Origin of the sequence: Corynebacterium sp., assembly GCF_030532195.1 — a bacterium.
GTDB lineage: Bacteria > Actinomycetota > Actinomycetes > Mycobacteriales > Mycobacteriaceae > Corynebacterium.
The window spans coordinates 582,832-640,502 of the sequence record NZ_JAUNLP010000001.1 but is presented as its reverse complement, the minus strand read 5'-3'; the positions used below and the strand labels follow the sequence as shown (position 1 = coordinate 640,502).

Below are 57,671 nucleotides of genomic sequence, written 5' to 3'. Positions count from 1 at the left end.
ACTTCCTTGCCGTCGGCACGCAAGTTGCGCACGAGATCGGCGACGGCGTACTGCGCCTGTGCCACAGCCATACCGTATCCAGGGGCGATGAGGATCTTGTCGGCACCGCGCAGAATCTCCGCGGTGTCTTCGTGGTTGACTTCGGTGTGGGAGCCTTCCACGGCGCTTGCCGACGAAGCTTCGGAGCCGAAACCGCCCAGAATAACGTTGGCGAAGGAGCGGTTCATGGCCTCACACATGATGTAGGACAGGTATGCGCCGGAGGAACCAACCAGTGCACCGGTGATGATGAGCAGGGAATTGCCCAGCATGAGACCGGTAAACGCGGCGGCCCAACCGGAGTAGGAGTTCATGATGGAGACAACCACCGGCATATCGCCACCGCCGATGGCGATGACCAGGTGCCAGCCCAGGAACAGGCCCAAAACGGTAACGCCAATCAGGCAGGCCCATGCGACTGCGCCGCCACCTGCGCCGGTTGCGATGAAGGCAACCATCAGTGCCAGAGTGACCAGCAGAATGCCCAGGTTCAGAGCGTTGCGGCCCGGCAGCAACAGCGGCGAGCCCTTGATCTTCTCCGAGAGCTTCAGGCCTGCGACGATGGAACCGGTAAAGGTGACCGCACCGATGAAGACACCGATGTAGACCTCACCCAGATGGAACTTCTGGGCATCAGCGGTGACATCCTCGGCGAAGATGTAGGAGTTGAAGCCAATGAGGATTGCGCCAAGACCAACCAGGCCATTGAACAGAGCAATCAACTGCGGCATGCCGGTCATCTCCACGCTGCGGGCGCGAGAGATACCGAAGACACCACCGATGGCGATGGCCAGCGCGATAAGAACCAGCGTGACCAGGGGTGAGCGGTGCAGCTCAGGCTTGGTGGCCGCAGTGACAATCGCCTGGAAGATGGCGACGACAACAGCGGTGGACATACCGGCAATACCGAAGGCATTGCCGCGACGTGCAGTCTCCGGCTTGGACAGACCGGACAGCGCGGCCAGGAAGAGGACTGCGGCGATAATGTAGCCGACGTTGGACAGGCGGTAGGTCCAGTCCAGAAGCGAAACGGAATCAATGCCGAACATCTGACTTAAGCCTCCTCTTTCACGAACATGCCGAACATGCGGTCGGTAACGGCGAAACCACCGAAAATATTGATGGAACTGACCACAATGGCCACAAATGCCAGTGCGGACACCAGCGGATTAGTGCTGCTGACCTGCAAAATTGCGCCAACCAAGACAATGCCCGAGATGGCGTTGGTCTCAGACATCAGCGGAGTGTGCAGACGCGGGGTCACAGCCGAGATGACGTAGAAACCCAGCACGATGGCCAGAGTCAGCACCATGAAGTTGGCACTGACGCTGTGCGGAGCACTCAGCATGATTACAACTGCCAGCAGTGCAGTGATGCCCAGTCCGAGTTTGGCTCCGAGGCCGGAGCCCATGAAGGAGACCTTTTCTGGTGCGTTTTCCTCCAGCGCGGCCTGCTGTGCCTGCTGCTCCTGGAGTGGGGCAGCAGGGGTGACGGCGACCTTAATAGGCGGTGGCGGCCAGAGGATATCGGCCGTCTGGCCCTTGGCTTGAGCATGAGTCACCGTGATGCCACGGATAATCTCATCGTCGAAGTCGAGGACAGGCTGACCATCCTTTTCCGGTGTAATCAGTTTGAACAGGTTGACAATGTTCTGGCCAAACAGTGACGACGCCTGGGCTGGCAGCCTGCCAGCCAGGTCGGTGTAACCGATGATGGTGACACCGCCCTCGGTAACAATGGTCTGGCCAGGAACGGTCAGCTCACAGTTACCGCCACCGGCGGCAGCCATATCCACAATGACGCTGCCTGGCTTCATACCGGCAACATCGCTGGCAGTCAGCAGCAGCGGTGAGCGGCGACCCGGAATGTTCGCGGTGGTTATGACAATGTCAGCCTGCGCAGACTGCTCGGTGTAGAGCTTGGCGGCCGCAGTGGCCTGGTCATTGGTCATTTCCTTGGCGTAGCCATCTTCGGACTTCTCGGTGGCTGCCGGAATCGGAATGAACTCCGCACCCATCGACTCGACCTGCTCGCCAGCTTCTGGGCGCAGGTCCGTTGCCTTGACAATGGCGCCCATCGAGTTGGCAGTACCAATGGCAGCAAGGCCACCCACACCAGCACCAATGACGTACACAGTTGCCGGTGGCATTTTGCCTGCAGCAGTCACCTGACCAGTAAAGAGACGACCATAAGCAGCAGCTGCTTCAACGACTGCGCGGTAACCGCCGATATTGGCCATCGACGACAGCACATCCATGGACTGCGCCCTGGAAATACGCGGTACCGCGTCCATCGCAAGGGCTGTGATGTTGCGTTGCGCGAGCTCTTCTACCAGTTTTTCGTTACGGCCAGGAGCAAGACGGCTGACCAGCATGGATCCGTCGACAAGCATGTCGCGGAACTGCTTCGGTGGGGTGTCGAGCGTGACGACGATATCGCTGCGCCATACGGACTCATCGACGATGGTGGCACCAGCGGATTCGTAATCTGCGTTGGTGAACTTGGCGGCAATGCCGGCGTCGGCCTGAACGGCAACTTCGTAGCCAAGCTTGACCAGCTTGCCGACGGTCTCCGGGGTAGCAGCCACAATTGTTTGCTGGGGATCGGGTTCTAAGGGGATGCCGATTCTCACGGGAGTTCTTTTCTATTCAGGGGTCATATCAGGGGCTCATTCGCACATCGTTGCGGGGTATGCGGTGAGTGCGGTCGTGAACGCTTTGGCCTCGGTGTCAATAAGGTATGTGCTGGTGATTGGCCTATGGAGCTCTTTGTAGAAAATAATGATGAAAATATGTGGGTAACAGTGGTGATAAGGGCTTTTTGGCTTTCCCACTACGCATACAGGGGGTAATTGACGGGGGTAAAGAGTGGCCCTAGTGTTGCGGAGCTAACATTTTTTCGAGTTCGAGTGATTGGTTAAGGGGTAAAAGCCGGGGGAGATGGGGTGAGGAAAATACTTCTTTTTAACGTCGAAAACCCCTTAGAATCCAAATTATGAGTACGAATTCGACCGAATGTGTAACGCGCGCTTCTCGTCGGTGGGCGCGCAGCGCTGCCAAAGCAGTGGCAGCTCCGCTGGCCTTTGGCCTTATTGTTGGAGGTCAGGCAACTGCGCAGGCAGTACCGAGCATCGGTAACCTGCCTGACATCACCGCACGCGAAAGCAGTATTGACTACCAAAATTCCGTCGCAGTTGATCGCATCAGCGAAGGTCTGATCAATGTCATGGGTGGCAAGGATGGCGAACGCACCGAGCCCTTCGCACCAGCTCCCGGCCAGCTGCGCCAGCAGTTCGGCAACGTCGGACCGCATCCAGTCACCGGAACCAGGGAAGCCTTGCCCTGTGATGGTTTTGTCTACACCATCTACAACCGCGTGCTGAAAGATCTACACGGCCTAAACTCCACGACCGGCTGCTACGACGTGCTGCCGGAATCGGCGAACGCCTCCCCGGTGGGCGCACAGCTGATTTACCCAGCGGATATTGACTCCATGGAGTCCGCACCGCTGATTGTTCTCAGCCCGGGCATTGGCACTGAGCCAGGCATGTACGACGCCCAGGCTCGCCTCTACGCCAGCCACGGTTACGTCGTCGCCCTCGGCTACAACTTCACCAACTGGTTTGCACCGCAGATGGTGCTGGCCGCCTCTGTCGCAGCTGGTGCCAACGCCGACCAGACCTCGCCGTTGGCAGGAAAGATTGATTTCTCGCGCACCATGTTGGTCGGCCACTCCGCAGGTGGCGGCTCCGCACTGTTTTTGAACAACAACCTGGATCAGGCGTTCAAGGCAGCTGGCGTTGATATGACCACCCGCGGTCTTGTTGCCATCAATCCAGGTCCGTCCGACGGTGGTTTGGTTTCCACGCCGTCAGAGATTCCGAGCCTGGTTGTCATCGCCGAGAACGAAGATATTGTCCCGGCCAATATGGACCGTCGCGGCTACCGTCAGGCAACGGGGCCTGCCTGGGAAGCTGTCGCCACCGGCACATACCATGGCACCTACCTGGATGAACCTGACAAGAACGTACTTGCCTCGATGGTTCTCTCCTTCGGCGAGTACGTCATTGACGGCACTGCTCGTGCAAAGGCCGTCTACGAAGGTGACAACTACAGCCTGGCCACCGACTCCGAGCTCAAGGATGTCCAGCGCAAGGGAATCTAGCGCCTACTCATAGGCGTACGCGGTCTGCTTCGGATTGCCACGGAAAGCCACCGCCGTGGCAATCGCCGCGATAAGCGCGAAGAAGATCAACACCACCAGGGTGGCTAAGAAAGCAGAATCGAGTCCGGCGCGGGCACCGTCGATAAGCGATTGCGTGTGCAGCGCGTCCGTCAGCGAAATATCGGCGTTGACCGGCGTGAACCATGCGTAAAACATGGGCAGAAGACTGCCGGTGATGGCGACGGTAAGCAGCGTGCCGAACTCGTACGAGACTTCCTCCATCGCCGAGGCCATGCCTGCTTTTTCCGATGGCGCCGAGCCGATAATCGCCGTGGACGACACCGACATGGTCGCGCCCGCTCCTGCGCCCAGCAGGATCAGTCCGATGACGGTGAGTGCAAACGCATCCGCTGCGACACCAGCGTAAATCCCAATGACACCGACAAGCGTGATTAGGAATCCACCGCTAATCAGCGTGCGGAAACCCACACGATGCAGCGTCATGCCACCAATAATCGACAGCGGGAACGACGCCACCGCCGCAATCGCCACTAGCAATCCCGCCTGTAGTGGCGTGTATCCCGCCGACATCTGGAAGCGCTGCGTGACCATCAACTCAGTGCCAGCCAGCACGAACATACCGAACGCCGCCGCCAATACACCGCCGGTGAACATCCGCGAGCGAAATACGGAAAAGTCGATGGGGGATTCGGGGATACGCGCTTGACGACGTCGAAACAGCCCCGCGCCCAGCAGCCCGCAGGCGATAGCAGCGACCAGAACCGTCAGCGAGCGATTACCGGCTAGCTCCTTAATGAGGATGACCAGGCCCAACATGGTCAGCATGGCGTAGATGCTGGACAGTAAATCCCAATGGACATCTGGCCTGGTGACATTCGGCGGAGCGAATATGGCGGTGCCGATTAGCGCCAGCGCGACGACTGGAATGTTGATAAGGAATACAGAGCCCCACCAAAAGTGCTCAAGCAAGAAACCGCCGACGACTGGCCCGGCAGCAGCTCCGATGGTGGCAGTGGAGCCCCAAATGCCGATGGCGGTGGCGAGTTCACGTGGATTGCGGAAGGTCTCGCGCAGCAGCGCCAGTGTCGCTGGCATCATCGTTGCCGCGCCGAGCCCCAAGAAAGCACGTGCGGCAACTAGTGCCCAAGCACTTGGTGCGAACGCGGCGGCCATCGACGAAATGCCGAAGATAATCAGGCCAACAGTAAACATCCGACGGTGACCGACGCGGTCTCCCAGCGTTCCGGTGCCCAGCAGCAATGCGGAGAGCACTAGCGGATAGGCATTGATAATCCACAGTCCCTGCAGCTCAGTGGTGTGGAGCTGTTCGCGGAGAACCGGCAACGCGGTGTAGAGAACCGAGTTGTCGACGGTAATGAGGAACAGGCCGCAGCTGACAACTGCCAGGAAAAGCCACTTTTGTGCAGTACTCGGTGGCTGGTCGAGTGGTGTTCTCGGTGTATTTCCTGCCTCGGTGGAGACGTTGTTGTCAGCATTGTCCATGCAGGTAACTGTAACCAACAGAGGAGATTGGAATCCGTGGTGGGTGCTCGCGGCGGTAGTGGTTTCTAGTGGTAGAAGCGCCTTCTAGCCTCTGACATTGTGGCCAATCACTGCGGGGATAGTGATGGGAGCATCTCCAAAGAGTTCACGCTGATACTCATTTTGCTCGAAGGCGCCTGCGTCGTTATCTCTAATAGTGGCGACATTGGTGACCTTGCGAGCGGACTTTCCTGCAGCTCCGCGGGCGGAGCCGCCACGGTTTCCGGCAGTAGCCGCATGAGCGCCCGAGGCGCCTGCTGCGCCATGAGTGGCCGTGCTCGAAGTGCCGACGATGCCACTTGCGCCAGCGCTACCTCCGCGAGCGTTGGCCAATGTATTCATTAAGCCACTGCCACGCTGTGCAGCATTGTTTGAACCATTGGAAAGTGATGAGTTGGCCGAGCCAGGTGTTGCCATAATCCCATTGCCTAGCGTGGGCAGCCCGGAGAACTTGCCGATTGGTGAAACTCGGCTGCCACCGGTGCTTCCCGCACCACCAGCACCGCTAGATCCGTACGGTCCGAGAGGCCCCATGCCAAGCTGACCTGTGCCGAGCGGTGGAATTGCCGATGGAGAAGCGAGCGTAGCTCCACGTGATGCGCTGCCCATATTTTGTTGGCCAATGCCATTAAAACGATTGGGGTCGGCTGTTGTTGCGGTAGGAGCAATGGCTGCGTGAGTGGTCCCGGATGACGGCATGTGCACATTTGACGGTCGGCTCGGAATGGAGCCCTGAGTGGGCGCCGCATGCGGACCGTTGGTTGTGCCGGTAGGAATCGGCATCTGCCGAATCTGCGCGGGTATGGTGGCGCCTGCAGCGTTCGGGGCAGAGACTGCATTGGGCACATTTGATGTAGCTGGCGCGCCGGGCGACACAGCGTGCGGACCAGTTGGGATAGTTGACTGAGTGCCTGCTGGTTGAGCACTAACCGATGCCGATGCTGGAGTAGTCGAGTGCGACATCGGGGTAGGAGAGTCTGGAATTGCTGACGTGGTTGCGGGAGCCGCACTTGCAGTCTGAACGTGACCGGTCATCCCTGTAGGAGAAAGACCAATTTGCGCGGTGCCTGAGCGTCCGGCGACCGTCGCGCCTACAGATGCTGACGAGGTGACACCACTTCCGGCATCAGCGGAAACCAAATTAGGGATTCGTGGAATCGCGGTCTGAAGCTGAGCAGTGTACGGGCCAGAAAGAAATGCGGCCACTTCACCTTGTTCGAATCCCTTTTGTGCAATCGGATTTTTGATTGCCTTGGACTCTGCCTGAATTGCCGAGAGAGAATTGACCGCCATCGCCTTTACTGAAGGCAGTACTTGAAGATGCCCGGCCATAACCTCGGATGCCGTTGCAATGCTGGCTGCTCGTGCTGCAAGCCCTTTCATTGTGGAGTCTGCGGCTGTAAAAACTTCCCCCTGATTACTGGCAACGAGACCAGAGGAAATCGAAGAGAGATTGCTGGCGAGTGTGGACATAGTGCTTGCAAAATTCGTCCAGTAGGCAATAGCCTCCGCAACCACTGCATCATTAGTAGCCGAGAACATTGACAGCAGTGTCTGCGCATCCATGCCCATTTCGGTGGATATAGTCACCGGGGCGAATGCCAGACTTCCTGCATTAAAGCTAGGCCGACGTTGAAATACGCCACTTGTCCGTGCCACCTCAGCCAGCGAAGTATCTCCGCCACTCAACGGATTAATACTGCGCAGAATTCGACTCATGGTGGATTCATGATCTTCGATTACTTGTCGGAAGTCGGAAAGATTGTTCTGTGCCCAGTGCAATTGTTTGCCCAAGGCTTGGCCGACGGTTGTCGAGCTGCCTGGACCGCCTGAAATTGCGAGCCCATGTTCCGTGGCGACTAGCTGCATGGATGGAACTTGAGAGTAACCGGCGAGATTCGGTTGGATATAGCCCGTGCCACCAGCCATGAGATTTGCAGCTTTAATTCCTCGAATCGCGGAATCGATGGCTGGAATTGTAGCTGTAATCATGATTTCTCCCCCAAATAATCAGTCAGCAATTCGTTGGCAGGTGTGCATTTCGTATCTTGCGGATCCGGATTTTCTTCTCCTGTGGTGTCTACGATGAATCCGAGCGCACCTTTCGCTGTCTCAACAGAAGCAATGCAAGCTGAGGTTCCGATAGGACTTGTTTGCTTGAACGTAATCCAATTAAAGATTCCGTTTGAATGCTTCAGTGGCGTTGCGTCGTAATTTCCCAGTTGCGAATGGGCGACAGAAGTATGCCAAACGGCAAGCAGATTCGAGTCGTTAGATTGAATTCCGCAACCGAGCTGCTTGTTGCCCTCAATTCGCATGTCGATACTGTCCTGCTCCCGGAAGCCAATCCTCTCTAGTCGCCCCATAATCTCCGGGTCATCACAGGGATTGGTCAGCACAAACTCCGGTGCGTCGTAGTTGTAGTGGCCGTCGTTACCCAGTGGTGCATCGCCCGGTTCAGGCGGATTATTTGGTGGCAGGACACCTGCTGGCAAAGTCACGCCAGCATCAGCAGTCATTGGCAAATTGTTGGTGGTTATTGAATTGCTCTGTTCCCCATTAGCTTCAGTCGGTGCACATCCAGCAGCCGCAGCTCCAAGCGCAATTGCCAGGAGCAGGGCAGTGGTATTCGCTTTTTGCACTTTCCCTCCCCAAAAAGTTTTCGTGAAAAAGATATAGCACCGTGGAGGCAATCGCGCTCGTCAAAAAGCTCAAAAATACAAGGAATGTGGATAACTTTCAGGGTGTGGATAACTTCAGTTGCGAGAGCAAGGGGGAACAGCTGCTAGGCCATTAACCAGCACTTTTTGGTTGCGTTCTCGTTAACGTCGTAAAGCGATGGCGGTGTTGTCGGGTGTAGTAGCCAAAGTAATCCGGGGGATTCGTTACACTGTGTAGCGCATTACAAAACCACGGGAGTGCCAACCGAATCACCGGCACTGAGAGGGCGCTAGGAATCGAGCGTCGACCGGACGAACCTGAATCTGGGTAATTCCAGCGTAGGAAAGGGATGTGTTGCTGCATGGCTGCACGCGTATCTGTATCTGCTCCGCCGAAAGAGGGCGAGGTCACTACTGGCCCTATTTACCGAAGCAACAAGCACTATGAAGAAGTTGCGTTCAACAATGATTTCGGTGAGGCCAGCCTGCGCGTTCCGGTGCGTCGCATCAATCTGACGGATGGCACGCACTTTGATGCGTACGACACCTCGGGTATTTACACCGAGGAAAACCCGAAGCTGAATCTGAAGGCCGGTTTGGCTAAGACTCGTGACGCATGGCCAAAGGCTCCGGCGGTTCCGGCGGTTGCGGACTCGGAGGAAGCTCCGAAGGTAAAGACGCAGTTGGCATGGGCACGTGCGGGAATTGTCACTCCGGAAATGGCATTTATCGCGGCGCGTGAAGGCGTGGATCCGGAAGTTGTTCGTGAGGAAGTTGCTGCAGGCCGTGCGGTGATTCCAGCGAACCACAAGCACCCGGAGATCGAACCGATGATTATTGGTAAGCGGTTTGCCACGAAGATCAACGCCAATATCGGTAATTCAGCTGTGACCTCCTCTATCTCGGAAGAGGTTGAGAAGATGGTGTGGGCAACGCGTTGGGGCGCGGACACCATCATGGACCTGTCCACAGGTAAGGATATTCACGAGACTCGTGAGTGGATTCTGCGTAACTCGCCGGTGCCGGTCGGTACTGTGCCGATCTACCAGGCGCTTGAGAAAGTCAAGGGTGACCCGGCCAAGCTGACCTGGGAAGTCTACCGCGACACCATCATTGAGCAGTGTGAACAGGGCGTGGACTACATGACGGTGCACGCAGGCGTTCTCCTGCGCTACGTGCCGCTGGCTGCCAACCGCGTCACAGGCATTGTCTCTCGCGGCGGTTCGATTATGGCCGCATGGTGCCTGGCACATCACCAGGAAAGCTTCCTGTACACCCGCTTTGCGGAACTTTGCGACATTCTCGCGCAGTACGACGTGACCTTCTCCCTCGGTGACGGTTTGCGTCCGGGCTCCATCGCTGACGCTAACGATGAGGCTCAGCTGGCAGAGCTGCGCACGCTGGGTGAGCTGACCAAGATTGCTAAGTCTCGCGGCTGCCAGGTCATGATTGAAGGCCCAGGTCACGTGCCGATGCACAAGATTGCAGACAATGTGAAGTGGGAAGAGGAGTGGTGTGAAGAAGCACCGTTCTACACTCTCGGCCCGCTGGCAACGGATATTGCGCCGGGCTATGACCACATCACGTCGGCTATCGGTGCTGCGATTATCGCGCAGGCTGGCACAGCAATGCTCTGCTACGTCACTCCGAAGGAGCACCTGGGTCTGCCGAACCGCGACGATGTCAAGGTCGGTGTAATCACGTACAAGATTTCCGCGCACGCTGCAGACTTGGCGAAGGGCCTGCCACGCGCTCAGGAGCGTGACGACGCACTGTCGAAGGCCCGCTTCGAGTTCCGTTGGCACGACCAGTTCGCTCTGGCCCTGGATCCAGACACTGCGCTGGATTACCACGATGAGACGCTGCCGGCAGAGCCGGCAAAGACTGCACACTTCTGTTCAATGTGCGGTCCGAAGTTCTGCTCGATGCGTATTTCCAAGGATGTGCAGGACTACGCGAAGGAAAACGGTCTGGATTCCGTCGAAGCCATTGAGGCCGGTATGGCGGAGAAGTCACAGGAGTTCGCTGACCAGGGCGGTCGCGTCTACCTTCCGATTACCTCGGAGTAGTTCTTCAACGGGCGCATGACCGCTTAATCCCCGACCCACTTTCCCTGGGGTGTTCTGGATTCTGTTAAAGCTCGACTAAAATTCAGCTTTGGCAGCGCAGGAGTTTTCCCAGGGCAGGAGGATTGTGGGAAGGCATAGCAAGGAGACCGTGGCAGGACGGCCGGCGGTGAAGACTCCGGGCATTCCTGCAGTGGTCTCATTGCCGATTCTCGTGGTGGCATTGCTCGGCGGTGTGGCCTCGCTATTAGTGTGGCGAGGGCGCACGCAGCCGGATGATTGGGCATCGTTATGGCTGGGTGGGCTGCTCATGCATAAGGGCGAGGGTGCCCACCTTTACGACCGTGACGCGGTCGACTTTAGTGCCATTGTCGGTGATGCGTGGATTGACGCTGCACAAGAGGTAAGTTCTCCTTTTCCGCATCCTTTTGTGCAGAATCCGCTGTTTGCTACTGTGCTTTCGCAGCTCACAAATATTATGAGCTTTGAAACATCAGTGCTGTGGTTGCTGTTTATCTCCGGGGCAGCAGTCGTAATCTTTGTAGCTGCGTCCTACCATCTGTGGTTCCACCACACTATGCCCTGGGGTATTGCAGCGGTTGTGGCGGTCGTGGTTTTGGCGATGCCAACCACCATAAACTCTCTGTGGCTCGGTCAGACCACACCCTTGATTGTTGCAGGTGTCGCGTACGGGCTCGCCGCATCACGAAAACGTCCGTGGCTCGCTGGCATTGTCCTTGGTCTCGTCGCGTCGATTAAGCTCACGCCGTATGCATTGATTTTTGTCATGCTGTTTTTCGCGTATCGACGCCGTGCAGCACTCTGGGCGCTGGGTACAACTGCGGTACTGGTGGCCCTGATGTTTGCCACCGTTGACGTAAATGTGATTGCCGACTGGATTGAGCGTGTGAACGAAGTCAGCGGCGCAGTCTTGGTTGGGGCCGCAAATCAGTCGATTTCCGCGATGCTTGCCCAAGACCTGGGCGACTCGGCGTTACTTGTTAGCGTCGTCCATGACTACCCGCCGAGCGTGAAACTGATCCCATTCGGGCTTGCGATTGTCGTGGCGATAGTCACAACTGCTGTTTCCTGGTGGAACAGGGAATATCGCTTCGAGCTGCTGGTCAGCGGCGCATGGTTAACTGCTACGGCGTTCTCAGCGATTGTCTGGACACACTACATGCTGATGCTGGTTACACCGGTGATGGGACTGTGTGCGATGGCTAATTCTCGCTGGACCAAACAGTGGCCGCTAATTGGAGTGGCAACAGTGGTTCTCATGCTGTCATTTCCGGTTACAAATCCGATTGCCGCGACACCGTACACGTCTGGGTATTTGCATTCGGGGATAGCAGCCATGGTGTGCGCTCTTGTTCTGATTATCGCAGTCGGTGCGTGCCATGCTGCATCACAGAGCTCAAAGGCTAACCAGCCTGAGCCTATGGTTTTATTCGATTTGTTTGAGGGACGGAACTAGCGGCTGAGCATGGTGACAATATCGCGAGCCGACATGTCGTGGTGGATCTGATTTCGGTGGGTGTCAAGACGGCGGCCAAAGTGTACTGCATTGGCATCGCTATTGTCGCCGCGGGCGAAAGCCTCGTGCAGCGGGCCGCTGAAGTGATTGCGCTTGCCGTCGAAGGAGCGGGGGAAGAAGCGTTCCAGGCTCACAGGTAAAGATCCTTTCTGCGTTCGGACTGTCTCGTATTTGCAAATCGCTACTATATGCCCGAATATGCCCGATATCCAGGAATAAGGGTGGAAAAGTGACGAACAAATTACCGTTCCCAACATGAAACCTGGGTCACACTGTGGTGTGGATTACCGGCTCGTGAAAGTCAATCCGGGGCGTAATCCGGGGCATCAATACAATGAGGGGCAAGAACAAAACACAGATTTCATTCCTCATGTATTAGGAGATTGTCCATGGCTATTTCCACGAATGAACCTGCTGCCGCACCACGCAGTGTGCCGGAGGCAGCCCGCGCTCACGCGGAGGACCTCATTTCCTTCGTCCAGGCCTCACCGAGCTCCTTCCATGCAGCTCAGCGGGTAGTTGAGCGCCTTGAAGCCGCTGGTGCAAAGCGTATTGAGGAAAGCCAGGAATGGCCCAGCGCCCCAGGCCCATACGTCATGCGCCGCGATGGAGCAGCAGTTGCGTGGATTGTGCCGGATCGCCCACAGGCAGAACTAACCGGTTTCCGTATTGTGGGTTCCCACACGGATTCCCCCGGTTTTCGGGTCAAGCCAAACCCCGCCGCGTCGACGGAGGGCTACTCGCAGGTAGCTGTAGAGGTCTACGGTGGCGCACTGCTGGGCAGCTGGACAGACCGCGAGATTGAGTTTGCCGGCCGTGTCATTGATAAAAGCGGCAAGGAACACTTGGCCCGCACTGGTCCCGTTGCGCGCATTCCGCAGCTGGCCATTCACCTCAACCGAGGTGTTAATGATGAAGGACTGAAGCTGCACAAGCAGAATCAGACAACACCCATTGTGGGATTGGAAACCTTTGGCTCTGATGTCCATGAAGTCATTGCCAATGCCGCTGGCGTGAATGTCGATGACATTGTTGCCTGGGACCTCATCTCTTGTGACACCCAGCCACCTCGCACATTTGGTGCACACGGCGAATTCCTCGCATCTGGCCGCCTGGATAATCTGCTCAGCGTGCACTCTTCACTGGTCGCCTTCGAATCTCTGCTGGCCAGCACTGGCCCGTACACCCGCACCACCATCCCGGTGATGGTCGCCTTCGACCATGAAGAAGTCGGCTCGGCATCGACCACTGGTGCAGCAGGGCCACTGCTCGCCGACGTTCTGGTGCGCATCGCAGCGGCCGCTGGCGCTGACCTGGAGCGCACCCAGCAGCTCTACCGCGGTTCTGTCTGCCTTTCCGCAGATGGCGCACATGGTGTCCACCCGAACTATGTCGCGGAACACGATGCCGGTCACCGTCCACACCTCAATGCCGGTCCGGTACTGAAAATCAACGCTAACCAGCGGTATGCAACCACTGCGGCGGGGCAGGCTGAGGTGGTCCGCATCGCAGAGGCCACCTCGCAGCGCATTGGCCAGGACGTTCCGGTGCAGTACTTTGTCTCGGCGAATCACAAGCCATGCGGCTCGACCATTGGGCCAATTACGGCCACCCGCCTGGGTATTGACACCATCGACATTGGAGCTGCAATGGTTTCCATGCACTCAGCCCGCGAGATGTGTGGCACAGTCGACCCTTGGTGGCTGGCGGAACTCAGCCGGGATTTTTGGCAGGCTGACAAGTAGCAATTAAAAACGCCAGGTCACAGGGTGCAACCATTCCGTCGTAAAGCGGAGCGGGAAAGAAAAATCGCCATGTCCCTCGTGGTGGGAGCAGTTTTCTGTCATGCTAGAAAACTATGACCGATGCTAACGACACTTTGCCGTCGCACCGCCTTGAAGTCCCTATTGAAGAGGCGGTGGCATGGCGCCGCCAACTTCACCAGTCCCCAGAGCTGAGCTTTCAGGAATACAAGACCTCGGACATGATTGAGGAACTGCTCAATAAGTGGGATATTCCGACGTACCGGCTGACGCCTACGTCGGTCATTGGCATCATTGAGGGCACCGCGGGCGATCCTGAGACTGGTCGGGCAATCGGTTTCCGCGCTGATATTGACGCGCTTCCGATTCAGGAGGAAACCGGCCTGGCATACGCTTCGCGCACGCCAGGTGTCATGCACGCCTGTGGCCATGATGTGCACACTTCCATGCTGCTGGGCACCGCAAAGGTGCTCTCCGGTATGCGGGATAAGCTGCACGGCAAGGTCCTGTGCATTTTCCAGCACGCAGAGGAGATGCTGCCGGGCGGTGCCCGCGAGCTCGTGGATAAGGGCGCAGCTGATGATCTTGATGAGGTCTACGCATTCCACGTCGCCCCACACCCTGTCGGGCATGTCGGGATTTGCCCCGGTCGCGTGACCACGATGTCGGGCATTGTCTCTATTAGCATCCGTGGCCGCGGTGGTCACTCCTCGAATCCGCAGCTGTCTATTGACCCGGTGCTCATTGCCAGTGAGGCGACGGTCATGCTCAACACCATTGTCTCCCGTGATGTCGACCCGAAGCACATGAACATTGTCAATGTCGGTTCACTCCACGCAGGTGAGGCCGGCAATGTCATCCCGGATACCGCAACCTTGGAGGTATCCATCCGCTCGGTCGACGAAATGGATTGGGAGCTGGTCTGCCAGCGTATCGAGGCCGTCGTCAACGGTGTCTGCAGTGCCCACGGAGCGCAGGCCACATTCGATTGGCAGATTCCGTACCCGATGGTGGTCAACGCGGAGCAAGCGGTCAATCGCGCCTGGCACGCGGCGACGAAGGCGATTGGTAACTCCAAAGTGTTCGTCGCTGACCCCTGGTCACCGTCGGATGACTTCTCCTACTTCTCGCGTGAAGCGCCGGGTTGCTACATGTTCCTCGGCACTGGTGGCCCGGAAGTGGGTAACCCGTACTTCCTCCACAATTCCAAGTTTAAAATTGTGGAAAGAGCCATGGTCAGCGGTATGCGCACCGAAATCCAGATTGCACTCGACGCGCTCAACCCAGATGCGGATCAGCCGCCGCAGATGCCCATGACGGAAACGACGATGCCCGCGGCCGGATCACTTCCACCGCGGCCGCGCAACGCAGGCCTTGGCACTCCTCGGTCTCATGCCGGGCAGGCAAGGACGTCGTCAAGCATGACAAACTCCGCAGCGGCGCCGAGCGTGCCGGATGCGGCCGAGAAAAACAATTCCCGTCAGCCCGTATTTTCTGGAGAGGATAGTTAGAACAATGTCCACGGACTCCAACGCCCCTGGTCAAGCTGCTGTACACGCGCCGGAGTGGACGAAATGGGCAATCGGATGGCATGTCTATCCGCTGGGGTTTGTGGGCGCGCCCATCCGTGAAAAGGACCGACAGGCAGCGCCGGTGGGGCGAATCCGCCAGCTCATTAACTGGCTCCCATATATCCAGGAACTCGGACTCAACGTGCTGCAGCTCGCGCCGGTATTTGAATCCACCAGCCACGGTTACGATACCGAGGACTACTACCGCATCGACTCCCGCCTCGGTACCGAGGACGACATGATGGCAGTCATCGCCGCCGCACACGAGCACGGTATCAAGGTGCTTTTCGACGGCGTCTTCAACCACATCGGCGCAGAAGCACCCGCTTTGGCAGCTGCGAAAAATGACCCAGAGTCTCCAGAGGCGCAGCTTTTTGCCTTCACGCACTCGAATGGCGATGTCACCGCGCCGGTGTTTGAAGGTCACGAGGCGTTGGTGGAGTTTGATCACACCAGCGATGCCACGGTCGAATTCGTGGTGAAGGTGATGGATTACTGGCTGCAGCGTGGCATTGATGGTTGGCGCTTGGATGCGGCCTATGCGGTGGATCCGACATTCTGGCACAAGGTGCTGCCGCAGGTGCGCAGTAAGCATCCGCATGCGTACTTCTACGGAGAAGTGATTCATGGTGACTACCCCCAAATTGTTGCGGATTCGTCGATGGACGCGGTGACCGAGTACGAGCTGTGGAAGGCCATTTGGTCCTCGCTGAAGGAAGAGAACTTCTTTGAGCTGGACTGGACTCTCAAGCGTCACAACACCTTCGGTGAAACCTTTATCCCGGTGACCTTTGTGGGCAATCACGATGTCTCGCGCATTGCCACACAGGTGGGGCCAGACAAGGCAGTGATGGCAGCGACGATTCTGTTCACTGTTTCTGGCGTGCCGCTGGTTTACTACGGCGATGAGCAGGGCTATACCGGAACGAAGGAAGAGCGCATTGGCGGCGATGATCAAGTGCGTCCGATGTTCCCGGATACCCCCGATGAGCTCTCCACACTGGGGGAGGAGTTGTTCCGCGCCTACCAGCAGCTGATTGCACTGCGACGTCGATTTGCCTGGCTGCATTCGGCTCGCGTGGAAACTGAAGACGTGCGCAATGGTTATCTGCGCTACCGCGTCACCGCAACCGATCCGCAGCTGGTCGGCGACGATGCGGGTGAGTCGGGCACGCCGTCTAGCGCAGGCAGTGGGCAACACATGCCGAGCCTCTTGGTGGAGCTCAACGTCGAAGGCGACAACACCACTGCCGTGGTGCGCAACGGCGCCAATACCGACATTGTGGAGTTCGAATACTCCTAGGTGACTTGTCTGCAACGCGTGGCTTCTAACGCGTGCAGCGAACACCTGAAATACAAAAACTGCCAGTATCGGTGAAGAAAAAGCCGCCACAATAGCGGCTCTTAATCTTCAGTGATACTGGCAGTTTTGGCTTGTGGTGCAGAAACTACATCTGAGCGTTCTCAGACGGCATCATTTCTTCCTCACCCGGCATAGTCTCGGAGGATGCCGGGGTCGAAGTCTTCTGCTCGTAAGACATCGACGGGTTCTCCTGGTCACCGACCGTGACGTTGGAGTCCTGCTCATTCGGGGGAGAGCAGGCGACCAGGGCTGCTGCGGCAATGGCGGATGCGGCGATAGCGCCGGCGATGCGGTTACGCATGGATGTGGCTCCTCTGTCGGAAAAACAATAGCTACATGGTGCTAAAGAACTTTTCTTACAATATCTTAGAGGAATCTTAACGGTTTGCGGGAACTAAGGGGCCAATCGCCCCCGTGCCGACACAAAGCGTTGCCCCCGGAGTGGCCTTTTCTACATCAATGTGCAGAGTGTTGCCACCACCATTGAGGTAGACGTAGCGCGGGCGCAGTTCATTATTCATCTCAACGACGGTAGAACCAGCGCGAGTTTGTTCTGCGGTCTCAAATGGATTCGGCAGGGAAAGGCGCACGTCCATGTCTTCGGATGCGGTGGCGGGAAACTCCAGGACCCAGTCACCGAGTTTGATGATGTTCTCCAGGCCGATGTCCTCTGAAGCCGTGCCGTCTGGGCCAACGGTGATCTGATGGCCGCATTTGTCGACATCGCCGCTTTGAACACGAGTGATTTCAGAGACCTTGGCGTCGATTAGCGTGCCCTTAGCGTCGAACATGCGCGGATGTCCGGTGACGCGAGCAAACGGCGGGCGGTCGTCGACCCCGTCGAACACGCGAGAGTACATGTTCATCGGTGCGGCTACCGGCACGAGAATCTCGAACGGGACGGGCTGATCAATCAAGTTGTAGTCGATGGCCTTGGCGGGGCCTGCGGCATCGGCTTCCTCCCGAAGCTGGGAGAGCGATGCCTGAGTGGTGGAAAGCCACTCCATATTGGTGTCATCGGACCACGCATCGCGATAAGTGAACACCGAAATGGTGGAGGTGATGCTCAGCGCCAAACCGAACGCCCAAATGAGCATATGGGTGCGCGCGGGAAGTGGCGCTGGTGCATCGGACTCGGGCGGCGTGCCAGCTAAGGAAATAGCAATGCAGACTGCTGCGATGAGTGCCACATCGGCGTAGTAATGCAACGTGTGTGCCAGAAGGCCCGACGTGTTCGCTCCAGAGCGGAACGCGGTGATCGCCAGCAACGTGGCGAACAAATATGCCGCCGACAGCGTCCATGGTGCCCAGCCGCGGTAATCTCGACCAATCAGTGTTGCGGACAGAATCAGCAGCGTAATGCCGCCGAGTGCAATGAGTGACGACGGTGCATACGCAAACGGCTGCCCCGGAGCCCACCGTTGCCATACAGTCGGACCACCAATCATGCCTGCAAAGACCTGGCCCAAACCGTTGAAGAAGAGTTCAGGCTGCAGCTGCTCGGCGATATAGCTTTTGGACTTGGCTGTGCCCACGTAGTACAACAGCGCCCAACCGCCGGTAAGCAGCATGGTGGGAATCCAGATAGTTAGACCACGACGCAAAGTCTGCAGAATACTGCTGCGTTCCATGTAGGCGATGGTGACAACGACCATAAGGGAAATCGGGGCGATTGCCAGGGACTTTTCAAAGAATCCCAATGCCACGAGCAGCAGGAGGAAAAGTCCGATTGACTCCCACGGGCGAGGTCCATACGAGCGGCGCACCGTTGTGCGGATGGAGACAATCATGAAGATGATGAAGATTAGGTGGAACGGCTGCGCGTTGACGGCAGCCGACCACCAGGTGTCAGTCGGCAACATCAGCGGAGTCCAGGCGACCAGCGCAATAAGAAACATCGACACCAAAGTGCGTCCGGTGATGAGTTCAAAAAGTCGCGATGATGCCACGGTGGTGACCACCGTCATCAGCAACATCGAAATCGCTGGTAGCCACCAGTTCCATGGGGCGATCGTGTGGAAAATGCCCTGAACCAAGAATGACAACGGAGCCAAGTGCCCGTCGTGATCTTGCAGCAGGTAATCCTTGCTGAATAAGGAGTGATCGTAAAGATCGCCAAGGATGATGAAATCGTCCCAGTAGAAGCCATGTGTGGTCATAACCATCACACGTGCAATGATCTGGACCAGCACGATGACACCAATGAACGGCCACCACTGGTTGGCGGAGAGATCTAGTCTACGACCGAAGGTCTGTTTCGGAAGGTAATATGGGTTGGAACTTTCCTGAGTCGAAGTGTTGTCGACCTCGAGGTTTTCAGACCCAGATTTCTCGGCAGTACCTACGACAGATTCCGCAGTTGGCATCTCGCCGGATTTCTCCGGGGGATGAGGCTGATTGTCAGTTGAGGTATCTGCAGAAGATGACCGTTCGGCTTTGTTCATGGTTACTAATGTATCGAGGCTGTGGCAGCATCGCGGTAGGCTTGGCCAGAAGTTCAAAACTAGAGCGTAACAGCATAAAATTGCAATACGCTAGAGCGCAAAGTGTAAATCATTTATAGGAGCATCATCGATGACAGACTCGGCGAGTGCAGCACGCGCTAATCTCTCCTGGCGCAATATCGACATCATCATCGCGGCCGTCATCGGCGTTGCCGTGGGCCTCATCTTCGTTATCTGGAACATCATCGGTGGCGCCGGCTACGAAGCCGTCAACGCGCTGACCCCGGGTCTGGGTGGTCTGGTCGCCGGCATGTGGTTCCTCGGCGGGCCACTGGGCACCTACATCATCCGTAAGCCAGGCGCTGCAATCTTCGTCGAAGTCATCGCGGCATCTGTCTCTGCGCTAATTGGCAATCAGTGGGGTATCACCACCCTGTACTCCGGTCTGGCACAGGGGTTTGGCGCTGAACTAGTGTTTTTGATTTTGGCGTACAAGCGCTACAACGTGGCCACCGTCATTATCTCCGGTCTGATGGCAGGCATCGGCGCGTGGACTTACGAGTTGTTTACGGGCAACTTGGCCAAGACCATCGAATTCAACGTCATCTACCTGATTTCCAATGCGCTCTCAGGTGCCATCCTGGCCGGTGTGCTGGCGTACTTCCTGGCCAAGGCCCTGGCGGCTACCGGAGCGCTGGATAGGTTCGCCATCGGACGCGAGCGGCACGACGACATCTAGGAAATTACAAGTGGCACAAGAGGGGTCGACGCAGAGGCCGTCGTCAAGCGCACACGCCCTGGCGGTAAAGGCACGTGGCTTCAGCTATCGGCACGCGGGGCGAAAAGCTACGGTGCTGCGGGACATCACGCTCGACATCGAGCGCGGTGAAAAGGTGCTACTGCTCGGCGCGTCGGGGGTAGGAAAGTCGACGCTGCTCGCCGCCATTGCAGGCGTGCTTGGCGACGACTCCGATGGCGAAGCCTCCGGAGAACTCCTCGTTGATGGTCGTCCGACCTCTGACGCCCGTGGTGTCGTCGGCTTGGTGCTCCAGGACCCCGATTCGCAGACCATTAGTGCCCGAATCGGCGACGACGTTGCCTTCGGTGCGGAAAACCTCGGTGTCAATCCGGTGGAAATTGGTAGAAGAGTGCGCGCCAGCCTGGACATGGTTGGGTTGGACCTGCCGCTGGATCATCCGACACGAAAGCTTTCGGGCGGGCAGAAGCAGCGCCTGGCCTTAGCTGGTGTGCTGGCGATGGGAGCGCGGATTATCTGCCTGGATGAGCCGACGGCGAACATTGACCCCGAGGGTGTACCGGTGCTGCGAGATGCGGCGATTGCTGCGGCAGACCGCACGGGTGCAGCGCTGATTGTGGTCGAGCACCGCGTTGATGCGTGGGTCGATGCTGTTGATCGCATTGTGGTGCTCGGGCCGGATGGGGTTATTGCTGATGGCGCACCAGACTATGTGCTGTCGTCCTACGGGAAGGTCCTGACAGATGCTGGGGTGTGGATTCCCGGCGCCCCGCCTGTACTTCCGGCGGCTGAGCGTGTTGCGTGTGATTCGGCAGGACGGCCGACCGGCGATATTGCGATTGCCAGCCACAGTTTGGATATTGGCTATGGCGCGAAGAAATCGTGGTTTAGCGGTGGCGATGGCAGCTTGCCCATTGCCACGGATGTGTCAGTGTCTATTCCAGCTGGAGCCTCGACCTGCATCATTGGCCGAAATGGCAGCGGCAAGTCCACGCTTGCGCTGACTCTCGGTGGGCTGCTGCAGCCGATGGGTGGCAAAGTGTTGGTGGCGCATGCCGGCCAGAAGCCAGATAGTGCGCCGTGGAAGTGGCCGTCGAAGAAGTTGGCCACGCGAATTGGCACGGTTTTTCAGGATCCCGAGCATCAGTTCGTTACTGGCACCGTGTTGGAAGAGTTGCAGCTGGGGCCGAAACTAGTTGGTGAAAATGCTGATCAGCGCATTGAAGAACTGCTTGAGCGCCTGCGCTTGAGTGCCCTGACTAAGGCCAATCCATTTTCGCTTTCTGGCGGGGAGAAACGGCGACTGTCGGTGGCGACGATGCTGGCGACTGCACCGGATATTGTCATTCTGGATGAGCCGACGTTTGGCCAGGACCGACGCACTTTTACCGAGCTGCTTACGCTATTGCGTCAGCTGGCCGACAGCGGTAGCACCGTCGTGTCCATCACCCATGATCCGCTGGTTATTGAGGCGATGGGGGATTACGTGGTGGATATGGACGGTTTCCATACTGGTAGCGCCCGGCCTGGCAGCGCCTCTGATGCGGCGTGCGAGAGGAGGCAAGCGCATGAATTCGGCGAATAATCATTCCACCACTGCGGATATCGATGTGTCCCGCGCTGCCGCGGAAACGCGTGGTGATCGCAAAGACATGCCGTATCTCGCCACCGTCAATCCGGTGGCGCGCGTGCTGGGACTCTTTGCGCTGACCACACCGCTGCTGATTTCTATCGACTGGGTCTCGGCAGCCGTCGCGCTTGCATGCACACTGTTTCTCGTCCCATTTTCCGGCCTGGGCTTCCGCCGCTTCCTCGGACGCTGTTTGCCCATCCTGATTGCCACTCCAATCTCCGGCATCTCTATGGCGCTCTACGGCAACCCCGAGGGCAGGGAATACTTTTCCTTTTGGCTCGCGCACGTGACTGATAACTCCATCTCGCTGGCTATCGCGATTATGCTGCGCGTGCTTGCCATCGGTGTGCCGGTCATTGTGTTGACCGCCAACATTGACTCCACAGACCTGGGCAATGGCCTGGCGCAAATTCTGCGTCTGCCCACGCGATTTGTGCTGGCCACAGTCGCAAGCGTCCGGCTTATCGGGCTTTTTATCAACGACTGGCAGGCTCTCACTCGGGCTCGCCGCGCCCGCGGGCTTGGCGATCACGGTGCTATCCGCCGGACGCTCTCGCAGGTTTTCGCGCTGCTGGTCTTCGCTCTTCGCCGCGGCACTAAGCTCGCCACCGCCATGGAAGCCCGCGGTTTCGGCGCTCCCATTAAACGCACGTGGTGGCACAAATCCACCATGGCACCGCGTGACTACCTCACCATCATTGTCTGCCTCGCCATCGCGGCCGCCGCGATTGGTATCTCGGTGTGGGCTGGCGAGTTCCGTCTGTTCGGAGTCACATAGAGCGATGATTCTGCTTATCGACGGCCGCTCCGGCAGCGGCAAGACCACCCTTGCGGCCAAATTTCACCGCGTACTGAGCTGGCCAGTTATCCACTTGGAGGATGTCTACCCAGGCTGGGGCGGCCTCGAGGCTGCTTCCAATGCAGTGGCGGCATCCATCATCAATCCCGCTCTCAGCCCGGATAAGCGCGGATACCGCCGCTGGGACTGGTATGCGAACTCGCTTGCCGAGTGGGTAGCAACCCCGCCTGATACCTCTCTCATTATCGAAGGCTGCGGAGCCATTACGCAGGCTAATCTCGCAGCCGCCCGCAGCGTCGGTGACGGTGCTGGATGGGGAATTTGGGTTGAGTTGGATACCCAGACGCGGTTCGAGCGCGCTATGGCCCGCGACATGCATTTCGAAGGTCATTGGGACATGTGGGCACGCCAGGAAGATCAGCACATCGCCACCCACAATCCCGAGACCCTTGCCGATTGGACCATCGCCGCCGCCACCTTGCCGTACTCAAACGGCTAGCCTGGAACGCGCCTATGAGAAAAATACTCACCGACCTCGGCATCGGATTCGGCGCGCTTCTACTAGCCGGCGGACTCCGCGTTGCCGCCGACTCCGAACTCCGCCCACCCCGCCTTCCCAATCGCCGCCCCGCACGCTGGGTGCTCCCAGCCGTCGGCGCAGCCTGGATTACCGCAAGTCAGTGGGCTCGGCGCTCTAGGACCCCACAGTGCTTGACGACGTCCACAGCCGCCGCCCTCGCCGTGCCAGGTGCCGCTGCCATAGCGTTCGAAGCCGTGCGAACACGCAGTGCCCTCTTACGCGCAACGGTGCCCGCACACACCGTGATTGTGCTGGGGTGTGCACTGAAAAATGACCGGCCCTCTGATCTGCTCGAACGGAGGTTACGCCGTGCCACAGCGGTCAGTGACGCAACGACAAAGCGGATAATTTGCTGCGGCGGTGTCGGCCATGAGTCGGTGACAAATGCTAAGCGCTCCGAAGCGGATGCCATGGTGGAGTGGTTAGCTACGCACGCAGCGGACGTCGTAAAGCATGGTGATATCGCGCTGATTAGGGAAGATGCGTCGACGAACACCTCGGAAAACATTGACTTCGCTTGCGAGCTAATCGGTGATGCCGACCTGGATGCGGGCACAGTTGTGGTGACAAGTGATTTTCATGTCCCGCGGGTGGCGAAGCTCGTGCGGGAGCGAGGATTGCGCAATTGGTGCGTGGTTGGGGCGTACACTCCGCTGAAGTATTGGGCGACATCAACGCTGCGTGAGTTTCTGGCGCAATTTATTTTGTGGGCGCCGGCGGGCAATGCGCGAATCTTGCAGATTTCGCGTTTCGCGGGTGCGTAGTGATGTTAGCCACTAGGATTGAACGGAAATAACAATTTCGCGTGGCGTAGCGCTGCGTGCAAAAACAACTTCGGGAGGAACACCCACATGGCTTTGACCCCAGGATTTGACCTGTTCCAGCTTCCAGAGGAGCACCAGGAGCTCCGCGCCGTTATTCGTGATCTGGCGGAGAAGCAGATTGCACCTTATGCAGCGGATGTTGATGAAAACGAACGTTTCCCGGAGGAAGCACTGAAGGCCCTGAATGAGGCCGGCTTCAACGCAATCCACGTCCCGGAGGAGTTCGGTGGTCAGGGGGCGGACTCGGTTGCAGCCTGCATCGTCATCGAGGAAGTTGCACGTGTCTGCGGTTCGGCATCGCTGATTCCGGCCGTGAACAAGCTGGGTACCATGGGGCTGATCCTCAAGGGCTCCGATGAGCTGAAGTCCAAGGTACTGCCGGATATCGCCAACGGTGCCATGGCTTCTTACGCGCTGACTGAGCGCGAGGCTGGTTCGGATGCCGGTTCGATGAAGACCCGTGCGGTTCGCGATGGTGACGAGTGGGTTATCAACGGCTCCAAGTGCTTCATCACCAATGGTGGCCGCTCCACGTGGTACACCGTCATGGCCGTCACTGACCCGGAGAAGGGTGCAAACGGCATCTCCGCGTTCATGGTTCACAAGGACGACGAGGGCTTCCGCGTTGGCGGTCTTGAGCACAAGCTGGGTATTAAGGGTTCTCCGACCGCTGAGCTGTACTTCGAGAACTGCCGCGTTCCGGCAGATCGCATGATTGGTGAAGAGGGCACTGGTTTCAAGACCGCCCTGGAGACCCTGGACCACACCCGCCCGACCATCGGTGCACAGGCACTGGGTATTGCTCAGGGTGCCTTCGACTACGCAGTCGGCTACGTTCAGGAGCGTCAGCAGTTCGGCAAGCCGATTGCCGCTTTCCAGAACACCCAGTTCATGCTGGCTGACATGCGTATGAAGATCGACGCTGCTCGCCTCATGGTCTACACCGCTGCTGCCAATGCTGAGCGCGGTACTGCTGAGGGCGGCGCACGCCTGGGCATGATGGCCGCAAACGCCAAGGCCTTCGCCTCCGACGTGGCTATGCAGGTCACCACCGATGCCGTTCAGCTCCTCGGCGGCTACGGCTTCACCCGTGACTTCCCGGTGGAGCGCATGATGCGCGATGCCAAAATCACTCAGATTTATGAAGGCACCAACCAAATCTGCCGCATGGTCGCAGGCCGCCAGATTCTCAAGGATTCCCAGAAGCGCTAATTGCTAGCTTCTCGGTCAGTCGGGATTTCCTGGTTGCTTCGGTAGCCAGTATTCCGGCTCAATGAATGAAACCCCCACCTGGTGGTGGGGGTGTTGTGTTTCGGGAGGGGGGGTGCGGGGTCTGGGCTGAGAGAGCCCAAGTGCCCTCCGGAACAGCGAAGAAACAGAGACTTCGCTAGGAAGTTACAAAAAACTTCTGGTTGCGCTCGCCACGGTAGGCCTGCACTGTCGCAGTTGCGGCGATAATTGATGCAATCGCAAGCAGCCCTGCAGTGATGTAGCCGAGAACAGTGCCAGAGCCCGCCGAAGCATTGGAGATAGCGCCAACGCCGGTGATGGCGGCGTTAATAACAAAGACAGCTGCCGCAACTGACAGAACCGTGCGTGCAGCGGTGGAGCCCTCCAGCAGCTTTCCAGCGAGCCACCAACAGGCAATGGCCGTTGCGGTCTGGGTGATGACGGCAACTGCAAAGCTAAATGCCAGGCTGGTCTGGGCAGATGAGACCTCGATGTTATTGGCCTTGGCCGCTGCCTGGACGGTGGCATCCCACTTCAGTAGGGAAGTGACCACCGTCAGAATCAAAGCCGGAATGTAAACGTACACCGACAAGCGCCACCAGCGGAAAGCTTGGGCGGCATGGAATGGGACATCTTTAGCCGAATTTGCTGCCATAATCACTCACCCTACACAGCGCTTGTGCGGTGCGGGTCAGTGAAGTCAACCCCCTGCTCGCGCCACACGCGTTGCAATTCGTCGACGCCCTTGGCGCGGGCGAGAGCGAATTCATTGGTAGTAGCCGGTACCGGCTGGAAGATGGTTACTTCCGTTCCCTCGGCGGAGACAGCGGGAATATCCGCAGTGGTAAGCACAAAGCCAGTAAAGCGGGACTGATTCCAGAGGGGCTGGCCGAAGTCAATCAGAGCGCCATCGGTAAGAACGAGTCCTTCGATGCTGGGAGAAGCGGCGAGAATACCGAGTGGGCGAACGACCTCGTCAAGGCCACCGCGAATGGGCAAAACTAGCTCAGCACGTGGACCAGAGGTAGTGTCCACCACCATTGCGGATGGGTCCTGCATGGCCTCGGCGCTGCAGCCAAGCGTTGCATAAGTGACCACGCGGTCGGTGTCCGGGCCAAATCGCAGCAACTTCAATGGGGAAGAACCCAAGAATGTCAGCTGAGCTTCGCCCGGATGCTGCTCTTCAAAGTAGGAGGTAAAAGCCGAACGAACCGCCTTGATAATGGCATTTCCGTCAGGCCCAGCCGGAGGAATGGGGCCGGTGAGATTATCAAACATGGGCAATGTTCCTTTTTGCGTTCAGTATTTACTGCGTTTCTGGCAATCTTCTCATTGCTGCTGGAGCTAGTTTGCAGGTGCGAGTTCTACGTCTTTTGCCCAGCTCGTAGCCATTTCAAAAGAGCTCAGCCAGGCATCAATTTGGTCACCGTGCGCGGCAATGTCAGCTCGCGCTTTAAGTGCCGTTTCGATGGCGGACTCTGTCACTTCATCGCTAATCAAACCTTGCGCGTGAGCAGCAACTAACTCGTCAACATCTTCAACGACAATGCTGGTCGGGGCATTAGCAGGCAGTGGGGCAACGGCATCTGAATCACGTGGGGCCTGCAGAATATCCAAGTACAGATCGGTCATATGCCAGCGGTCCGGGGTGGAGCAATCGATTGAAACAATATCGACGTAGCGAATGTGCTCAACCTTGATGCCCGGTCGGAAGTGGTAAATGCTGATTCGCAAGCCTTCGTCGGCAAGCAAGAAAGACTCCAGATAGCCGAACTTTGGGTGATCCATGCCGCGGCGCATGTACAGGCGGTTCGGGGTGATCATGCGGTAATCGTCGACTTCGCGGTGGAAACCCTTGGGGTCGATATTGATCATCTCGCTCAGATCAAAGGTTTCGACCTTCGGCGGGTGGGGCTGCACACTGGTGCGCAGCGGCGGGTGCGTAGAGGAATCCGGTGAAGTGGACATGCGAATTACCTTAACGTCAGCAGGCGAATTGTGGGCATGAAAAAGCCCTTTTTGCATACGCGATGCAAAAAGGGCTGGAAAGAACTAGAAAGTTTAGTTCAAGCCGACCGGGAAAACGCCGGCGGTCGGGGTGTAGTTGCAGTTGGTCGGACCCGGCTCTTCAGCAGTGGTGATGCCACCCTGCATGACAGCGATGACCAGACCCTTGCCCGTGTTAGCGGTGCCGTTGACAGCGCCCGGGCCCTTCTCAGCGTTGATACCGTTGTTCTGCAGGGTGGTCTTGCCGTACTTACCGTTGGCAACGTTGACCCAGTAGACGTTCATCTCGGTGTTCTGCTTCTGAGCCAGCTGCTTGGTGCCCAGGCCGGTGAAGATGAAGCCGAGCTGGTTCTCCGGAACGCCAGGCAGCGGCAGGTCAGCCGGACCCGGGACCGTGGTAGCCAGACCGAAGGAGCGGCTCTCGCCACCGATGCACTTGTCAGCGACAGTCGGCAGCAGGAACTGGTTGGTCTTCGGAGCCTGGTCAGGGACGTTGAAGCCCGGTTCGCCGCCGCCTTCACCGGTCAGGAAGTCAATTCCCTTGTTCAGAGCGCCGGAGATTTCCTCAGGAACACCAGGAGAGTTGATGATGTCGCGCGCGGTGCCGTAGAGATTCGGCGATGCGTTGTTGAGGATGTCCAGCGACGGGGAAGCAGAAGCTGCGGGAGTCATGCCCGCAGTGAGAATTGCAGCTGCACCCAAGGTCGCTGCGGCACGGCGCAGGAAGGAGCGTCCAGTCGAAACCACGGTGAAGAACCTCTCATTCGTGGGCTATTCGGATTGAATTAAATCGAAATTTCTTAAATTCGGAGTCGTGGCTCATCTTAGAACGACTTGAGCCAGGTGTGAAAAGATTTGGAAAAGAAATCTTTAGAAACTTCTCAGCAAATTGTCCTACAGATTCGCGTGTGTCGCCAGTCAACAAGAGTGAAAGTTGTAGTAAAGAGTGGCGAAGCATAACTGATGAGAAAAAAGATTACTAATGTGGCTAATGGCGTTTTGCAGTGGCAAAATTCCGAAAGTCAAGTCTGACCCCGTGGGTCACATCAGTGTTGTTTTGCCACAATTGTTACGAGGGGATTAGTTCTCCGGGGGCGTCGTAGAGCAGACGGGGAGTGGTTGAGAGGTGTCTGCGAGAAAAATCTCACGGGGGTATGGCAAGGGGGTAAATACAGCGCCCCGATGGTGTGACGCGGGGTGGGTCGAGTGAGGGGAGTGGCCTACTGGGATGCGCGGGCAAAAATCGGAGGAGTAAGGTGTATAACGCTTTATGCGTTGATGCATGAATCGTCGTATCAAAGTTTCTACCTCGTCCCCTTAGCTTGTAAGGAGCTACCCGCCTGTGAGCGAAACCGAGTTCCGTAATGTCGCTATCGTCGCACACGTCGACCATGGCAAGACCACTCTCGTGAACGCCATGCTGGAGCAGTCCGGCGTGTTCAGCGACCACGAAGAAGTTGCAGACCGAGTGATGGACTCTGGTGACCTTGAAAAGGAAAAGGGCATCACCATCTTGGCGAAGAACACTGCGATTCGCCGAAAAGGTGAGGGTAAAAACGGCGAAGACCTCATCATTAACGTCATCGACACCCCAGGCCACGCTGACTTCGGTGGCGAGGTTGAGCGCGCACTGTCCATGGTTGACGGCGTTGTGCTGCTGATTGACTCCTCGGAAGGCCCGCTGCCGCAGACCCGCTTTGTGCTGGGTAAGGCTTTGGCTGCGTCCATGCCGGTGATCATCGTGGTCAACAAGACCGACCGCCCGGATGCGCGTATCGACGAAGTCGTGGAGGAAGCGCAGGATCTGCTGCTCGAGCTGGCCTCCACCATCGAAGATCCGGAAGCTGCTGAGGCTGCAGAGCGCAACCTGGAGCTGCCTGTGCTCTACGCCTCCGGTCGCGCTGGCAAGGCCTCCACCGTCAATCCGGGCAACGGCAATCTGCCGGATTCTGAGAATCTGCAGCCGCTGTTCGATGTCATTACTGACGTCTTGCCGGAGCCGTCCGCTGAGATTGATGCTCCTTTGCAGGCTCAGGTCACCAACCTGGACTCCAGCTCCTTCCTCGGTCGTATCGGCCTGATTCGTATTCATAAGGGCCGCATCCGTAAGGGACAGCAGATTTCTTGGATTCACTATGACTCCGAGGGCAATGAGCACATCAAGACCGCCAAGGTCGCAGAGCTGCTGCGTACCGTCGGTGTGACGCGCGTGCCCACCGACGAAGCCATTGCCGGTGACATCGCTGCTATTTCCGGCATTGACGAGGTCATGATTGGTGACACCCTCTGCGATGTCGAGCACCCAGATCCGCTGCCGCGCATCCTGGTCGACGAGCCGGCAATTTCCATGACCATCGGCGTTAATACCTCTCCGCTGGCCGGTCAGGGCGGCGGTGACAAGCTGACTGCCCGCGTGGTGAAGGCCCGCCTGGATCAGGAGCTGATTGGTAACGTTTCCCTGCGCGTTCTGCCGACTGAGCGTCCGGACTCCTGGGAGGTCCAGGGCCGCGGTGAAATGGCTCTTTCCGTCCTGGTGGAGACCATGCGTCGTGAGGGCTTTGAGCTGACCGTCGGTAAGCCGCAGGTCGTTACCAAGACCGTTGACGGCAAGGTGCAGGAGCCGTACGAGCACCTGACCATCGACGTTCCGGAAGAGCACCTCGGTGCAGTCACTCAGCTAATGGCCGCCCGCAAGGGTCGGATGGAGCAGATGGGCAACCAGGGTACCGGCTGGGTCCGCATGGAGTTCCTCGTGCCGTCCCGCGGTCTGATTGGCTTCCGCACCATCTTCATGACGGAGACCAAGGGCACCGGTATCGCCAACCACTACTCGGCCGGTTACGGCGAGTGGGCAGGCGAGATCAAGGATCGCCCGACCGGTTCGCTGGTAGCTGACCGTACCGGCCAGGTCACCGCATACGCGCTGATTCAGCTGTCGGACCGCGGTACCTTCTTCGTCGAACCGGGCGACCAGGCCTACGAGGGCATGGTTGTCGGCCAGAACCCGCGTGATGAGGATATGGATATCAACATCACCAAGGAAAAGAAGCTGACCAATATGCGTTCGGCTACCGCTGATGCCACCGTCACCCTGGAGAAGGCGCACAAGCTGACTCTGGATGAGGCCATGGAATTCTGTGGCAGCGATGAGTGTGTCGAGGTTACGCCAGAGGGCATCCGCGTTCGCAAGCAGATCCTCAGCGCTACCGATCGCGCCCGCGCTCGTTCCCGCGCAAAGGCCATGAACAAGAAGTAAGCCACGAAAACATGCTACCACCATGTCAGTTCGCTTGTTTAAGCGCGCTGACTGGGTGGCTGAGATATCTTTGCCACCGCCTGGTCAAGTAATCTCTTGGGTATGTTCTCTTCCAGTCGTCGCCGCGCAGTTACCGATCGAATCTTTGTAGCATCGGCGCTGTGCGCAGCGACGGCTTTGCTGTCTTCCTGCATGGCCAATCCCGGTGATGCGCCGACAGTGCCCGGTCAGCAGGAAGCCCCGGTGCAACAGGAAGATCCAACCGCCGAAGCTGCGAAGATGCGCGAGGTCACCGTCGGCGTCGACGAGTTCGTCGAAGGCTTCAATCCGCATTTGCTTGCCGACGTATCCCCGGTCACCAGCCTTGTCGCGCGGTTGACGCTTCCCAGCGTTTTCAACCGTGCGCCCGAGCCGGCGCTAGCTGACTCACACTCCGACGCGGACGTTGGCACAGAAAACGCAGAAAACGCAGCCGCCAATGACACCGCCGGGCAGCAGCAGTGGCTGGTCAATGAGGAGTTGCTGGACTCCGTCCAGGTTCTCCAGGACGCGCAGGAGGAGCGCTCACCGGACGGCATCGAGGGCGACTCAGAGGCTAAGCTCGCCCAAGTCGATGTCACCAATCCCAATGTGGTGGCCAGCCATGTGCGTTATCGCATCCGCCCAGGTGCGCAGTGGAGTGATGGCACGCCAATTAGCGGTGAGGACTTCCGCTACCTGTATTCGCAGGTCACATCGACTCCGGGGGCGTTGGATGCAGCTACCTACGGGCTGATTAAAACAATCAAGGTCTCTGACGGTGGCCGTCAGGTGGACGTGACCTTCAAGGAGCCGGTTGCGCACTGGCAGCGCTTGTTTGCCAATCTTTTGCCCGCACACCTGATGCGTACCAATACCGATGGCTTTTCCCAAGGGCTGTCCAGCCGATTCCCGGCCTCCGGTGGGCAGTACACGGTCGAGTCGATGGATGTCGGACGCAACATCATCCGTCTTGTTCGCAATGACCGCTACTGGGGCCAAGACCCAGCGGCCTCGGAAGTCATTACGTTACGTGCGATGCGCACGGCTGTCGATGGTGCCGAGCAGCTGCGCTCTAAGCAGATCCAGGCTATCCAGGTTCGCCCACATGAGACCTCTGAGTTGACCTATGGGCTGGTGCCAGATGTGTCGGAGTTCTTCCATGAGCCCAACCGTGAGCTGATTTTCAGCACCAACTTGGCATCGAAACGGTTGCAGGACAGCGCAGTGCGCTCCGAGGTGTTGAGCACTATCAATGTCCGCCAGATCGCAGAGGTAGCAACCGGTCGTCGAGTCGGCGGTGATGAACCTGAGACAGGGCAGCCCAAACCGGCTGCGGTGGAAAAGGGAATTTTCACTGAAGACGACCCGCTGCTCATTGGCATTGTCAGTGATGGCCGCATCGCACGAGCTGCAGCTTTCGCGGTGTCCGACCAGCTCAGCGCCGCGGGTATTCCGGCGAAAGTGATCTCCTATTCTCCCCGCGATCTGCTGCGTTCTTCGTTGCCCTACGGCACTGTCGATGCAGTCGTAGCCTGGGAGGAGCAGCCCACCTCCGTGCCTGCTGCACGCGAGCGCTATGCCTGTACGTCTGGTTTGGTTGGCTCGATGCCGCCGGAAGGATCGGAGGGGATGGACAAGTCTGAGGCAAGTTCCAGCAGCTCCGAGGATACAGAGAGCATCAAGCCGGATAGTACGGAAACGGGCACCAAGAAGCCGGATACCGCGAAGCCGAACGGCACCAAGTCTGAAGTCTCCGATACCGAGGATGACGCTGCCGTTCCGGTGGCACCGAAGTCGGCAGCTCGCACGGAAAATCTCTCCGGCCTGTGCGATCGCCGCCTTGATGAGCTCCTCAGCCCGGATCGCACCGATGTGCCAGCGGAAATAGATGAGATTATTGCAGGTCATGCCATTGAAACCACGTTGGTCGAGGATAGCCTGCTGACGGTAATTAGCCCGGAAATTACAATTACTGGGCGTGAGAATCCTGCGCAGTGGGACATCGATCCGATGTTGGGGCGCCTCGGTATGCTCGGTGAGGTTCGTCGAGTAGGCGCACAGGAGACCGCGTCCGACAAGTCCGATACCGCTGAGCCGCAGGAACGAGCCGACAATAACGATGCCGACAACAACGACGCCGATAGTAAAGACGCCGACCAGGAGAACGAGAACAAGGAGAAGTAGGTAACCCGTGAAGTTACTTTTTGTTCATGCACATCCGGACGATGAATCCATTTGGACAGGTGGACTGATGGCGGCTGCTGCGCGCGCTGGGGCATCGGTAAGCGTGGTGACCTGCACAATGGGTGAGCTGGGAGAAGTCATTGGTGCGCCGTATCAGGGGCTGGTTGCCGATGAAGCCGATCAGCTCGGTGGCTTCCGCGTGGCGGAACTGCGTTCGGCGCTGCGTGCGCTAGGTGCAAATGGTCCGGACAACACCCCGCGTTTCCTCGGCGGTGCCGGTCGCTGGCGCGATTCCGGAATGGCAGGCGACAAGGGCAATGACCATCCGCGGGCGTTTGTAAACTCCGATGAAGAGGCCGTGAATCAGCTCCGCGAGATTCTTGAGGAGCTGCAGCCGGATCTGGTCATCACTTACGACGCCGACGGTGGCTACGGGCACCCCGATCACATTCGCGCGCATGACATCACCGTCGCGGCGTGTGGCGATCGCTTTCCGACGCTCTGGGCGGTTACCGACCGTGAGGCAATGGCTGCCGGGCTGGATGCCATCACAGTTGTCCCGGAGGGGTGGCAGGAAAGCGGTGTTGATGACTTTGCCACTGTGACTGGCCAGATTGAGGTTGTTCTCGATGATGCTGCGGTTGCCGCCAAGGTTGAGGCCATGCGCGCACATGCCACTCAAGTGTGGATTGCCGACGGCTCCGTCAGTGAGGTCAATCCGGTTGCGGTGTACGGGCAGGCCGATGACTCCGGCAATGCTCGTGCCGTGTGGGCATTTTCCAATCTGCTGTGTCAGCCAGTCATGCCAACCGAGGCGTATCGGTTTGGAACCGCCACACCAGAAACTCTGAAACCCTTGGCAGAGCTAATCAACTTGAAAGTAACGGATGCGAGTGTGACGGATGGCTAGTGCTACCCAGCGAACCTTCGGCGACGAGCCACATTGGGGTGACCCCACGCGTCCACAGCCGCGGGAGAGTTTCCACAAGGGCGAAATTTCCGGTGCGCTAGCCTGGCTCTCCGTTGCTGCGTTGGTGAGCTTGATTATTGAGGTTGTGTTCCTCGGAGTCTGGATCACCGTGGGGTCCGTGGCGATTCCGTTTCCGTGGACCATTGTGTTGGCCTACGTGATGAACCTCATCATCACCAACACGGCACTGCTGTGGACTCGGGATCGGTCGAAGGCGGCAATACCTGTTGTTGTGTGGGTGATTGGATTCGCAGCCCTTTTGGTCTGGTCGGTCGTTCCTGCTGGCGGTGACTTGGCCATGGGACAGTGGCTGCGAACGATTTTGCTACTTGCTGCCGGTCTTTTCGGCGGTGCCTGGCCGCTGCGTCACCAGCGAGCGCTTTAAAACGCTTTATAAAGTCTTAAAATAACTGCGTACCGATCCAGGAATCTGCTCCATTGGTTCGGCATTGACCCGATTACTTGAAATTCACACCGGCAGTAGGTGTAAACTCCAATCTGAATATACCGCTCTGTCTATTTTTGCTCAGTTTCAAAGTGAAACGGCATAATCGACGGGGGAGTTGAAATCTCAATCCAATACTCGTGAGAAAGGTTCTTTAAAACCTAAAGCCATGACGTACATCATCGCCCAGCCATGTGTAGACGTTCTCGACCGCGCATGTGTCGAAGAATGCCCGGTCGACTGCATTTATGAGGGCAAGCGCATGCTTTATATCCACCCGGATGAGTGTGTGGACTGCGGCGCTTGTGAGCCTGTCTGCCCGGTTGAAGCCATCTTCTACGAGGATGATGTGCCGGATGAGTGGATTGAGTACATCGATGCCAATGTCGACTGGTTCGATGAGCTGGGCTCGCCGGGCGGTGCTGCCAAGCTCGGCCCGCAGGACTTCGACGTGCCATTCGTCGCAGCCCTTCCGCCGCAGGCAGAAGACTAGCTTAAATCCACTTTTTCCTCCGGAGAGGATGTTGTAAATTCCCCATGCCAGCTGCCTCACGTAAGCGCATCACGCCAGGTTCTCGGCTGCCAGATTTCCCTTGGGATTCACTGTCTGGAGCGAAGGCCACGGCAGCAGCACATCCAGATGGCATGGTCGATCTCTCCGTGGGAACTCCCGTCGACGAGGTCGCTCCGGTTATCCGCCAAGGGCTGGCCGATGGCGCTGCGCAGCCCGGTTATCCTCAGACCGTCGGCACGCAGGATTTGCGTATCGCGATTGTGGATGCGATGTCGCGCCGTTACGGTGTGACTGATTTGTGGCCGAAGATCGACGGCATGAATGTGCTGCCGGTTATCGGTACCAAGGAAGCGATTGGCTGGCTACCATTTCTGCTGGGTGTTGGGGCAGGACACACGGTTGTTATCCCCGAGCTGGCGTACCCGACGTATGAGGTCGGGGTTCGTATCGCCGGTGCGGAACTCATGCGCGCGGATTCACTGACACAGATCGGTCCGGCGCGTCCGACGTTGATGTTTATCAACTCGCCGGGCAACCCCAACGGCAAGGTTCTCGGTGTCGATCACCTGCGCAAGGTCGTCGAATGGGCACGTCAGCGTGATGTCATTGTCGCGTCTGACGAGTGCTATCTGGGCCTTGGCTGGACTGAGCAGCCGCTTAGCATCCTCGATCCGCGTGTGTGCGACGGCGATTTCACCAATCTGCTGGCCATCCACTCCCTGTCCAAGACCTCGAACATGGCGTCCTACCGTTCCGGCTGGTTCGCCGGCGATGCGGATCTCATCGCCGAGCTCACCGCAGTGCGACGTCACATGGGGCTGATGATGCCAGGGCCGATTCAGGCCGCCACAATCGCCGCGCTGAACGACGACACCCATGAGGCCGAGCAAAAGCAGCGATACCAAAACCGACGTGCGGTGTTGCTGAGTGCCCTGGTAGATGCCGGTTTCCGCATCGATGACTCCGAAGCTGGGCTCTACCTGTGGGCTACTCGGGAAGAAGATTGCTGGCAGACCGTTGATTGGTTTGCACAGCGCGGCATCGTGGTCGCACCCGGTAGTTTTTACGGCCCCAAGGGCAAGCAGCACGTGCGCGTGGGGCTCACGGCCACCGACGCGGACGTAGAGATTGCCGCTGCCCGCATTCGTGCCTAATTTCTCGCCGAGTTAGCGCAGAGCCGAGCAGGGGAGAGGTATAGAAGTCGTGGGGCGAGCAGCTGGAAATCGAGATTCCTGGTGGGGCGCGAGCAAGGATCGTCGCGCTGCCCAAGTTGATGCCGCAAGGCATGAGCAGGAAGAATACATCCCGTTCGAGCCGGTAATCGTGGCTGCAACCGATGACTATCTCATCGTGGATAAACCACCGTTTTTGCCTGCGACTCCCAACGGCCGCATCGTAGCCAACACTGTGCAGGAGCGCCTGCGCGAAGCGCTGGATGAGCCCGAAATCGTGGCTGGGCATCGCTTAGATCTCCTGACCAGCGGGCTTATGCTGTTTTCCCGCACGCCTGAGACTCGATCGGTTTATCAGCAGCTTTTCCAGACGCAGCAGATCCGCAAAGAGTACGAATGCCTCACCGTCATGCCGGATGATTGGCAGCCCGGCCAAACGCGCGAGGTGCACCTACTACTCGACCCCAACCCCGGTGGGCGCGGGGTCAAGGTAGTGCCTATCGACGATACGGAGAATGCCACCTCACCGAAATCTCAGCTCAAAATCGCTCACACCACCGTGACCTTCCTCGGCCCTCTTGCAGCGGATATCGGTGACCTCCACCAGGCGAACTGCAGCTGTGGTCACTGCAGCACCCGGATGCAGGTAGGACACTGGAGGCTGCAGCCGCATACGGGGCGCACACATCAGTTGCGGGCCACGATGGACTGGTTGGGGTATCCGATTCTCGGCGAGGATACCTATGGACCGTCGTCAAGCGATGGCGGCGATAAGTATCGTCCACAGTTGCGATTAACGGCAACGTCGTTGGAATTTGTCGACCCTATGACGGGCAAACGGCGCGCCTACCGCAGCGCGCGGGACATCGCGCAGGCGGCAGACGCGCCGAATGAAGCTAGCTAGCCGCTCCTAGCACTTAGTTCGCATGCAGTTGCGCACTGAGTTTCACACGCTCCGCAGCCCACGGGACAACCTCCACAGCGCCAGAGAGCGAGTTGCGGCGGAAGAGCATATTGGAGCCGCCAGACAGTTCCTTGGCTTTCAGCGTCTTGGTCACACCGTCAAGAGCGACGTGACACTTGGTGCCGGCGGTAATGTAGAGGCCGGCTTCCAACACGCAGTCATCGCCGAGCGAGATGCCAAGGCCAGCGTTGGCGCCGAGCAGGCAGCGCTTGCCGACGGAGACAACTTCTTTGCCGCCACCGGACAGGGTACCCATGATGGAGGCACCGCCACCGACATCAGAACCGTCGTCGACAATGACGCCCTGGGAGATCCGGCCTTCGACCATGGAATGACCCAACGTGCCAGCGTTGAAGTTGACAAAGCCCTCGTGCATGACAGTGGTGCCTTCCGCGAGGTGAGCGCCAAGGCGCACGCGGTCGGCATCACCGATGCGGACACCGGTGGGCATGACGTAGTCGACCATGCGCGGGAACTTGTCGACCGAATAGATGGTGACCTGTCCGCGGCGGGAGAGCTTGGCGCGGGTGGCTTCGAATCCCTCGACGGCGCAGGGGCCGAAGTTGGTCCACACGACGTTGGTTAGCAGGCCGAAGATGCCGTCGAGGTTGATGCTGTTCGGAGCCACCAGGCGGTGCGACAGCAGATGAAGTCGCAGGTAGGAGTCGATTGCGTCAACCGGAGCGTCGTCAAGCGAGCCGATAGTGGCGGTGACCAGACGGCGCGTGGTGCCGCGGTCGGCGTCGGCGATGGCGAGATCGGCGAGGTAGTCCAGGCCTGCTGGGAGCTCGTCGGCTTCGAGAGTGCCGGTGGCGGTTGTGGTGGCAACGCCCTGCTCAATCAGTTCTGGTTCGGGAAACCAGACGTCGAGAACAATATCGTTGCAAAAAGTGGCAATGCCGGTAGCTTGTGCTCCAAATTTCATGGAAAACAGGCTACCGGCATATCCCTATCTACGAAAAGTAATCCGCAAATCCGGAGGAAATGAATGGTGCAGATAGGGGTGATGGACTTGTGGAGGACTACTTAACCTCACCGTGAGTCTTTGCAACTGCCTCGCGGGCAGCGGCACGGTTCTTCTTAGTCACGGCCGCCAGGACAGCGAGGAATGCAGTTACGCACAGTACCGCGATTACCTGCTGGCGAGCTCCTGGATCGGTGAGCATGCCGATACCGAGACCGATGAGAAGGATGACGGCAACCCACGACAACACGGGGTAGCCCCACATGCGCACGGTCAGCTCGTTATTGGCTTCCATCTGCGGACGCAGCTTGATCTCCGACAGTGCAATGACGAACCAAATCACCAGCAAACAGCCACCCACAGCGTTGAGCAGGAACACCAGAACGCTGGAGCCGTCGAAGACGACCTGGAGGCCGACAGAGACGAAAGCGAAGACCATCGACATAATGACGGCGCGATTTGGAACAGAGTGCTCATTGGTGTGAGCGAAGAAGCGCGGAGCCTCACCGCGGGTGGACATGGAGTACACCAGGCGGGAGGTGGCGTAGATCTGCGCATTGAAAGCCGACAGCAGCGCCAGGACGATAATGGCCTCCATGAAGCCAACCGCACCTGGAATGTTGGCCTGCTGCAGGACCAGCGTGAACGGCGACTGAGCAGCGCTGTCAGCGCCATCAATCTGGGAGTACGGCAGCAGCAGAATGATAATGGTCACGCAGCCGATGTAGAACACGGAAATGCGGAGAATCACCGAGCGGACAGCAGCGGCGATGGAGCGCTGTGGGTCCTCTGCCTCTGCAGCCGCGATGGTGACAATCTCAATACCGCCGAAGGCGAAGGCCACGGCCAGCAGACCCGCGGCAATGCCGGAGACGCCATTTGGCAGGAAGCCGGACTCAGCGATGTGAGTGGAGCCGACGAAGGTGGTGCCCGGCAGTAGACCGAAGAAGATCAGCACGCCGATGACCAGGAACGCGATAATCACCGCGACCTTAATGAAGGCGAACCAGAACTCGAATTCACCGAAGCCACGGACGTTAGCCAGGTTGACGACAGCAAAGAAGACAACACAGATTAGCCCGGGAATCCAGCCGGGAATACCGAACCACGCCCCCATGATGGCGCCGGCACCGGTGATTTCAGCACCGAGCACCATGATGAGCATGAACCAGTACAGCCAGCCGAGGACGAAGCCTGCCGACGAGCCGAAGGCCATCTCGGCGTAGGTGGAGAAACTGCCAGACGCTGGGCGGGCGGCGGCCATCTCGCCGAGCATCTGCATAACAAGCACGACAATAAAGCCGGCAATGATGTAGGAAATCAGGACGCCCGGGCCGGCTGCCTTAATGCCGACACCGGTGCCCAGGAAGAGGCCGGCACCGATTGCGGAGCCAAGACCCATCATGGTGAGGTGTCGAACCTGCAGCCCCTTACCCAGCTTGACGGCGTCGCTGCTGGTGGAGGTTTGTTGCGATTCGGTCATGGCCGAAACTTTACCTGCCAGTTTCCAGGGGGAATAACTGTTATCCCGAGTTACCCCCGTTTCCAAGCTGAGCTACCTCTGCCAGGTTATCCAGCCAGTTCATCCGGTACGTCGGCAAGCTGAGCGAACTCAGCAGCACCTTCAGCGGTCGTGGCAGGGTCTGTATGGCGAACACACACAGCTGAGTGGTCGGGGTGGTGGTAGAAGTGCATGTTGTTGCGGCCGGATAGCTCCCACGCCTGGATGCGGCGGTTTTCGGATGGAATATCAACCGGTGTATCGCGGGCGATGAGAATGCTCCTGTCGATGATGCAGTCATTGCCCAAGCTGACACCAACGGTGCCAGCGGCGATGTCAATGTGGCAGCGTTCGCCGACGCTCAGCGGCAGGCGGTGTCCGCGGTCATCGTGCGCGGCGATAATCGAAGCTGACAGGCCAATCTTGGTGTGAGCTCCAATGACCACGCCGGAGGACAAGCGGCCCTCAATCTTGCATGGGCCAAGTGTGCCGGAGTTCAGTGACACAAAACCCTCACGCAGCACCGAGGTACCCGGAGCGAGGTAGGCGCCCAGCCGCACGCGCTCGGCCTCTGCGATGCGCACACCACTTGGCAGCACATAGTCCACCATTCGCGGCATGCGGTCGATGGCGTAGACGTGAATCAAACCGCGAACGCGCAGGTGCGTGCGGAGCTGTTCGAAGTTGTCCGGCAGACATGGCCCCTTATTGGTCCACGCCACGATGTTGAGCAGCTCAAACAGGCCCTTGGTGTTCATCTGATGCGGCTTGACCAGACGGTGTGACAGCAAGTGCAACCGCAGGTACGCATCGTGTGGATCGACCGGCGGGGCGGACAAATCTTCAATGGACGTACGAACGGCGACCTGCTCCACGCGGCGATCCTCGTCCAAAATCACCTGGCGCAGTAGCTGCGGGGTCAAATCCGCGGCGCCCAGGCGGTGAGTGCCAGTTTCCGTGACATCATCGCTTAATGCAGGTGCGGGAAACCAAGTATCAAGAACTGTACCGTCCATTGCGATGTTGGCGATTCCCGTAGCGACAGCACCAGATGTAATCATGATTCTTAATACTAGTATCCATGTGATGATTCTTCCCGGGAGGATGAACCATGCCCTTAGCCGGCATTGATAGGCCCCAAAGCACGGAAAAAATGAAGCGGTGGTTTCTCACAAGTCTCATCGTCGCCGTGGTTGTACTCGGACTCGGATTCATCCTGGCCCTACCCATTATTTTCTATGTCGGATTCGCTCTCTTCGCCGCTTGGCTGCTGGCTGTTGTCAGCGCATGCGGCTTCGTTCTACCGCCGCGCGCCATGCCATTTGGGCTGGTAGGAGTGCTCGCCGCCGCAATCGTCGCGGTTATTGCCACTAATCGGCTGGTCCTGGTGCTCGCACTTGCCGTCAGCGTCGGGTTGGCCGGAGGTATGCTCGCCAGGCTCCTGCTCGAGCGCAAGAATCGCAACCAGGAGGCACGTCTGGACGCACTGCCGATGTGGGAGCGCGACGAGCTCGGCGAGGTTGCACGCACGCTTCGTCCCGCTTATCGACGGAATCTCGATTCCACTCCAACGCCACTGCCTCATGCCACTGCCAAGATTGTCGCAGCCGTCTGCAAGCCGTTAGAAGGCTCGACGGTGATTGTCAGCACCAATGAGTTGCGACCAGTTATTGCTGTCTACGGCTCGCGGGTGGCCATTGTCTACGGCCCTGGGGCGGGTGTCGTTTCAGATGGGGCTGCCGGTGAGCGTTCGGGGGATGCGGCGCAGGTGCCGTCGAAAAGCGAAACCCCGGAGAACATCATCGCCGAGTCCCTGCCAGACGGTGCGAAATCCCTGGTCTTTGAGCTGTCGGAGGGGCTGGCGCACCCTGCGGAGGGGCGGATTGCGGTGACTAGCGCCGAGCCTCATGAGCTGGCGCTGTTCCTCGGCGGTGGTGCACCGGCTAACGGCACCGCCATTGTGGGGCGTGCGGCGCATATTCATCAGAAGAATTTGGTTTCGCTGGCGCACAATGGTTTGTACGCTGGTTTGATGTGAATTCGAAGTTAAATCTGCACCAAGACCCCATTGACTTAACCGCTGCGTTGGTCGATATTGAATCGGTTTCTCACCATGAGACAGCGATTGCCGATGCCGTGGAGGAGGCGCTGCGCGAGGTCGCGGCGGCTGACCCTCGGATTGAGGTCGTGCGGATTGATAACAATGTTATTGCGCGCACGCACCGCGGCCTGCCTCAGCGCGTGATTCTGGCGGGGCACCTGGACACGGTGCCGACGGCGGACAATGTGCCGTCAACTCGGGGTGTGGATGCCAAGGGGCGTGACACGCTTTTTGGCTGCGGCACGGTGGATATGAAAAGCGGTGACGCAGTCTATTTACATGCATTTGCGCAGCTTGCGGCCAGTGATGAGTTGCAGCGTGATGTGACGCTGATCATGTACGAATGCGAAGAAGTCGCCGCCGAGTACAACGGTCTGCGACATGTCAGTGAGAGCCATCCGGAGCTTCTGGCAGGCGATGTTGCGCTGCTGGGCGAGCCCAGTGGCAACGTCATCGAGGCTGGCTGTCAGGGGTCAATTCGCCTGCGCCTGACCGCACACGGCACGCGTGCGCACTCTGCTCGAGCGTGGATGGGAGACAACGCGGTGCACAAGTTGGCACCGATTTTGTCTCGGATCGCGGCGTATCAGCCGGCGACGGTGGAGATTGATGGTCTTGCCTACCGCGAGGGCCTCAACGTTGTCTGGCTGGACGCTGGTGTAGCTACCAATACGATTCCTGATGAGGCCGTGCTGAAAGTCAATTTCCGATTCGCGCCGAATCGCAGTGGAGATGAGGCAATGGTGCATTTCCGTGAGGTTCTGGGGCTCGAGGAGTTTTCCCCCGATGACCTGACGGTTGATGTGGAAGATATCAGCCCAGGTGCACTGCCGGGATTGCATGCGGCTGCGGCAAAGGAGCTGGTGGATATCGCAGGTGGGGTGGCCAAGCCGAAATACGGCTGGACTGACGTTGCGCGCTTTTCGGCGCTTGGGATTCCAGCGGTGAACTTTGGCCCGGGCGATCCTGCGTACTGCCACAAGAAGGATGAGCAGATTCCGGTGGAATTTATTACCGCGCTGTCGCACGATTTGCACCGCTACTTAACTGCAGTTCCAGCAGTCACGGATTAGCGCGTGGCTGAGTAAGTAATTGGGACAAGTACACCCGGGGGTTCGCCGGAGCGGGTGCGAGTGTGACCACCCTGGCCTACATTGTGAGGTTATGAAACCAGTGCGTACTCCGTCCCCGGCCAAGCGCCGCGCTCTGCGTGGCCCCATTGCGATTCGGCAGGAGGACGCGCCGCAGGCGTCCACTACTGATCGCAGGTTGCTGACGCACAATCCGAATACGGAGTGGCTGCACAATGACACCTGGCGGGTGCTGCGAATTCAGTCGGAGTTTGTCGATGGCTTCGGTGCACTGGCGGAAATTCCACCGGCCGTCACCGTCTACGGCTCGGCGCGCTTGACTGAGGACAGCCCGTATTACCAGTGGGGATTCGACTTGGGCAAGGCTCTGGCGGAGGCCGGTTACGCGACCATCACCGGTGGTGGTCCAGGCATGATGGAAGCCGCCAACCGCGGCTGCTATGACGCCGATGGGCTCTCCATTGGTCTGGGAATTGAGCTGCCGCATGAACAGCATCTCAATGACTGGGTCGACCTTGGCATGAACTTCCGCTACTTCTTCGTGCGCAAGACCATGTTCTTGAAGTACTCTCAGGCGTTTATCTGCCTGCCAGGCGGTTTTGGCACGCTTGATGAGCTTTTCGAGTCGCTGGTCATGGTTCAGACTGAGAAGGTGGAAAATCATCCGGTTGTCCTGATGGGCACGGAGTTTTGGTCGGGCTTGATTGACTGGATGCGTGACAGGCTGGTCGCCATGGGGCTGATTTCTCCGTCTGACATGGACCTTTTCCTGGTCACTGACTCCATCGACGAGGCGGTCGAGTACATCGAGGCCGCCCATGAGAAGCTTGTGGAAGAGCTTGATCAGGGCGCTGCAGCGCGGAGGGCGCGTCGTCGAGCTCGCCGATTCGGCGAAAGGTAGCGATTAAGTTTTGCGGAGTTTTTACCAGGACTCAGCGGTTCCGACGGTGATGGCTATCGTCAACCGCACCCCGGATTCGTTCTATGACCGCGGTGCCACCGCCGCGGAGGAAGCCGCGCTCGCGCGTGTCGATGACGTTATCGCCGCCGGCGCCGGCATCGTCGACATTGGGGGAGTCAAGGCGGGCATTGGTGCCGAAGTTACGGTCGCCGAAGAAATTGACCGTGTGGTCCCGACTATCGCAAAGGTCCGCCAGCGCTATCCGGACCTTCACATCAGCGTTGATACCTGGCGCGCCGAGGTCGGCGAGGCCGCCATCGCCGCAGGTGCCAACCTCATCAATGACACATGGGCAGGCCACGACCCGGAGCTCGCGGAAGTTGCGGGTTCCCACGGCGTCGGCTACGTCTGTTCACACACCGGCGGGGCACTGCCACGCACCAATCCGATTCGCGTGCGTTACGACGACATCGTCGACGATGTCATCGCAGAAACTGGTCGGCTTGCCCAAAGGGCAGTAGATGCGGGTGTGCCGGAAAATCGCATCCTCATCGATCCCACCCATGACTTCGGCAAGAACACCTACCACGGATTAGAGCTACTGCGACGCTGCAATGAACTGGTGGCCACCGGCTGGCCGGTGCTTATGGCTCTGTCGAATAAAGACTTTGTCGGTGAGACCCTCGACCGACCCTTGCGCGAGCGGGTTCCGGGAACACTGGCGGCGACAGCGCATGCTGCTGCAGCCGGTGTGGCGGTGTTTCGTTCGCATCAGGTAGCTGAGACACTTGATGTCTGCCGGATGACACTTGCCATCGCAGGTGAGTTTGCGCCGCTGCATCCGGTGCGCGGCCTGGTTTAGTGCGGCTCTAAAACGCAGTCTGAAACCGGATTGTTCAACACTCTGAAACATAGATTTACTGGGAAAGCGCGCACCTTATCCGCTGTGAGCTGCTGCGATAGTCAGAGCCACTCACAATTTCGGCCAAAAGACTATGATGAAGTGAAGTAGTGAAAAATGCCGACCGGGACCTGGCCGACCACAACCTGACCGACCGGGATATGAATTTTTCCCCAGCTCCTCTCAACCTGCGTGTAGGAAGCTGGATTACTCCTGCATCGACATTGTTTAGAACGAAGGAGTTCACATGGCAGCAATGAAGCCGCGCACGGGCGATGGCCTGCTGGAGGCAGTCAAGGAAGGCAAGAAGATCGTCATGCGTGTACCCGCTGATGGCGGTGGACGTCTAGTCGTGGAGCTCTCCCCAGATGAAGCAAAGGAGCTCGGCGCTGCCCTTGCTGCGGTAGTTGAGTAAAACTGGGAGCAATTAGCGGCTCACAGAACATGGTGATGAGGCAACCTACGCCCCAATGTGGCGTAGGTTGCCTCATTGCGTTTTGGGTGATGTGAATTACTGCATAAGGTGGGTTGTGTTGTTTGGCCCAGCAATGCGCGGGCTAAGATGGAAAAAATTATTTTTCTAGCTCGGTTTGAGGAGTGGTCGACGTGCTAGCTGACATCATTGATGTGCTTGCAGATCCAATTGATGGCACTGATCTGAAGTTTGGTGACGCCGAACGAATGACCCTCAAGTCTGAGTCCGGTCACAGCTATGACATCGCCCGCCAGGGGTACGTCACCCTCGCAGGTGGCGCAGGGCTCCGGTACACCGGCGACGATGCCAAGATGATTGCCGCTCGTGAGGAGTTCCTCTCCGGTGGTCACTACGCACCGTTTGTGGAAGCCGTGACTGGCAACGTGCAGGACGTGCTTGACGATGCCGGTGTGGCAGAGGCAGCCAGCCCGGTCATCTGCGAAGTCGGTGCGGGCACCGGCTACTACCTGGCCCACACGCTGGACAGTATTGCCAACTCCCGCGGAGTCGGTATCGATGTTTCCGTACCGGCCGCAAAGCACCTGGCCAAGAGCCATCCGCGGCTCGGTGCCGTGGTGGCTGACGCGTGGGCCCGCCTGCCACTGCGGGATAACTCCATCGATGCGATTACCGTTGTCTTCGCACCACGCAACGCTGAGGAGTTCGCCCGCGTGCTCAAGCCTGGTGGCCAGGTCGTGGTTCTTACCGCAACGACGGGTCACCTCGGTGAGCTGCGCGAGCCACTTGGCATCATCGATGTCGAGCGCGGCAAGGTCGAGCGCATGATTGCTCAGGCAGAAGGCCACCTTGTTCCCGTCGGCGACCCCGAGCTGGTCGAGTTCGGCATGAACCTCAACCAGCAGGCCATCGCCACGCAAATTGGTATGAGCCCGTCGGCACGCCATATTCACCCGGAGGTGCTGCAGGAACGCATCGCCGCCCTGCCCACCGAGATGCACGTCACCGCCCGCGCCTATGTCACCCGCCTCGGCCGACCGGGGGAGTAGCGGCTATTCCTTGACCTCGGTCTTGTGGATCTGATCATCCAAATCCTCCGGAGCCAGATCTGCGTCCGAGAACTCCGCCGTCAACGGCAAACGAAGCTGCAGGTCAGTGCCTGGGCATAGTTCGATGGTTCCGGAACGCAACTTGAAGTCCAGCACGTGCCCGCCACCCGTGCCACCGTCGGCGAGGAAGTGCACGTGACAGCCGGGCACCGAAATGCCCTTCTCATACACCGGCGTGCGGAACCCGGCAATCGTGCCCCGCACATTCTCAAAGTTGACCGACGCGTCTTCTTCCGTCGCATCAACCATCTTCTGGTACGGCTTCGCCTGCTTTACGACGGTTCGAGTCTTCACCCACTCAAATTCACCAGTAATCCGCAGTGCGTACATGAAGTTCTGGCTGGGCACCAGTGAGTCGATGATAGGGCTAATTTCCTTGCGAGTGAGATTCTCCGGCGCATCCATGGTCGTGTGTGGCACGAAGTTGGTCACAACCGTGTACGGGCTGCGCTGGTCCAAGGTGGCCTGGGTGGCGGAGCCGTCGTGACGCACTTGCCAGCAGACACCGTCGAGGATGATCATTTCACCGTCGAGACCGTCGAAGGTGCCGATGCCGAAGTTGCCGTGACCGAGAATCTCGCCGATGGTCATTTCGCCGTCGTAAATGCCATCGAGCAGCGCGGACATCAGCGAGTTCTGGAAGAACGTGTGGCGGACTGTGGGGAGATTGGTCTTAGTGGTCATACCCCAAATAGTAGCCTTGAAAAGGAAAAGTCCCGCCAGACAGCGCTTCGGTAGGAAGCACTAGCTGCCGGGACAAGAGGGGACTGACACTGAGCGCGGAAGTAGTTCTTACTGAGTGCTCAATCCCGTATTCGATTTATTTCGGATGGATTGTGACGGTGGTGTTGTCCGCAGCCGAGACAACCTCAACGGTATGGCCATCAGCGCCGATGGTGGCATAGCCGCCTTCGACATCGACAGTGAAACCATTCGGGTAGTTGATTGCTGGAACGGCGAGTTCGCTAGTGGAACCCGCACCAAACGTGCCCTGGCCATCGACGCGGGCGTTATTCCAGCTGGCGCGATAGACCTTGGCATTTGCATCCCACGTGGTCTCCAGCGGTGTGCCGGCAATCGCGCGAGCGTGCGGTGCAGCAACAATGGCTAGCTTTGCCGGGTTGACGGCATCGCTAGTGACCGGACCCGGCACCGTCGGATCAGCGACAATTCCCTGTTCACGCTGGTTTTGGGTGGTCGGATCATTGCACCCGCAGTACGCCCAGTACTGCCAGCCAACAAGGTTCCTGCGCGCCAGGCTAATCACGCCATTGAGCGTGTCGGCATCGTCGGTAGCGCCGAATTCCGACAACAGTGTCGCCGACCCATTGGCAGAAGAGACTGTTTCTGCGTTGTCGAAGGTGCGGCCGTCGAAGAAGTCACAACCGGTGTAGGTGTTGAATAGCGCGTTCGTCGTGCAGTAGACATGCCAGCTCAGCGCGGTACCCGCAGGCGGAGCCACCTTCGGTGCAGCAGGGTTGGTGTTCAGCCCGGTATTCCACATGGAGTACGGCTCGTAGTGGACAATGGCGTCCGGATCAGTCTTGACGATGGCATCAGCCGCTTTCTGGTGCAGACCATCGAGCTTTTCCTTTGCGGGCCCGCAATTGCCCAGTGCCAGATAGCACAGGGGGTAGGCAGATCCCGGCCACGGTTCGTTCATGATGTCATAGCCCATCACACCAGGCAGATCGCCCAGACGACTGGCAACGTGGCCCCACATCGCGGCATAGCGCTCCTGCAGGCCGACGCCACCGGGACCCTGCCGGTTATTGAGGAAGCTATCGTAGGCGCGAATCAGTCCGACATTGAGAGCCTGGTTGGCGGGAAAACCCACTTTGAGCAGGCTGGGGAAATTGTCATCAATAACGGCCCAGTCCGGAGCGAATTCACCTTCGAACTTCTCGTTATACATGTCCTGGTGCGCATCGATAAGCACAGCGATGCCACGGTCGGACAGCATCTTTGTGGTCCGTCGGATGGAATCGAGGTATGCGTCGTCGTAGACGCCGGGCTCTGGCTCGACGGCCTTCCAAATGATGCCCAAGCGAACGGAGTCAAAGCCCTGTTCTACGAGCCAGTCAGCGTCATTTTCATCGAAGCCACCGGCCTCCGGTGTGTAGGGCTCATGCTTGTAGACCATGTTGACGTCCTGAGTCAGGAATGCTCGGCCGTCGCCATCGGTGAACCAGCGTCCCGATTGCCCCATAGGGCCTCGTTCAGTAACCGATGCCGTGATGGAAGCGGCACTAGTGGCCGCAGTACTTGCAAGCGCCGGCTGCGGGACGACACAGGCCAGCGCAATGGTGATCGCGGAGCCAATCGCGGCTACGCGGCGTGTGAAACTCATAGCTCCAGTTTAACGCCAATGAAAGCCCGGATAACAGGAAAGTTGCTGGTTAACGCCATTTTCAATCTAAAAGACCGGATGCCTACCTCCTAAATAGGTCAAAGAAAGGAGGTAGAAGCAATCCGGTCATGAAAGCGATGCTGCGCTACATCAGTGACTTGTAGACCTCAACGGTCTGCTCCGCAATATTCTCCCAGCTAAAGACATCTTCTGCGCGCTTCTTACCAGCCTGGCCAATCTTGGCTGCGCGATTGCGGTCAGCGACCATGTTGTTGACCGCTGCGGCGATGCCGCGTTCGAAGCCTTCGGCATCCGATTCGTCGTAATGCACAAGCGTGCCGGTCTCGCCGTCGACGACGACCTCCGGAATGCCGCCCACATCAGAGGCGACAACAGCGGTGCCGCAGGCCATGGCCTCGAGGTTGACGATGCCCAGTGGCTCGTAGATGGACGGGCAGACGAAGGAATCCGCGGCGGTCAAGATTTCCTGAATCTTCTCCTTCGGCAGCATGTCCTGCACCCAGAACACGCCGTCGCGCTGCTCCTGCAAATCATGGACCAGCTGCTCGGTTTCCTTGGCAATCTCCGGGGTATCCGGTGCGCCTGCGCACAGCACCAGCTGTACGCCATCGTCGAAGTGAGAAGCGGCCTTGACCAGGTGAGCGACGCCCTTCTGGCGAGTGATGCGACCGACGAAAGCGACCATTGGGCGAGTTGGGTCAACGCCCAGCTCTTCCAGAACGGACCAGCCGTTTTGCTCCTTGGACTCCTCCCATGTCGGGCGTGGGTGCCACAGTTTGGTGTCAATGCCGTTGAGAACCACGTGGACCTTGTCAGCATCAATGCGCGGGTAGGCATCCAGAATGGCGTCCTTCATTCGGGCAGAGACGGCGATGACAGCATCGGCGTACTCCATGGCATTGCGCTCTGACCAGCTGGAAACGTCGTAGCCGCCACCGAGCTGCTCACGCTTCCACGGGCGGTGTGGCTCCAGCGAATGAGCGGTTGCCACATGAGGAATGCCCTTGAGCAGGCCAGTGAGGTGGCCACCCAGACCCGAGTACCACGTGTGGGAGTGAACGACATCAATATCGGTTGCCGCAGCGGCATTGGCCATACGCAGTCCGGTGGACAGCGTCTTAATGGAGGCGTTGGCGTCTTCGAGCTCCGGGTCGACACCGTGAACGTAGACGTCCTTTTCGGAGCGGGGACCGCCCATGCAGTGAACGTCGACGTCGACTCCGTCGAGCCCACGCATGAAACGAGTCAATTCGGTTACGTGAACACCTGCTCCGCCGTAAATCTCCGGAGGGTATTCCTTGGTCATCATGGCAACACGCATGATTCCAGCGTAACCAGATTTGACATATTCCGTCGCTTGATACGCCCCGGTGTGGGTGGTGGGTAGGGGAGACCGGCAGCGAGGATTGTTAATCACATATAGGTTGGTTGGTGTGAGGAGTCAACCACATGTTTTGTCCATTGTCCTTGCCGGTGGCGAAGGCAAGCGTCTCTTCCCGCTGACGGAAGACCGCGCTAAGCCTGCCGTGCCTTTTGGCGGCAGCTATCGGCTGATCGACTTCGTGCTGTCGAACCTGGTCAACGCAGGTTTTCTTAAGATCTGTGTGCTGACCCAGTACAAGTCCCACTCGCTCGACCGTCACATTTCGCAGGCGTGGCAGCTCTCCGGTATCACCGGTCAGTACGTCACTCCGGTGCCGGCCCAGCAGCGACTGGGTAAGCGCTGGTTCACCGGTTCGGCGGACGCGATTTTGCAGTCGCTGAACCTGGTTTATGACGAGGATCCGGAGTACGTCATCGTATTCGGTGCAGACCACGTCTACCGCATGGATCCGCAGCAGATGCTGGATGCTCACATCCAGTCTGGCGCTGGCGTGACCGTTGCAGGTATTCGCGTGCCACGCTCGGAGGCAAGTGCCTTTGGTGTCATCGACTCCGATGAGAACAACCGGATTACGGAATTCCTGGAGAAGCCAGCTGATCCACCCGGTACCCCGGATGACCCGGACTCCACGTTCGCATCTATGGGTAATTACATCTTCACCACCTCCGCGCTGATTGAGGCACTCAAGCGTGACTCGGAAGATGAGAACTCCAACCACGACATGGGCGGAGACATCATTCCGATGTTGGTGGAAGAAGGCGAAGCTTACGTCTACGACTTCAAGGAAAACTTCGTCCCGGGCGAGACCGAGCGTGACAAGGGCTACTGGCGCGATGTCGGTACCATTGATGCCTTCTACGAAGCCAACATGGACCTGATTTCCGTCCACCCAGTGTTCAACCTCTACAACAAGAAGTGGCCAATCCACACGTTCTCGGAGGAGAACTTGCCGCCGGCGAAGTTCGTCCAGGGCGGTATTGCTCAGGCCTCCATGGTTGGTGCCGGTTCCATCGTCTCTGGTGGTACGGTTCGCAACTCCGTGCTCAGCACCAACGTCATCGTGGAAGATGGCGCCACTGTCGAGGGGTCTGTGCTGTTCCCAGGCGTGCGCATCGGCCGCGGAGCTGTTGTGCGCCACGCAATCTTGGACAAGAACGTTGTCGTTTCCGACGGCGCAATTATCGGTGGCGATCCGGAACAGGATGCGGAGCGCTTCAAGATCAGCGCTGGCGGAGTTATCTCCGTCGGTAAGGGCCAGGTTATCTAGCCCGCTTTGAGTGAATAAAAGGCACGCGCCGAGTTGGTGCGTGCCTTTTTGCTGCCAGCCTTTTTGCGTAGTTTGAGCTTGTAGGCGGTATGCCTGGGAATCGGCATCAGAGAGCGCTTAATCCACCAGCCAGCGAGTCGGCTTTATCGTCCAGGTGCTCCAGTCAGCGTCGCCGACGAAGAAGAAACTACTTCTTTACCAAGATGGTCGTGCCAGCTGCCAGCGGCAGGCGCATAACCAGGGCATCTTCAAGCTGCATCAGGTACTCATCTGCCTCGCGCGCAGCAGCGGTATCGCGATCGCTGCGGGATTGGTCCGCAACCGTACCGTCGAGAAGCGCGCCGACGATGACGAGTGCGCCGCCGGAGCGGAGTAGCGGCCAGGCCTTTTCCTGGGCGGCGCGAATCGTGGCGGGCGCGACATCGAGGTAGACGAGGTCGTAAGAGTCCGCGGCCAGACGTTGCATGACTTCCAGCGGCTGCGAAGGCAGGAAGCGCTGGCGGTTCGGGCGGATACCGGCGGCTCGGAAAGCGGCCTTGGCCAGAGATTGATGCTCGATTTCCGGGTCGATGCAGGTGAGCACGCCGTCTTCGCCAAGCCCTGCGGCCAAGTGGAGGCCGACAACTCCGGCGGCAGGCGATGCGATGACTGCGGCGGGGTGGCCGTCGCGACGCGAGCTGGTCATGGCCATCAGCGCGGTCAGTGCTGCGCCGGCCATGTCGTCAGGAACAGCTACGCCGTATTCCCGGGCGCTTTCGCGGGCGTTGGTAATCGCTTCGGACGCCGGGGTGGTTTTGTTGACGTGTTGTGCAATTGCGTCAAGAGCGGAGTGCGGGCTAGCAGAAGTAGAGGTATCGGACACGTCCTATAGCGTAGGAAAAAAGTGTGTTCAGGGCAGCGGGGCGCGCCGGATGAGGTGTGACATGGTGGTGAAAACTTGTCTGGACTCTCAAAGTATTTTCAGGGTAAGGTCAATCCAACCCTAAGGTTGGTAAGGAACACTGAGCGCCATGACCGAACACGTCAACGCTGGCGGCACCCTCGGCGGCGCCCCAGATTCTGATTCAGATGAGCAACTGTCCGGCACCGCGGCATTTGATGCGGGTGTGGGGGAGATGCCTTCATGGTCGGAACTTGTCCAGGCCCACGCGGATAGCGTCTATGGCCTGGCATATCGGTTGACCGGTAATCAGCAGGACGCGGAGGATCTGACGCAGGAGACTTTCATGCGTGTTTTTCGCTCGCTGAAGTCGTACCGCCCTGGCACTTTTGAGGGCTGGTTGCATCGCATTACCACCAACCTGTTTTTGGATATGGTCCGCCACCGCCAGGTCATCCGGATGGAAGCTCTGCCGGAAAATTATGACCGCGTGCCGGGTACGTTGAAGACTCCGGAGCAGGCGGTCGAGGACTCCATGCTCGATCCGGACTTGGAAATTGCACTGTCGGAGTTGCAGCCGGATTACCGTGCAGTGGTTGTGCTGTGTGATGTCGTGGGGCTGACCTATGAGGAAATTGCCAATACCTTGGGCATCAAGATGGGCACTGTGCGCTCGCGTATTCACCGTGCTCGTTCCAGTTTGCGGGCCACGCTGGAGCGCCTGGAGCGGGAGCGCCAGGAGCAGGCGGAGGCAGTCACTGCCGGCTAGGTTTTCCACACTGCGCGTGCAGTAGGCGCTATTGTGGGGCTAGTTATATCGGTGTGATTTAAGGAGGTGCGGCGTCCTAGTGATTCGGCAGGACCACGAGAGTCGGTTTTTGTCCACGGAGCATCTCGGCACCGAGGCGATTGCCGCTTTTGTCGATGGTGAGTTGTCGCCAGCTGCAGAGCGTCGTGCGCAGGCCCACTTGATGGCGTGCTCGTCGTGTCGCCGGGAGGTCGCTAAGCAGCGTCAGGCGGCAAAGCGCCTGCGGGATAGTCAGGCGCTGCACATTCCTGCCGAGGTGCGGGCGCGGCTGGCGGGCCTTGCCGGTGAGTATGAAAATCGCCCGCAGGCGCCCAGGAGCTCCGTCCGCTATCTGGTGCATCGCCGCCCGGAGTCGCTGAGTGCTGCGCTGGAGCAGATTGTCCGTGACATCCGTAAGGGCGGGAGCCACTAGTGGCAAAGCACGCTTATGATAATTCGGCGTTTGCGCCTGGCGACGATCGTGCGGAGGACACCGGTGGGCTCCAGCGCGGTCCCGATTCACCGCTTGACGACGTTCCCAGCGCCGCCACCGAAGAGTATTCGCCGTGGCAGGATTCGTCGTCACGCATGACGACGGGACGTCCAGCGCGTAAACCCGCAGCGAAAAAGAAGCCTCGCCCGAAAACCGCTCCCCGCGTCAGCGCGCGGGAAGTGATTTTTGGCCGCGAGGTGCCGTGGCGCGTGATTGCGGCGGGGTCAGCTGTGGTGCTGGCACTCAGTGGCATCGGTGGCTATGTCGGCGGATGGGCTGGCAAGACGTTCCGCTCGGACTATCAGCGCGTGGAATTGCAGCAGGTCGAGGGACGGCCGGGGAACGGTGACATCACGGAGATTGGCAAGGTCGCTAACGCACTGCGGCCGGCTGTCGTATCAATTTCGGTGAGCGCCGGTGAGATGTCCGGTGTTGGTTCGGGTTTTGTCATTGATGGTGATGGTCATATTCTGACCAACAATCACGTGGTTTCGGCGGTTGCGGATCGGCCTGATATTGAGATGTCGGTGACCTTTTGGGACGGCGGGCATCTGAAGAAGGTGCCGGGCAAGATTATCGGCCGCGATCCGAAGACGGATATCGCGGTAATTAAGGTCGATGATGTCGCTGGCCTGACCGTGGCGCAGCTGGGGGATTCCGCCAAGGTGGCAGTCGGTGACACGGTGGTGGCTATGGGCTCGCCGCAGGGTCTCGGTGGCACGGTGACTTCCGGCATTGTCTCGGCGGTGAATCGTCCGGTGAAGCTTGCGGCAGAGGGCACTGATACCGATGGCTTTGCCGATGCCATCCAGACGGATGCCTCCATTAACCCTGGTAACTCCGGTGGCCCGCTGGTGGATATCCGTGGTGCAATCATCGGTATTAATACGGTGATTTTTACGGTGTCCGGTGGTTCGCAGGGCTTGGGTTTTGCCATTCCCATCAATTCTGCGGTCTCTATTGCAGAGCAGCTTATCGCTGGTGAGCAGCCGGTTCATCCGGGAATTGGCGTGACTGCGCGGACGGTGTCCAATGGGGCGCTTGCCGGCGCGGAGATTGCCAGTGTGCTTCCCGATGGCGTGGCTGACCGTGAAGGAATCCACGAGGGGGACGTGGTCACAGCTGTTGGCGAGCGCGCGGTATCGTCTGCAGATGAGCTCACAGTTGCGCTGTGGACTGTCGGTGCTGGTAACGAGGCAACGCTGAAGATTGTGCGCAATGGGGCGGAGCTCGAAGTGAAGGTCACGCCTGAGTAATTCCGGGGGCTCGAAAGTTTAGAGTGTGACGCTGTGACTTAATGATGCTGCATATCAATCCTGCGGCAACTAAGGTGGTATAACGTGTTTTCAAATGTTGGCTGGGGCGAGATTCTCGTAATCTTCATCCTGGGATTGATTCTCGTCGGCCCTGAGCGGTTACCGAAGGTAATTCAGGACTTCCGCGCTTTACTGCTGGCTGCTCGCAATGCCATTAGCGATGCCCGCGAGAGCCTGTCCGATGAGTTTGGCGAGGATTTCGATGACCTGCGCAAGCCGCTCCAGGATTTGGGGGAGCTGCGCCGTCTCAACCCGAAGACCGCCATCACCAGGACGCTTTTCGACGGCGATGACACCTACCTGGATATGTTGACCGGTGGCCCTGCTGCGGGTGGTAATCCAGATGCTAATCCTGGTGGCACCCCGAGCGCTCCGCAGGCACCACAGGCTCAGCCGACCCCGCAGGCGCCACAGGCGCCGTATAACCAGCAGGTTCCGCCGGCTCAGTACCAGGAGCCAGCGCAGCCTGCCGCTGGTGCGTGGCAGAATCCGGTGGAGCAGGCTCGCCAGGCGCAGCAAGCCCAGCAAGCTCAGCAGGCACCTCAGCCACAGCAGCCTCAGCAGCCTCAGCGGCCACGCGGGGTTCAGGCCTGGGTTGACGATGACAATCTCTAGAAGTCGTTAGCCCTCTCATACCGCCCAGAAACTGCCAGCGTTTATGGCAAAAATGCAGCCGAAAATAGGCCTGAAATGCCATAAACGCTGGCAGTTTCTGCATGCCCAGGACAGGACGGGGATACAAAAGTAAAAGGCCTCCTGCTCGAGACATGTATCAAGAGCAGGAGGCGTTCGCGTGGACGTCGTAAAGCGAAAAACTACTTGGGAGTGACACCCAAGCCGAGGGACTTGCCGGCCAGCGATTCGCGGCGGACGACGAGCTTGTCAGCGATGTCGTTGAGTGCCTTGCCAGCGCCCTTATCCGGCTCAGACAGGACGATTGGCGTGCCTTCATCGCCGCCCTCGCGGAGCTTGGTATCCAGCGGAACCTGGCCGAGCAAGTCGACCTTACCGCCGGTGATTTGGGTGAGACGGCGGGCGACAGTCTCGCCACCGCCGGAGCCGAAGACCTCCATCTTGGAGCCATCCGGCATTTCCATCCAGCTCATGTTCTCGATAACACCGGCGATGCGCTGGCGAGTCTGCAGTGAGATGGTACCCGCGCGTTCGGCAACCTCAGCGGCAGCCAGCTGCGGTGTGGTAACAATTAGCAGCTCGGCATTCGGGACGAGCTGAGCCACGGAGATAGCGATATCGCCGGTTCCCGGAGGGAGGTCGAAAAGCAGCACATCCAGGTCGCCCCAGAAGACATCGGCCAGGAACTGCTGGATAGCGCGGTGCAGCATCGGACCGCGCCAGACAACTGGGGAATTGTCGTCGATGAAGTGACCAATGGAAATCAGGGAGACACCGTGGGCCTGCGGAGGCATAATCATGTCATCGACCTGGTGCGGCTTATCCTCGGAACCCATCATGTGCGGGATGGAGTGGCCGTAAACATCGGCATCGAGAATGCCGACCGACAGGCCCTTTGCGGCCAGAGCAGTGGCGAGGTTAACGGTCACGGAGGACTTACCAACGCCACCCTTACCGGAGGCAACTGCGAAAACGCGAGTGCGCGAGTCCGGCTGGGCGAACGGAATCACCGGCTCGGAGGAGCTCCCGCGGACAGCATTGCGGAACTCACGGCGCTGCTCGTCGTTCATCACATCGGTGGTGACGGTGACATTGCCAACGCCATCAAGGCCCTTCAGAGCTTCCTCGGTGCGCTCGACGATGGTGTTCTTCATAGGGCAACCGGCGATGGTCAGGTAGATCTCGACGGCGACGTCATTGTTGTCCGCCACAGAGATGGACTTGACCATGCCAATCTCTGTAATCGGACGACGTACCTCAGGATCTTCGACCTGCGCCAAGGCGGTGCGAACTTCAGCTTCAGTAATCGTAGACATTATGTAGTGAATCTTAACGCGAGAGGGCGGCGGGAGAAGAACTTGCGGCCAAATCACCAAAATTCACAATCCGCGCGACAGCTGTGCACGACAGTGGTAAAGGGCAGGAACAATCCGCAGATGTGCTGCGTTGAACATAAATAGCATTAGAAAGCGGGGTCTGGCCGCGGTTGCCGTTAGGCTGGAACTAACGCTCAAGACAGATTTTTATAGCAGAGAACAGGTGGGAAACCGATGGCTGATCAGCAAAGGCAGAGCATGAGGTCCAGGATGCCTCAGCGCAAGGTACCTGAGGGCTGGCCGGTGGGCAGTTTTACAAATTACGAGGCCGCGCAGGCTGCCGTCGATTCGCTCAGTGATCGTGATGAGTTTCCAGTGTCTGACCTCACCATCGTCGGCGTCGATTTGATGCAGGTCGAACGCGTGGTCGGCCGCCTGACCTGGCCGAAAGTCATTGGCGGCGGTGCCCTGTACGGTTTGTGGATGGGCCTTTTCTTCGGTCTGATTCTCGGCCTCTTCCAGGAAGATTGGGTCAGCCCGCTTATTGTCGGCCTGGGCATGGGTGCTATTTTCGGCATCGTCCTGGCCGCTGTTCCGTACGCCATGCAAAACGGCAAGCGTGATTTCTCCACCACGACGGAGATTGTCGCGCAGCGTTACGACGTTCTTTGCAACCCCCGCAATGCCGAGCGCGCACGCGACCTGCTTGCGCAGCGGGCACTCGGCGGGAATCACAATTAGGTAGCTCCTGCAGTTAGGCGAAGTAAGGCGGGGTCCCATTACTTACGGTTAACGGGCACTTCGCCTCTGTCTACGTAGACATCGCCGTTGGGGTCCATATCGAACCGTGTAACAGGTGCCGTGCAGCCCATGGTGTTTTCGAGGTTGAAGCAGGTGTAGTCACCGATTGTTACGGATTCACCTGGGCGAAGTCGACGATCTGGGTTGATGCCATGTAGTGGGCTTTCAAGCATAAGCGCGCTTGCAGTAAATCCTCCTGGTGGGCCTCCAAAGACGAGGAAGTTTAGCGCTCCGTGGCTGTTAGATGAGCCGCCGTCGAAGTTGACGATTGGCCCCTGTTGCCCAGACTCAGCCAATGAGTCGACGTAACAGAAAATTCCATTTGTTTCGGTGTTGATGAAACAGCCGACTCCGCGATTTTCAATTTCGATGTAGTAATTCCCCAAGAATTCTGGTCCTACCCGTTGTTCAAACTCAGCAGGATCGACCGGCGTAGTCCCTTCAACATCAGTAGTGCTGTTCGAACCGTTCGCGTTATCCTCCTTTGCGCCACCAAATCCAGTTTCAACCCACTGCTGGTAGTCAGAGAAGCGATCTCCGCCGGTCGGGCGTTCTTCGGAGTCGCCGTCGGCTTCTGAGAGTCCCATTTCTCCGAGGAGTTTGCCGTCGGGACGCACGCCCATGTCCTTTGGCGTGGTCACTGGTGTGTTCTCAGTGACGGCATCGAGGACCTGCTGCTGGGTGACTGAGTCATCGTTAGTGATGCTTATTTCGTTTGAGATGCCGTCGTCAACGTTGATGACGTTGAAGGTGTTAATCGTGACATCGGTTTGGTAGATGGTCACAACAGTGCGTGGGTCGTAGCCGTCCCAGTTGGCCTTGGCGGTCTCGGGAGCGGTGTATCCATTCCAGGCCTCGGCAAGCGGGTTGCCACATGAGCATCGAACGCGGGGCGC

52 protein-coding genes and 1 riboswitch (2 of these 53 only partly in view) are annotated in these 57,671 nt (G+C 58.5%); of the genes, 31 read left to right on the top strand and 21 right to left on the bottom strand.

From position 1 onward, the window contains the following. Both Q4E11_RS02820 and Q4E11_RS02815 read right to left on the bottom strand, forming a co-directional pair. Positions 1-1,088: the 5' portion of an NAD(P)(+) transhydrogenase (Re/Si-specific) subunit beta gene (locus Q4E11_RS02820; RefSeq protein ID WP_303163439.1), read on the bottom strand. The gene continues 388 nt to the left of window position 1, outside the view; the window shows 1,088 of its 1,476 coding nt (coding positions 1-1,088); its start codon is at positions 1,086-1,088; its stop codon lies beyond the left edge, outside the window. Positions 1,089-1,093: 5 nt separating this feature from the next. After that, on the bottom strand, positions 1,094-2,671 hold the full coding sequence (locus Q4E11_RS02815) for a Re/Si-specific NAD(P)(+) transhydrogenase subunit alpha (RefSeq protein WP_303163437.1): 1,578 nt from the start codon (positions 2,669-2,671) through the stop codon (positions 1,094-1,096). A 362-nt stretch (positions 2,672-3,033) separates the two neighbouring features. Here Q4E11_RS02815 and Q4E11_RS02810 point away from each other — a divergent pair, with 362 nt between their 5' ends. Then, the gene (locus Q4E11_RS02810) at positions 3,034-4,203 is read left to right on the top strand and encodes an alpha/beta hydrolase (RefSeq protein WP_303163435.1); all 1,170 of its coding nucleotides are present in this window, start codon (positions 3,034-3,036) and stop codon (positions 4,201-4,203) included. A 3-nt stretch (positions 4,204-4,206) separates the two neighbouring features. On the opposite strand, the gene Q4E11_RS02805 is transcribed toward Q4E11_RS02810, so the two are convergent. From Q4E11_RS02805 to Q4E11_RS02795, 3 genes are all read right to left on the bottom strand, one after another. Further along, positions 4,207-5,727: an MFS transporter gene (locus tag Q4E11_RS02805; protein ID WP_303163432.1), complete on the bottom strand. Its 1,521-nt coding sequence runs from the start codon at positions 5,725-5,727 to the stop codon at positions 4,207-4,209. A gap of 84 nt (positions 5,728-5,811) precedes the next feature. After that, the gene (locus tag Q4E11_RS02800; protein WP_303163430.1) at positions 5,812-7,758 is read right to left on the bottom strand and encodes a hypothetical protein; all 1,947 of its coding nucleotides are present in this window, start codon (positions 7,756-7,758) and stop codon (positions 5,812-5,814) included. Then, positions 7,755-8,408 carry a hypothetical protein gene (locus tag Q4E11_RS02795; RefSeq protein WP_303163428.1) on the bottom strand — a complete coding sequence of 218 codons (654 nt, stop codon included), beginning with the start codon at positions 8,406-8,408 and terminating at the stop codon, positions 7,755-7,757. Before Q4E11_RS02795 ends, Q4E11_RS02800 begins: the two co-directional genes overlap by 4 nt. Before the next feature lie 260 nt (positions 8,409-8,668). After that, a riboswitch (TPP riboswitch) is annotated at positions 8,669-8,790 on the top strand. Between Q4E11_RS02795 and thiC the strand changes: the two genes are divergently transcribed. Next, positions 8,789-10,495 carry a phosphomethylpyrimidine synthase ThiC gene (gene thiC / locus Q4E11_RS02790; protein WP_303163426.1) on the top strand — a complete coding sequence of 569 codons (1,707 nt, stop codon included), beginning with the start codon at positions 8,789-8,791 and terminating at the stop codon, positions 10,493-10,495. It overlaps the preceding riboswitch by 2 nt. Before the next feature lie 148 nt (positions 10,496-10,643). Next, positions 10,644-11,969: a glycosyltransferase family 87 protein gene (locus Q4E11_RS02785; RefSeq protein WP_303163425.1), complete on the top strand. Its 1,326-nt coding sequence runs from the start codon at positions 10,644-10,646 to the stop codon at positions 11,967-11,969. Here Q4E11_RS02785 and Q4E11_RS02780 read toward each other — a convergent pair. Continuing rightward, the gene (locus Q4E11_RS02780) at positions 11,966-12,163 is read right to left on the bottom strand and encodes a hypothetical protein (RefSeq protein ID WP_303163424.1); all 198 of its coding nucleotides are present in this window, start codon (positions 12,161-12,163) and stop codon (positions 11,966-11,968) included. The genes Q4E11_RS02785 and Q4E11_RS02780 overlap by 4 nt on opposite strands. Positions 12,164-12,418: 255 nt before the next feature. Here Q4E11_RS02780 and Q4E11_RS02775 point away from each other — a divergent pair, with 255 nt between their 5' ends. The 3 genes from Q4E11_RS02775 to Q4E11_RS02765 all read left to right on the top strand — a co-directional run bounded on the left by Q4E11_RS02775 (position 12,419) and on the right by Q4E11_RS02765 (position 16,666). Then, a complete protein-coding gene (locus Q4E11_RS02775) occupies positions 12,419-13,774 on the top strand; it encodes a M18 family aminopeptidase (protein ID WP_303163423.1) in 1,356 nt (451 codons plus the stop codon). Between the two features lie 113 nt (positions 13,775-13,887). Then, positions 13,888-15,303 carry a M20 family metallopeptidase gene (locus Q4E11_RS02770; RefSeq protein ID WP_303163421.1) on the top strand — a complete coding sequence of 472 codons (1,416 nt, stop codon included), beginning with the start codon at positions 13,888-13,890 and terminating at the stop codon, positions 15,301-15,303. 4 nt (positions 15,304-15,307) lie between these two features. Next, the gene (locus Q4E11_RS02765; RefSeq protein ID WP_303163419.1) at positions 15,308-16,666 is read left to right on the top strand and encodes an alpha-amylase family protein; all 1,359 of its coding nucleotides are present in this window, start codon (positions 15,308-15,310) and stop codon (positions 16,664-16,666) included. 145 nt (positions 16,667-16,811) lie between these two features. Here the strand turns inward: Q4E11_RS02765 and Q4E11_RS02760 are convergent, their stop codons facing one another. Beyond that, entirely contained in the window at positions 16,812-17,027 is a 216-nt protein-coding gene (locus tag Q4E11_RS02760; RefSeq protein ID WP_303163416.1) for a hypothetical protein, read from the bottom strand. Positions 17,028-17,103: 76 nt separating this feature from the next. Continuing rightward, entirely contained in the window at positions 17,104-19,170 is a 2,067-nt protein-coding gene (locus Q4E11_RS02755) for a hypothetical protein (RefSeq protein WP_303163415.1), read from the bottom strand. A 130-nt stretch (positions 19,171-19,300) separates the two neighbouring features. On the opposite strand from Q4E11_RS02755, the gene Q4E11_RS02750 reads away from it, so the two are divergent. From Q4E11_RS02750 to Q4E11_RS02725, 6 genes are all read left to right on the top strand, one after another. Further along, a complete protein-coding gene (locus Q4E11_RS02750; RefSeq protein ID WP_303163414.1) occupies positions 19,301-19,909 on the top strand; it encodes an ECF transporter S component in 609 nt (202 codons plus the stop codon). A gap of 58 nt (positions 19,910-19,967) precedes the next feature. Then, the gene (locus tag Q4E11_RS02745; protein ID WP_303163493.1) at positions 19,968-21,512 is read left to right on the top strand and encodes an ABC transporter ATP-binding protein; all 1,545 of its coding nucleotides are present in this window, start codon (positions 19,968-19,970) and stop codon (positions 21,510-21,512) included. Between the two features lie 67 nt (positions 21,513-21,579). After that, entirely contained in the window at positions 21,580-22,338 is a 759-nt protein-coding gene (locus Q4E11_RS02740; RefSeq protein ID WP_303163491.1) for an energy-coupling factor transporter transmembrane protein EcfT, read from the top strand. 4 nt (positions 22,339-22,342) lie between these two features. After that, entirely contained in the window at positions 22,343-22,858 is a 516-nt protein-coding gene (locus tag Q4E11_RS02735; RefSeq protein WP_303163411.1) for a hypothetical protein, read from the top strand. Positions 22,859-22,872: 14 nt separating this feature from the next. Further along, positions 22,873-23,703: a YdcF family protein gene (locus Q4E11_RS02730; protein ID WP_303163409.1), complete on the top strand. Its 831-nt coding sequence runs from the start codon at positions 22,873-22,875 to the stop codon at positions 23,701-23,703. Between the two features lie 87 nt (positions 23,704-23,790). Next, positions 23,791-24,975, top strand: coding sequence for an acyl-CoA dehydrogenase (locus tag Q4E11_RS02725; protein WP_303163406.1), 1,185 nt, complete (start codon positions 23,791-23,793; stop codon positions 24,973-24,975). 175 nt (positions 24,976-25,150) lie between these two features. Here the strand turns inward: Q4E11_RS02725 and Q4E11_RS02720 are convergent, their stop codons facing one another. The 4 genes from Q4E11_RS02720 to Q4E11_RS02705 form a co-directional block, all read right to left on the bottom strand. Then, positions 25,151-25,648 carry a hypothetical protein gene (locus tag Q4E11_RS02720; protein WP_303163402.1) on the bottom strand — a complete coding sequence of 166 codons (498 nt, stop codon included), beginning with the start codon at positions 25,646-25,648 and terminating at the stop codon, positions 25,151-25,153. A gap of 11 nt (positions 25,649-25,659) precedes the next feature. Next, entirely contained in the window at positions 25,660-26,271 is a 612-nt protein-coding gene (locus tag Q4E11_RS02715) for a suppressor of fused domain protein (RefSeq protein ID WP_303163400.1), read from the bottom strand. Positions 26,272-26,337: 66 nt separating this feature from the next. Then, on the bottom strand, positions 26,338-26,961 hold the full coding sequence (locus tag Q4E11_RS02710; protein WP_303163399.1) for a DUF402 domain-containing protein: 624 nt from the start codon (positions 26,959-26,961) through the stop codon (positions 26,338-26,340). A gap of 93 nt (positions 26,962-27,054) precedes the next feature. Continuing rightward, positions 27,055-27,747 (bottom strand): hypothetical protein, encoded by a 693-nt coding sequence (locus tag Q4E11_RS02705; protein ID WP_303163397.1) that lies wholly within the window; start codon positions 27,745-27,747, stop codon positions 27,055-27,057. 595 nt (positions 27,748-28,342) lie between these two features. Here Q4E11_RS02705 and typA point away from each other — a divergent pair. The 7 genes from typA to Q4E11_RS02670 all read left to right on the top strand — a co-directional run bounded on the left by typA (position 28,343) and on the right by Q4E11_RS02670 (position 36,466). Beyond that, a complete protein-coding gene (gene typA / locus Q4E11_RS02700) occupies positions 28,343-30,256 on the top strand; it encodes a translational GTPase TypA (protein ID WP_303163393.1) in 1,914 nt (637 codons plus the stop codon). Between the two features lie 102 nt (positions 30,257-30,358). Continuing rightward, positions 30,359-32,461, top strand: a complete 2,103-nt coding sequence (locus tag Q4E11_RS02695; protein WP_303163391.1) for an ABC transporter family substrate-binding protein — start codon at positions 30,359-30,361, stop codon at positions 32,459-32,461. Positions 32,462-32,468: 7 nt separating this feature from the next. Then, positions 32,469-33,371 carry an N-acetyl-1-D-myo-inositol-2-amino-2-deoxy-alpha-D-glucopyranoside deacetylase gene (mshB, locus tag Q4E11_RS02690; RefSeq protein WP_303163390.1) on the top strand — a complete coding sequence of 301 codons (903 nt, stop codon included), beginning with the start codon at positions 32,469-32,471 and terminating at the stop codon, positions 33,369-33,371. Continuing rightward, complete coding sequence (locus Q4E11_RS02685) at positions 33,364-33,816, top strand: hypothetical protein (RefSeq protein ID WP_303163389.1); 453 nt, start codon at positions 33,364-33,366, stop codon at positions 33,814-33,816. The genes mshB and Q4E11_RS02685 overlap by 8 nt, the downstream gene beginning before the upstream one ends. A 229-nt stretch (positions 33,817-34,045) precedes the next feature. Further along, positions 34,046-34,369: a ferredoxin gene (gene fdxA / locus Q4E11_RS02680; protein WP_048761072.1), complete on the top strand. Its 324-nt coding sequence runs from the start codon at positions 34,046-34,048 to the stop codon at positions 34,367-34,369. A 44-nt stretch (positions 34,370-34,413) separates the two neighbouring features. Then, positions 34,414-35,544, top strand: a complete 1,131-nt coding sequence (dapC, locus tag Q4E11_RS02675; RefSeq protein WP_303163385.1) for a succinyldiaminopimelate transaminase — start codon at positions 34,414-34,416, stop codon at positions 35,542-35,544. 49 nt (positions 35,545-35,593) lie between these two features. Further along, positions 35,594-36,466: a pseudouridine synthase gene (locus tag Q4E11_RS02670; RefSeq protein WP_303163383.1), complete on the top strand. Its 873-nt coding sequence runs from the start codon at positions 35,594-35,596 to the stop codon at positions 36,464-36,466. Between the two features lie 13 nt (positions 36,467-36,479). Here the strand turns inward: Q4E11_RS02670 and dapD are convergent, their stop codons facing one another. The 3 genes from dapD to Q4E11_RS02655 all read right to left on the bottom strand — a co-directional run bounded on the left by dapD (position 36,480) and on the right by Q4E11_RS02655 (position 40,052). Next, on the bottom strand, positions 36,480-37,451 hold the full coding sequence (gene dapD, locus Q4E11_RS02665) for a 2,3,4,5-tetrahydropyridine-2,6-dicarboxylate N-succinyltransferase (protein WP_303163382.1): 972 nt from the start codon (positions 37,449-37,451) through the stop codon (positions 36,480-36,482). A gap of 97 nt (positions 37,452-37,548) precedes the next feature. Further along, a complete protein-coding gene (locus Q4E11_RS02660) occupies positions 37,549-38,973 on the bottom strand; it encodes an amino acid permease (RefSeq protein ID WP_303163380.1) in 1,425 nt (474 codons plus the stop codon). An 86-nt stretch (positions 38,974-39,059) separates the two neighbouring features. Continuing rightward, the gene (locus tag Q4E11_RS02655; protein ID WP_303163378.1) at positions 39,060-40,052 is read right to left on the bottom strand and encodes a succinyltransferase; all 993 of its coding nucleotides are present in this window, start codon (positions 40,050-40,052) and stop codon (positions 39,060-39,062) included. 92 nt (positions 40,053-40,144) lie between these two features. Between Q4E11_RS02655 and Q4E11_RS02650 the strand changes: the two genes are divergently transcribed. From Q4E11_RS02650 to Q4E11_RS02625, 6 genes are all read left to right on the top strand, one after another. Continuing rightward, positions 40,145-41,029 carry a hypothetical protein gene (locus Q4E11_RS02650; protein WP_303163376.1) on the top strand — a complete coding sequence of 295 codons (885 nt, stop codon included), beginning with the start codon at positions 40,145-40,147 and terminating at the stop codon, positions 41,027-41,029. Beyond that, positions 41,026-42,165: a succinyl-diaminopimelate desuccinylase gene (gene dapE / locus Q4E11_RS02645; RefSeq protein WP_303163375.1), complete on the top strand. Its 1,140-nt coding sequence runs from the start codon at positions 41,026-41,028 to the stop codon at positions 42,163-42,165. The genes Q4E11_RS02650 and dapE overlap by 4 nt, the downstream gene beginning before the upstream one ends. Positions 42,166-42,256: 91 nt before the next feature. Then, the gene (locus tag Q4E11_RS02640) at positions 42,257-43,084 is read left to right on the top strand and encodes a TIGR00730 family Rossman fold protein (protein WP_303163373.1); all 828 of its coding nucleotides are present in this window, start codon (positions 42,257-42,259) and stop codon (positions 43,082-43,084) included. Positions 43,085-43,133: 49 nt separating this feature from the next. Next, positions 43,134-43,946 carry a dihydropteroate synthase gene (gene folP, locus Q4E11_RS02635; protein WP_303163372.1) on the top strand — a complete coding sequence of 271 codons (813 nt, stop codon included), beginning with the start codon at positions 43,134-43,136 and terminating at the stop codon, positions 43,944-43,946. 286 nt (positions 43,947-44,232) lie between these two features. Continuing rightward, entirely contained in the window at positions 44,233-44,400 is a 168-nt protein-coding gene (locus tag Q4E11_RS02630) for a DUF3117 domain-containing protein (RefSeq protein WP_303163370.1), read from the top strand. A gap of 191 nt (positions 44,401-44,591) precedes the next feature. Beyond that, positions 44,592-45,467 carry a methyltransferase domain-containing protein gene (locus Q4E11_RS02625; protein ID WP_303163369.1) on the top strand — a complete coding sequence of 292 codons (876 nt, stop codon included), beginning with the start codon at positions 44,592-44,594 and terminating at the stop codon, positions 45,465-45,467. Positions 45,468-45,470: 3 nt separating this feature from the next. Here the strand turns inward: Q4E11_RS02625 and budA are convergent, their stop codons facing one another. The 3 genes from budA to glgA all read right to left on the bottom strand — a co-directional run bounded on the left by budA (position 45,471) and on the right by glgA (position 49,219). Beyond that, entirely contained in the window at positions 45,471-46,211 is a 741-nt protein-coding gene (budA, locus tag Q4E11_RS02620) for an acetolactate decarboxylase (protein ID WP_303163367.1), read from the bottom strand. 136 nt (positions 46,212-46,347) lie between these two features. After that, on the bottom strand, positions 46,348-47,877 hold the full coding sequence (locus tag Q4E11_RS02615) for a cellulase family glycosylhydrolase (RefSeq protein ID WP_303163365.1): 1,530 nt from the start codon (positions 47,875-47,877) through the stop codon (positions 46,348-46,350). A 145-nt stretch (positions 47,878-48,022) separates the two neighbouring features. Beyond that, positions 48,023-49,219 (bottom strand): glycogen synthase, encoded by a 1,197-nt coding sequence (gene glgA / locus Q4E11_RS02610; RefSeq protein ID WP_303163363.1) that lies wholly within the window; start codon positions 49,217-49,219, stop codon positions 48,023-48,025. A 112-nt stretch (positions 49,220-49,331) separates the two neighbouring features. Here glgA and glgC point away from each other — a divergent pair, with 112 nt between their 5' ends. After that, positions 49,332-50,549, top strand: coding sequence for a glucose-1-phosphate adenylyltransferase (gene glgC / locus Q4E11_RS02605; protein ID WP_303163362.1), 1,218 nt, complete (start codon positions 49,332-49,334; stop codon positions 50,547-50,549). A 187-nt stretch (positions 50,550-50,736) separates the two neighbouring features. Here glgC and Q4E11_RS02600 read toward each other — a convergent pair whose 3' ends face one another. Beyond that, positions 50,737-51,411 carry an O-methyltransferase gene (locus Q4E11_RS02600; protein WP_303163360.1) on the bottom strand — a complete coding sequence of 225 codons (675 nt, stop codon included), beginning with the start codon at positions 51,409-51,411 and terminating at the stop codon, positions 50,737-50,739. 148 nt (positions 51,412-51,559) lie between these two features. Between Q4E11_RS02600 and sigE the strand changes: the two genes are divergently transcribed. The 4 genes from sigE (at position 51,560) to tatB (ending at position 54,640) form a co-directional block, all read left to right on the top strand. Continuing rightward, positions 51,560-52,198: an RNA polymerase sigma factor SigE gene (sigE, locus tag Q4E11_RS02595; RefSeq protein WP_303163359.1), complete on the top strand. Its 639-nt coding sequence runs from the start codon at positions 51,560-51,562 to the stop codon at positions 52,196-52,198. Between the two features lie 79 nt (positions 52,199-52,277). Further along, a complete protein-coding gene (locus Q4E11_RS02590; protein ID WP_303163357.1) occupies positions 52,278-52,649 on the top strand; it encodes an anti-sigma factor in 372 nt (123 codons plus the stop codon). After that, a complete protein-coding gene (locus Q4E11_RS02585; RefSeq protein WP_303163356.1) occupies positions 52,649-53,965 on the top strand; it encodes a S1C family serine protease in 1,317 nt (438 codons plus the stop codon). Before Q4E11_RS02590 ends, Q4E11_RS02585 begins: the two co-directional genes overlap by 1 nt. A gap of 84 nt (positions 53,966-54,049) precedes the next feature. Next, entirely contained in the window at positions 54,050-54,640 is a 591-nt protein-coding gene (tatB, locus tag Q4E11_RS02580) for a Sec-independent protein translocase protein TatB (RefSeq protein WP_303163354.1), read from the top strand. A 200-nt stretch (positions 54,641-54,840) separates the two neighbouring features. On the opposite strand, the gene Q4E11_RS02575 is transcribed toward tatB, so the two are convergent. Then, positions 54,841-55,974 (bottom strand): Mrp/NBP35 family ATP-binding protein, encoded by a 1,134-nt coding sequence (locus Q4E11_RS02575; protein ID WP_303163353.1) that lies wholly within the window; start codon positions 55,972-55,974, stop codon positions 54,841-54,843. A 258-nt stretch (positions 55,975-56,232) separates the two neighbouring features. Here Q4E11_RS02575 and Q4E11_RS02570 point away from each other — a divergent pair, with 258 nt between their 5' ends. Beyond that, positions 56,233-56,715: a general stress protein gene (locus Q4E11_RS02570; RefSeq protein ID WP_303163352.1), complete on the top strand. Its 483-nt coding sequence runs from the start codon at positions 56,233-56,235 to the stop codon at positions 56,713-56,715. Positions 56,716-56,753: 38 nt separating this feature from the next. On the opposite strand, the gene Q4E11_RS02565 is transcribed toward Q4E11_RS02570, so the two are convergent. After that, positions 56,754-57,671 carry the 3' portion of a DUF6777 domain-containing protein gene (locus tag Q4E11_RS02565; RefSeq protein WP_303163351.1) on the bottom strand. It continues 690 nt past the right edge of the window, so the window shows 918 of its 1,608 coding nt (coding positions 691-1,608); the start codon falls outside the window, past its right edge — the gene reads right to left on this strand; its stop codon occupies positions 56,754-56,756.

Excerpts from the sequence above, each read along its gene's own strand:
- Q4E11_RS02810 (WP_303163435.1), top strand. The coding sequence starts at position 3,034 with ATGAGTACGAATTCGACCGAATGTGTAACGCGCGCTTCTCGTCGGTGG.
- Q4E11_RS02805 (WP_303163432.1), bottom strand. The coding sequence starts at position 5,727 with ATGGACAATGCTGACAACAACGTCTCCACCGAGGCAGGAAATACACCG.
- Q4E11_RS02800 (WP_303163430.1), bottom strand. The coding sequence starts at position 7,758 with ATGATTACAGCTACAATTCCAGCCATCGATTCCGCGATTCGAGGAATT.
- thiC (WP_303163426.1), top strand. The coding sequence starts at position 8,789 with ATGGCTGCACGCGTATCTGTATCTGCTCCGCCGAAAGAGGGCGAGGTC.
- Q4E11_RS02775 (WP_303163423.1), top strand. The coding sequence starts at position 12,419 with ATGGCTATTTCCACGAATGAACCTGCTGCCGCACCACGCAGTGTGCCG.
- Q4E11_RS02770 (WP_303163421.1), top strand. The coding sequence starts at position 13,888 with ATGACCGATGCTAACGACACTTTGCCGTCGCACCGCCTTGAAGTCCCT.
- Q4E11_RS02765 (WP_303163419.1), top strand. The coding sequence starts at position 15,308 with ATGTCCACGGACTCCAACGCCCCTGGTCAAGCTGCTGTACACGCGCCG.
- Q4E11_RS02760 (WP_303163416.1), bottom strand. The coding sequence starts at position 17,027 with ATGCGTAACCGCATCGCCGGCGCTATCGCCGCATCCGCCATTGCCGCA.
- Q4E11_RS02755 (WP_303163415.1), bottom strand. The coding sequence starts at position 19,170 with ATGAACAAAGCCGAACGGTCATCTTCTGCAGATACCTCAACTGACAAT.
- Q4E11_RS02750 (WP_303163414.1), top strand. The coding sequence starts at position 19,301 with ATGACAGACTCGGCGAGTGCAGCACGCGCTAATCTCTCCTGGCGCAAT.
- Q4E11_RS02740 (WP_303163491.1), top strand. The coding sequence starts at position 21,580 with ATGCCGTATCTCGCCACCGTCAATCCGGTGGCGCGCGTGCTGGGACTC.
- Q4E11_RS02735 (WP_303163411.1), top strand. The coding sequence starts at position 22,343 with ATGATTCTGCTTATCGACGGCCGCTCCGGCAGCGGCAAGACCACCCTT.
- Q4E11_RS02730 (WP_303163409.1), top strand. The coding sequence starts at position 22,873 with ATGAGAAAAATACTCACCGACCTCGGCATCGGATTCGGCGCGCTTCTA.
- Q4E11_RS02725 (WP_303163406.1), top strand. The coding sequence starts at position 23,791 with ATGGCTTTGACCCCAGGATTTGACCTGTTCCAGCTTCCAGAGGAGCAC.
- Q4E11_RS02720 (WP_303163402.1), bottom strand. The coding sequence starts at position 25,648 with ATGGCAGCAAATTCGGCTAAAGATGTCCCATTCCATGCCGCCCAAGCT.
- Q4E11_RS02715 (WP_303163400.1), bottom strand. The coding sequence starts at position 26,271 with ATGTTTGATAATCTCACCGGCCCCATTCCTCCGGCTGGGCCTGACGGA.
- Q4E11_RS02710 (WP_303163399.1), bottom strand. The coding sequence starts at position 26,961 with ATGTCCACTTCACCGGATTCCTCTACGCACCCGCCGCTGCGCACCAGT.
- Q4E11_RS02695 (WP_303163391.1), top strand. The coding sequence starts at position 30,359 with ATGTTCTCTTCCAGTCGTCGCCGCGCAGTTACCGATCGAATCTTTGTA.
- Q4E11_RS02685 (WP_303163389.1), top strand. The coding sequence starts at position 33,364 with ATGGCTAGTGCTACCCAGCGAACCTTCGGCGACGAGCCACATTGGGGT.
- fdxA (WP_048761072.1), top strand. The coding sequence starts at position 34,046 with ATGACGTACATCATCGCCCAGCCATGTGTAGACGTTCTCGACCGCGCA.
- dapC (WP_303163385.1), top strand. The coding sequence starts at position 34,414 with ATGCCAGCTGCCTCACGTAAGCGCATCACGCCAGGTTCTCGGCTGCCA.
- dapD (WP_303163382.1), bottom strand. The coding sequence starts at position 37,451 with ATGAAATTTGGAGCACAAGCTACCGGCATTGCCACTTTTTGCAACGAT.
- Q4E11_RS02660 (WP_303163380.1), bottom strand. The coding sequence starts at position 38,973 with ATGACCGAATCGCAACAAACCTCCACCAGCAGCGACGCCGTCAAGCTG.
- Q4E11_RS02655 (WP_303163378.1), bottom strand. The coding sequence starts at position 40,052 with ATGATTACATCTGGTGCTGTCGCTACGGGAATCGCCAACATCGCAATG.
- Q4E11_RS02650 (WP_303163376.1), top strand. The coding sequence starts at position 40,145 with ATGAAGCGGTGGTTTCTCACAAGTCTCATCGTCGCCGTGGTTGTACTC.
- Q4E11_RS02640 (WP_303163373.1), top strand. The coding sequence starts at position 42,257 with ATGAAACCAGTGCGTACTCCGTCCCCGGCCAAGCGCCGCGCTCTGCGT.
- folP (WP_303163372.1), top strand. The coding sequence starts at position 43,134 with ATGGCTATCGTCAACCGCACCCCGGATTCGTTCTATGACCGCGGTGCC.
- Q4E11_RS02630 (WP_303163370.1), top strand. The coding sequence starts at position 44,233 with ATGGCAGCAATGAAGCCGCGCACGGGCGATGGCCTGCTGGAGGCAGTC.
- budA (WP_303163367.1), bottom strand. The coding sequence starts at position 46,211 with ATGACCACTAAGACCAATCTCCCCACAGTCCGCCACACGTTCTTCCAG.
- Q4E11_RS02615 (WP_303163365.1), bottom strand. The coding sequence starts at position 47,877 with ATGAGTTTCACACGCCGCGTAGCCGCGATTGGCTCCGCGATCACCATT.
- glgA (WP_303163363.1), bottom strand. The coding sequence starts at position 49,219 with ATGCGTGTTGCCATGATGACCAAGGAATACCCTCCGGAGATTTACGGC.
- sigE (WP_303163359.1), top strand. The coding sequence starts at position 51,560 with ATGACCGAACACGTCAACGCTGGCGGCACCCTCGGCGGCGCCCCAGAT.
- Q4E11_RS02575 (WP_303163353.1), bottom strand. The coding sequence starts at position 55,974 with ATGTCTACGATTACTGAAGCTGAAGTTCGCACCGCCTTGGCGCAGGTC.
- Q4E11_RS02570 (WP_303163352.1), top strand. The coding sequence starts at position 56,233 with ATGAGGTCCAGGATGCCTCAGCGCAAGGTACCTGAGGGCTGGCCGGTG.